This window comes from Pseudomonas sp. R3-56 (assembly GCF_051132075.1).
GTDB lineage: Bacteria > Pseudomonadota > Gammaproteobacteria > Pseudomonadales > Pseudomonadaceae > Aquipseudomonas.
In genome coordinates this window covers 5,740,602-5,796,532 of the sequence record NZ_CP071657.1, presented here as the reverse complement: position 1 = coordinate 5,796,532, position 55,931 = coordinate 5,740,602, and the positions used below count along the sequence as shown (strand labels likewise).

53 protein-coding genes and 2 tRNA genes (2 of these 55 cut by a window edge) are annotated in these 55,931 nt (G+C 60.6%); 21 read left to right on the top strand and 34 right to left on the bottom strand.

Annotated elements, in window-relative coordinates:
• From J3P96_RS26280 to J3P96_RS26245, 8 genes are all read right to left on the bottom strand, one after another.
• A protein-coding gene (locus tag J3P96_RS26280; protein WP_434654072.1) for a tyrosine-type recombinase/integrase crosses the window boundary here: on the bottom strand, positions 1–397 show its beginning. 938 nt of this gene lie to the left of the window's left edge; only the first 397 of its 1,335 coding nucleotides appear in the window; the start codon lies at positions 395–397; its stop codon lies beyond the left edge, outside the window.
• 172 nt (positions 398–569) lie between these two features.
• Positions 570–645 (bottom strand) — tRNA-Thr (locus J3P96_RS26275).
• 360 nt (positions 646–1,005) lie between these two features.
• Positions 1,006–2,259, bottom strand: coding sequence for a methyltransferase (locus J3P96_RS26270; RefSeq protein WP_434654070.1), 1,254 nt, complete (start codon positions 2,257–2,259; stop codon positions 1,006–1,008).
• Positions 2,240–2,929: an ABC transporter permease gene (locus J3P96_RS26265; RefSeq protein WP_434570279.1), complete on the bottom strand. Its 690-nt coding sequence runs from the start codon at positions 2,927–2,929 to the stop codon at positions 2,240–2,242. The genes J3P96_RS26270 and J3P96_RS26265 overlap by 20 nt, the downstream gene beginning before the upstream one ends.
• Complete coding sequence (locus J3P96_RS26260) at positions 2,926–3,621, bottom strand: ABC transporter permease (protein ID WP_434654067.1); 696 nt, start codon at positions 3,619–3,621, stop codon at positions 2,926–2,928. The genes J3P96_RS26265 and J3P96_RS26260 overlap by 4 nt, the downstream gene beginning before the upstream one ends.
• 78 nt (positions 3,622–3,699) lie before the next feature.
• Positions 3,700–4,452, bottom strand: a complete 753-nt coding sequence (locus J3P96_RS26255) for an ABC transporter substrate-binding protein (RefSeq protein ID WP_434654064.1) — start codon at positions 4,450–4,452, stop codon at positions 3,700–3,702.
• Positions 4,453–4,465: 13 nt separating this feature from the next.
• Positions 4,466–5,239: an ABC transporter ATP-binding protein gene (locus J3P96_RS26250; protein ID WP_434570273.1), complete on the bottom strand. Its 774-nt coding sequence runs from the start codon at positions 5,237–5,239 to the stop codon at positions 4,466–4,468.
• A gap of 260 nt (positions 5,240–5,499) precedes the next feature.
• A complete protein-coding gene (locus tag J3P96_RS26245) occupies positions 5,500–5,667 on the bottom strand; it encodes a hypothetical protein (RefSeq protein ID WP_434654061.1) in 168 nt (55 codons plus the stop codon).
• A gap of 133 nt (positions 5,668–5,800) precedes the next feature.
• On the opposite strand from J3P96_RS26245, the gene J3P96_RS26240 reads away from it, so the two are divergent.
• Positions 5,801–6,250, top strand: a complete 450-nt coding sequence (locus J3P96_RS26240; RefSeq protein WP_434654059.1) for a carboxypeptidase regulatory-like domain-containing protein — start codon at positions 5,801–5,803, stop codon at positions 6,248–6,250.
• A gap of 9 nt (positions 6,251–6,259) precedes the next feature.
• Here the strand turns inward: J3P96_RS26240 and J3P96_RS26235 are convergent, their stop codons facing one another.
• The 11 genes from J3P96_RS26235 to panM form a co-directional block, all read right to left on the bottom strand.
• The gene (locus tag J3P96_RS26235; protein ID WP_434654057.1) at positions 6,260–6,706 is read right to left on the bottom strand and encodes a hypothetical protein; all 447 of its coding nucleotides are present in this window, start codon (positions 6,704–6,706) and stop codon (positions 6,260–6,262) included.
• A gap of 40 nt (positions 6,707–6,746) precedes the next feature.
• Positions 6,747–8,981 (bottom strand): ATP-binding protein, encoded by a 2,235-nt coding sequence (locus tag J3P96_RS26230; RefSeq protein WP_434654055.1) that lies wholly within the window; start codon positions 8,979–8,981, stop codon positions 6,747–6,749.
• The gene (locus tag J3P96_RS26225; RefSeq protein WP_434654052.1) at positions 8,978–9,583 is read right to left on the bottom strand and encodes a biliverdin-producing heme oxygenase; all 606 of its coding nucleotides are present in this window, start codon (positions 9,581–9,583) and stop codon (positions 8,978–8,980) included. Before J3P96_RS26225 ends, J3P96_RS26230 begins: the two co-directional genes overlap by 4 nt.
• Before the next feature lie 92 nt (positions 9,584–9,675).
• The gene (locus J3P96_RS26220) at positions 9,676–10,734 is read right to left on the bottom strand and encodes a PDDEXK nuclease domain-containing protein (RefSeq protein ID WP_434654050.1); all 1,059 of its coding nucleotides are present in this window, start codon (positions 10,732–10,734) and stop codon (positions 9,676–9,678) included.
• Between the two features lie 198 nt (positions 10,735–10,932).
• On the bottom strand, positions 10,933–11,340 hold the full coding sequence (locus tag J3P96_RS26215; RefSeq protein ID WP_434654047.1) for a hypothetical protein: 408 nt from the start codon (positions 11,338–11,340) through the stop codon (positions 10,933–10,935).
• 61 nt (positions 11,341–11,401) lie between these two features.
• Positions 11,402–11,731: a DHCW motif cupin fold protein gene (locus tag J3P96_RS26210; protein WP_434570261.1), complete on the bottom strand. Its 330-nt coding sequence runs from the start codon at positions 11,729–11,731 to the stop codon at positions 11,402–11,404.
• A gap of 119 nt (positions 11,732–11,850) precedes the next feature.
• A tRNA-Phe gene (locus J3P96_RS26205) sits at positions 11,851–11,926 on the bottom strand.
• Between the two features lie 101 nt (positions 11,927–12,027).
• A complete protein-coding gene (locus tag J3P96_RS26200; protein ID WP_003186755.1) occupies positions 12,028–12,300 on the bottom strand; it encodes an oxidative damage protection protein in 273 nt (90 codons plus the stop codon).
• Positions 12,297–13,364: an A/G-specific adenine glycosylase gene (gene mutY / locus J3P96_RS26195; protein ID WP_434654044.1), complete on the bottom strand. Its 1,068-nt coding sequence runs from the start codon at positions 13,362–13,364 to the stop codon at positions 12,297–12,299. The genes J3P96_RS26200 and mutY overlap by 4 nt, the downstream gene beginning before the upstream one ends.
• Positions 13,361–15,586, bottom strand: coding sequence for an AsmA family protein (locus J3P96_RS26190; protein WP_434654041.1), 2,226 nt, complete (start codon positions 15,584–15,586; stop codon positions 13,361–13,363). Before J3P96_RS26190 ends, mutY begins: the two co-directional genes overlap by 4 nt.
• A gap of 243 nt (positions 15,587–15,829) precedes the next feature.
• Positions 15,830–16,228, bottom strand: coding sequence for an aspartate 1-decarboxylase autocleavage activator PanM (panM, locus tag J3P96_RS26185; RefSeq protein WP_434654038.1), 399 nt, complete (start codon positions 16,226–16,228; stop codon positions 15,830–15,832).
• Between the two features lie 263 nt (positions 16,229–16,491).
• Here panM and J3P96_RS26180 point away from each other — a divergent pair, with 263 nt between their 5' ends.
• The 6 genes from J3P96_RS26180 (at position 16,492) to hisF (ending at position 21,479) form a co-directional block, all read left to right on the top strand.
• Positions 16,492–18,153, top strand: coding sequence for an OFA family MFS transporter (locus J3P96_RS26180; RefSeq protein WP_434570252.1), 1,662 nt, complete (start codon positions 16,492–16,494; stop codon positions 18,151–18,153).
• 280 nt (positions 18,154–18,433) lie between these two features.
• Positions 18,434–19,027 (top strand): imidazoleglycerol-phosphate dehydratase HisB, encoded by a 594-nt coding sequence (gene hisB, locus J3P96_RS26175; protein WP_003186751.1) that lies wholly within the window; start codon positions 18,434–18,436, stop codon positions 19,025–19,027.
• Positions 19,027–19,665: an imidazole glycerol phosphate synthase subunit HisH gene (gene hisH / locus J3P96_RS26170; RefSeq protein ID WP_434654035.1), complete on the top strand. Its 639-nt coding sequence runs from the start codon at positions 19,027–19,029 to the stop codon at positions 19,663–19,665. Before hisB ends, hisH begins: the two co-directional genes overlap by 1 nt.
• Positions 19,665–19,919: a DUF2164 domain-containing protein gene (locus tag J3P96_RS26165; protein WP_030141479.1), complete on the top strand. Its 255-nt coding sequence runs from the start codon at positions 19,665–19,667 to the stop codon at positions 19,917–19,919. The genes hisH and J3P96_RS26165 overlap by 1 nt, the downstream gene beginning before the upstream one ends.
• Before the next feature lie 42 nt (positions 19,920–19,961).
• On the top strand, positions 19,962–20,699 hold the full coding sequence (gene hisA, locus J3P96_RS26160; RefSeq protein WP_305497441.1) for a 1-(5-phosphoribosyl)-5-[(5-phosphoribosylamino)methylideneamino]imidazole-4-carboxamide isomerase: 738 nt from the start codon (positions 19,962–19,964) through the stop codon (positions 20,697–20,699).
• A gap of 9 nt (positions 20,700–20,708) precedes the next feature.
• On the top strand, positions 20,709–21,479 hold the full coding sequence (gene hisF / locus J3P96_RS26155; RefSeq protein ID WP_434654033.1) for an imidazole glycerol phosphate synthase subunit HisF: 771 nt from the start codon (positions 20,709–20,711) through the stop codon (positions 21,477–21,479).
• Between the two features lie 32 nt (positions 21,480–21,511).
• On the opposite strand, the gene J3P96_RS26150 is transcribed toward hisF, so the two are convergent.
• The gene (locus tag J3P96_RS26150) at positions 21,512–23,020 is read right to left on the bottom strand and encodes a trypsin-like serine peptidase (protein ID WP_434654030.1); all 1,509 of its coding nucleotides are present in this window, start codon (positions 23,018–23,020) and stop codon (positions 21,512–21,514) included.
• Positions 23,021–23,229: 209 nt separating this feature from the next.
• On the opposite strand from J3P96_RS26150, the gene J3P96_RS26145 reads away from it, so the two are divergent.
• Positions 23,230–23,985, top strand: coding sequence for a substrate-binding periplasmic protein (locus J3P96_RS26145; protein ID WP_434654027.1), 756 nt, complete (start codon positions 23,230–23,232; stop codon positions 23,983–23,985).
• 10 nt (positions 23,986–23,995) lie between these two features.
• Here J3P96_RS26145 and J3P96_RS26140 read toward each other — a convergent pair whose 3' ends face one another.
• The 4 genes from J3P96_RS26140 to gpmI form a co-directional block, all read right to left on the bottom strand.
• Positions 23,996–24,775, bottom strand: a complete 780-nt coding sequence (locus J3P96_RS26140) for a divergent polysaccharide deacetylase family protein (RefSeq protein WP_434654024.1) — start codon at positions 24,773–24,775, stop codon at positions 23,996–23,998.
• Between the two features lies 1 nt (position 24,776).
• Entirely contained in the window at positions 24,777–26,093 is a 1,317-nt protein-coding gene (locus J3P96_RS26135; protein WP_434654021.1) for a S41 family peptidase, read from the bottom strand.
• A gap of 32 nt (positions 26,094–26,125) precedes the next feature.
• Positions 26,126–27,418, bottom strand: a complete 1,293-nt coding sequence (locus J3P96_RS26130) for a murein hydrolase activator EnvC family protein (protein WP_305497433.1) — start codon at positions 27,416–27,418, stop codon at positions 26,126–26,128.
• A gap of 267 nt (positions 27,419–27,685) precedes the next feature.
• Complete coding sequence (gene gpmI / locus J3P96_RS26125; RefSeq protein WP_434654018.1) at positions 27,686–29,215, bottom strand: 2,3-bisphosphoglycerate-independent phosphoglycerate mutase; 1,530 nt, start codon at positions 29,213–29,215, stop codon at positions 27,686–27,688.
• 152 nt (positions 29,216–29,367) lie between these two features.
• On the opposite strand from gpmI, the gene J3P96_RS26120 reads away from it, so the two are divergent.
• From J3P96_RS26120 to secB, 3 genes are read left to right on the top strand one after another with little or no spacing between them, the layout of a single operon-like run.
• A complete protein-coding gene (locus J3P96_RS26120) occupies positions 29,368–29,781 on the top strand; it encodes a rhodanese-like domain-containing protein (RefSeq protein ID WP_305497431.1) in 414 nt (137 codons plus the stop codon).
• A gap of 1 nt (position 29,782) precedes the next feature.
• Positions 29,783–30,037, top strand: a complete 255-nt coding sequence (gene grxC / locus J3P96_RS26115; RefSeq protein WP_434654015.1) for a glutaredoxin 3 — start codon at positions 29,783–29,785, stop codon at positions 30,035–30,037.
• Positions 30,038–30,077: 40 nt separating this feature from the next.
• Positions 30,078–30,560 (top strand): protein-export chaperone SecB, encoded by a 483-nt coding sequence (gene secB / locus J3P96_RS26110; protein WP_305497429.1) that lies wholly within the window; start codon positions 30,078–30,080, stop codon positions 30,558–30,560.
• A gap of 130 nt (positions 30,561–30,690) precedes the next feature.
• On the opposite strand, the gene trmL is transcribed toward secB, so the two are convergent.
• Positions 30,691–31,146 (bottom strand): tRNA (uridine(34)/cytosine(34)/5-carboxymethylaminomethyluridine(34)-2'-O)-methyltransferase TrmL, encoded by a 456-nt coding sequence (trmL, locus tag J3P96_RS26105; RefSeq protein WP_092401422.1) that lies wholly within the window; start codon positions 31,144–31,146, stop codon positions 30,691–30,693.
• Between trmL and J3P96_RS26100 the strand changes: the two genes are divergently transcribed.
• A complete protein-coding gene (locus J3P96_RS26100; protein WP_434654011.1) occupies positions 31,145–31,585 on the top strand; it encodes a hypothetical protein in 441 nt (146 codons plus the stop codon). The two genes, trmL and J3P96_RS26100, sit on opposite strands and share 2 nt — an antisense overlap.
• Positions 31,586–32,081: 496 nt before the next feature.
• Here J3P96_RS26100 and ntrC read toward each other — a convergent pair whose 3' ends face one another.
• From ntrC to glnA, 6 genes are all read right to left on the bottom strand, one after another.
• Positions 32,082–33,518, bottom strand: coding sequence for a nitrogen regulation protein NR(I) (gene ntrC, locus J3P96_RS26095; RefSeq protein WP_186613250.1), 1,437 nt, complete (start codon positions 33,516–33,518; stop codon positions 32,082–32,084).
• The gene (gene glnL / locus J3P96_RS26090) at positions 33,515–34,600 is read right to left on the bottom strand and encodes a nitrogen regulation protein NR(II) (RefSeq protein WP_434654008.1); all 1,086 of its coding nucleotides are present in this window, start codon (positions 34,598–34,600) and stop codon (positions 33,515–33,517) included. Before glnL ends, ntrC begins: the two co-directional genes overlap by 4 nt.
• A gap of 254 nt (positions 34,601–34,854) precedes the next feature.
• Positions 34,855–35,481: a DUF4124 domain-containing protein gene (locus tag J3P96_RS26085; RefSeq protein WP_434654006.1), complete on the bottom strand. Its 627-nt coding sequence runs from the start codon at positions 35,479–35,481 to the stop codon at positions 34,855–34,857.
• Positions 35,478–35,996, bottom strand: coding sequence for a DUF4124 domain-containing protein (locus J3P96_RS26080; protein WP_434654003.1), 519 nt, complete (start codon positions 35,994–35,996; stop codon positions 35,478–35,480). Before J3P96_RS26080 ends, J3P96_RS26085 begins: the two co-directional genes overlap by 4 nt.
• 324 nt (positions 35,997–36,320) lie before the next feature.
• Complete coding sequence (locus J3P96_RS26075; RefSeq protein WP_434654000.1) at positions 36,321–36,878, bottom strand: chorismate mutase; 558 nt, start codon at positions 36,876–36,878, stop codon at positions 36,321–36,323.
• A gap of 119 nt (positions 36,879–36,997) precedes the next feature.
• Entirely contained in the window at positions 36,998–38,404 is a 1,407-nt protein-coding gene (gene glnA / locus J3P96_RS26070; RefSeq protein ID WP_186638815.1) for a type I glutamate--ammonia ligase, read from the bottom strand.
• Between the two features lie 328 nt (positions 38,405–38,732).
• On the opposite strand from glnA, the gene thiI reads away from it, so the two are divergent.
• Together thiI and typA are read left to right on the top strand one after the other, a co-directional pair.
• The gene (gene thiI / locus J3P96_RS26065; protein ID WP_305497422.1) at positions 38,733–40,187 is read left to right on the top strand and encodes a tRNA uracil 4-sulfurtransferase ThiI; all 1,455 of its coding nucleotides are present in this window, start codon (positions 38,733–38,735) and stop codon (positions 40,185–40,187) included.
• A gap of 134 nt (positions 40,188–40,321) precedes the next feature.
• Positions 40,322–42,142: a translational GTPase TypA gene (gene typA / locus J3P96_RS26060; RefSeq protein WP_305497421.1), complete on the top strand. Its 1,821-nt coding sequence runs from the start codon at positions 40,322–40,324 to the stop codon at positions 42,140–42,142.
• A gap of 218 nt (positions 42,143–42,360) precedes the next feature.
• On the opposite strand, the gene J3P96_RS26055 is transcribed toward typA, so the two are convergent.
• On the bottom strand, positions 42,361–42,798 hold the full coding sequence (locus J3P96_RS26055) for a YkgJ family cysteine cluster protein (protein WP_024778075.1): 438 nt from the start codon (positions 42,796–42,798) through the stop codon (positions 42,361–42,363).
• A gap of 255 nt (positions 42,799–43,053) precedes the next feature.
• On the opposite strand from J3P96_RS26055, the gene J3P96_RS26050 reads away from it, so the two are divergent.
• The 5 genes from J3P96_RS26050 to J3P96_RS26030 all read left to right on the top strand — a co-directional run bounded on the left by J3P96_RS26050 (position 43,054) and on the right by J3P96_RS26030 (position 52,630).
• A complete protein-coding gene (locus J3P96_RS26050) occupies positions 43,054–45,504 on the top strand; it encodes a glycogen/starch/alpha-glucan phosphorylase (protein ID WP_434653998.1) in 2,451 nt (816 codons plus the stop codon).
• Between the two features lie 290 nt (positions 45,505–45,794).
• Positions 45,795–49,418: a DUF2339 domain-containing protein gene (locus tag J3P96_RS26045; protein WP_434653995.1), complete on the top strand. Its 3,624-nt coding sequence runs from the start codon at positions 45,795–45,797 to the stop codon at positions 49,416–49,418.
• A gap of 50 nt (positions 49,419–49,468) precedes the next feature.
• Positions 49,469–50,785, top strand: coding sequence for a DUF3999 domain-containing protein (locus J3P96_RS26040; protein WP_434658336.1), 1,317 nt, complete (start codon positions 49,469–49,471; stop codon positions 50,783–50,785).
• Positions 50,786–51,019: 234 nt separating this feature from the next.
• Entirely contained in the window at positions 51,020–52,030 is a 1,011-nt protein-coding gene (locus J3P96_RS26035; protein WP_107323045.1) for a class 1 fructose-bisphosphatase, read from the top strand.
• Positions 52,031–52,033: 3 nt separating this feature from the next.
• Positions 52,034–52,630 (top strand): DUF924 family protein, encoded by a 597-nt coding sequence (locus J3P96_RS26030; protein ID WP_434653992.1) that lies wholly within the window; start codon positions 52,034–52,036, stop codon positions 52,628–52,630.
• A gap of 120 nt (positions 52,631–52,750) precedes the next feature.
• Here the strand turns inward: J3P96_RS26030 and J3P96_RS26025 are convergent, their stop codons facing one another.
• Positions 52,751–54,643 carry a methyl-accepting chemotaxis protein gene (locus tag J3P96_RS26025; protein WP_434626495.1) on the bottom strand — a complete coding sequence of 631 codons (1,893 nt, stop codon included), beginning with the start codon at positions 54,641–54,643 and terminating at the stop codon, positions 52,751–52,753.
• 283 nt (positions 54,644–54,926) lie between these two features.
• On the opposite strand from J3P96_RS26025, the gene J3P96_RS26020 reads away from it, so the two are divergent.
• Entirely contained in the window at positions 54,927–55,181 is a 255-nt protein-coding gene (locus J3P96_RS26020; RefSeq protein ID WP_434653990.1) for a hypothetical protein, read from the top strand.
• A 43-nt stretch (positions 55,182–55,224) separates the two neighbouring features.
• Positions 55,225–55,794, top strand: a complete 570-nt coding sequence (locus tag J3P96_RS26015) for a lipocalin family protein (RefSeq protein ID WP_434653988.1) — start codon at positions 55,225–55,227, stop codon at positions 55,792–55,794.
• 134 nt (positions 55,795–55,928) lie between these two features.
• Here the strand turns inward: J3P96_RS26015 and J3P96_RS26010 are convergent, their stop codons facing one another.
• Positions 55,929–55,931 carry the end of a formimidoylglutamate deiminase gene (locus tag J3P96_RS26010; RefSeq protein ID WP_434653986.1) on the bottom strand. Its footprint extends 1,362 nt past the window's final position, so 3 of the gene's 1,365 nt are visible here — the last part of the coding sequence; the start codon falls outside the window, past its right edge; it ends in the stop codon at positions 55,929–55,931.

Here is a 55,931-nt window from a genome sequence, read left to right as displayed (position 1 = left end):
TGAGGCGGCTCATCACTGTCTTGGAATGGCCTGGTGCCCACTTGGCCGACATTTCCGTATGCCAGTCGAGGGCAACGCTTTCAAAGGTTCTGCCTTTGATTACGGCTTCCGCCTTGGCTTGGTGCTTGGTCTCTATGGGATCAACGCCATCCGCCAGCATTCGCTTAACTTCCAAGCGCTTGCGGCGCGCATCGGCGAGGCCAATGACGGGGTAGTTGCCGAACGAGGTCAGTCCTTCGCGTCCGTCAGGTTTGACGTAACGGAGCCGCCAGCCTTTGCGGCCATTGGGTTGGACTAGGAGATAGAGGCCATCGCCGTCGAAAAGCTTGTAGGCGCGGTCTGTAGGTTTTGCCAAGCGGCAAGCTGCGTCGGAGAGCGGAGCTGTGGTGCGCGACATAAGGGTACTCCCTTTTATCGAAGTGACCTGTATCCCAAACTCTACCCTTAAAACGGTTGGAATCCACCAGTTTCTGACGGAAACCGATGGAACGCTAAAACGAAAAAACCCGCCAGAAGGCGGGTTTTTCGGGGGGTTCAGAGATTTTGAAAGCCTTCTCTGGAACCTTGTATGGTGCCGGCACCAGGAGTCGAACCCGGGACCTACTGATTACAAGTCAGTTGCTCTACCAACTGAGCTATACCGGCGTGTGGGCGACGATTATAGCGATTGGGCGGGTTCTGTAAACCCCTGAATTCTGACTATTTTTACGCAGGCCGTGGCTCGGCGGTGCGGCGGAGCTTGCGTGCGGGCATCAATCGACGCACGGCCAGCGAAAATGCTGCCCTGACGGCGTTAAAACCAACCGTTATGTCGGTTTGTTTTGGCGCTTATGCACAATGGGAAGGAAGCGCCGAACGGAATCTTTCCTTTTTGTGACACTTTTCTCGTTTGCCCGCAAATCCCTGTTTTCGTGGTTTTTTATCCATATGAACAAAAAATGAACAGCTTGGAGGCGCTCAGAAAATCACGACTTACTTGGATCCACGCTTATTTCATCAACAGAGTTATCCACAGGCTTTCGCGTGTGGATGACGCTCTGCCAGCAGTAATAGATTTCTTGGCGTAAGAGGTGCTTCGCAGAAGATGCCAAGACGCACTTCGTAACCCTTTTGGCTGAGGAAAAGTGCCCGGTCCAGCACCAGCCAAAGCTCTAACGGCCGTCGGAAAAGGCCTCGCACCAGTTCCAGGTTGCGCACCTCGGCCAGGCGTTGATAACCCGCAGCCTCCAGTTGCTCCCAATCGGGGGAACCGACTGTGGATAAATTCTTCAGGGTCGCCAGGTCGGTGCAGTAGTGGGCGAACGGTTTTTCCAGCCAGGCGCTGGGTAATGACGGTGTGGGCAGGTAGTCGTCGCTGCGGCGGATTTGCCTTTGCAGCAGGTCGAAGGCCAGGCGTCGGGCCATGGATTTGTCCCGTTGTCGTCGGACGCGCGCGCCGGCGGTGACGGTTTCGCTCAGTGGCAGGCCGAGGTCGTCCAGCGACAGTTGCAGGCTGGATTGGCTGGCCGCATCGGACAGCGGTTGATACTGCGCCGTGCTGATGCGGTTGTAGCAGCACGGTGCGATAGCCATTTGTGCGCAGCCGGCGGCACTCGCCAGGTGCATGAGCCGCACATGCAAGTCGCCGCAGGCGTGGAGGGCTACCGGGGTGTGTCCCGGTTGGATCGTCTGGGCCGCGTCCGTCGCCATTACATCTTGCTGCAAGTGAAGGGCGGGCAGGTTGTGGTGCTTGCTCAGTTGCTGGCCGGCGGCGACCAGCATGGGGTCGTATTCCAGGCAGGTCAGTTGCTGATCGTCGTGCAGTAGCCGTCGACCCAGGTGGCCTTTGCCGGCGCACCAGTCGAGCCAGCGGGTCGGTTTGGTGGTGAAGTTCAGGCGGCTGGCGAAGGCTTCGATCTGCTGCCATTTGCGCCCGGGTACGTCGACGTTGAGGCGATGAGTTGGCGCTTTCAGCAGGCTGGCGGGCAGCTCGGCGACCGTGCTCAATGCGCGGGCGATAGCGGCCAGTTCCGGGAACGGCGCGGGCGCGTCTTCAATCAACCACGGCTGATGATGGTCGTTTTCCGCAGCTTGCAGCGAACGCTGGCGTAGCCATTGGGCCAGTTCGGGGTGGGAAGTTTCCCAAGGTAGCTGCAGATGAGTGAAAGGGCGGGGCTTCCATAGCGCCTGGTGCTCTGTGAGAAAAGCATCTAGGGCCATGAAACGGGCGAGCAACGCTTCGCCCGTCAACACCTCGCTCTCAGCGCCCTTGGCAGGCATCGACGCGCAACCAGCGTTCCAGTTGCTTGAAGCCTTGTACCAGGACGAAGGACATCAGCAGGTAGAACATGCCGGCCGCGAAGAAGATTTCTACCGGCAGGTAGGTCCGGGCGATGATCGTACGGGCCATGCCGGTGAGTTCCAGCAGGGTCACGGTGCTCGCCAGGGCACTGGCCTTGAGCATCAGGATCACTTCGTTGCTGTAGGCCGGCAGGCCGATGCGCGCGGCGCGGGGCAGCATGATGTAAAGCAATGCCTTGGGGCGAGACATGCCCAGGGCCCGCGCGGCTTCAATTTCGCCACGGGGAATGGCCTGGATCGCGCCGCGCAGGATCTCGGCGATGTAGGCGGCGGTGTGCAGGGTCATGGTAGCGGTGGCGCACCAGAACGGGTCCCGCAGATAAGGCCACAAGGCGCTGCTGCGCACGGCATCGAACTGCGCCAGGCCGTAATAGACCAGGAACAGCTGAACCAGCAACGGCGTACCGCGGAAAAAGAAGATGTAGGCGTAGGGCAACGCCCGCACGTACCAAAGGCGTGATGAACGGGCGATGCCCAGCGGTATTGCCAGCAACAGGCCGGCGATCACGGCGATGGCCACCAGCTCCAGGGTCAACGTCGCGCCCTGGGCCAGTTTCGGCAGCCACTTGATGATGACTTCCCAGTTCATTGCGTGCTCCTGGCGAAACCACGGGCCGCGCGCCGTTCAAGCAGGTGCATGCCGATCATGGCGAGTACTGTCAGCCCCAGGTACATGAGCGCGGCGACCATATAGAAGGTGAACGGCTGTTTGGAAATGGTTACGCCGATTTGCGCGTGTCGCATGATTTCTTCCAGGCCGATCACCGAGACCAGCGCGGTGTCCTTCATCAGGATCATGAACAGGTTGCCCAGGCCGGGCAGGGCGATGCGCCACATCTGCGGCATGATCAATCGGGTAAAGATCCGCCATTTCGACAGGCCCAAAGCGACGCCGGCTTCACGGTGGCCCTTGGGGATCGCCAGGATTGCGCCGCGAAACACTTCAGTAGCGTAGGCGCCAAAGCACAGGCCGAGTGCGATGACGCCGGCGGCGAAGGCGTTGAGAGCAAGGTCGGGATTGCCGAAGTACTCACCCAAGGCGCGCATCAGGTTAACGGTGCCGAAATAGATCAACAGCACCCAGAGCAATTCCGGGATGCCGCGAACCAGCGTTGAATAAGTGCCACCAAGCCATTGCAACGGCTTGTATGACGAGGTCTTGGCCAGGGCACCGAGCAGGCCGAGTACCAGCCCCAGGCATAAGGCAGAAAGGGCCAACTGGACGGTCATCAGCGCGCCGGCGGCTAGCGCCGGGCCGAATCCGTAGAGATCGATCATCATGGGTATGCGTTCATATCGCGGCAGGCTTTGCTAAGGACCGGCGCCGTACAACAACGGCGCCGGTCAGGCACGTCAGGATCAATAGATGCTGAACGGGAAGTACTTGTCGTTGATCTTTTTATAGGTGCCGTCGGCAACGATCTCTTTTAATGCGGCGTTCAGCTTGTTGCGCAATTCATTGTCACCCTTGCGCACGGCGATGGCGATTTTGTCGCCCTCTACCACCGCGTCACCTTTGAATTCGTAAGCCCGGCCAGCGTCGGTTTTCAGCCAGTCGTAGTTCGCGTATTTGTCTGCCAGGATCCCGTCGAGACGACCGGAGGTGAGGTCCAGGTAGGCGTTTTCCTGGGTGTCATACAGTTTCACTTCGACACCTTCCATGTTTTCTTCCATCCAGGTGCCGGCGAGCGTGGAGCGCTGTGTCCCGATGACCTTACCCTGAAGAGACTCTTTATCGATTTTGAAATCGACGTTTTTCGGCGCGATGAATTGCAGTTTGTTGGTGTAGTACGGGTCGGTGAAATCCACCGCTTGCTTGCGCTCTTCATTGATCGAAAGCGAAGAGATCAGGAAATCGAACTTCTTCGCCATCAAGGCCGGAATGATCCCGTCCCAGTCGGAAGTGACCACTTCGCACTCGACTTTCATCTTGGCGCACAGGGCGTCGCCGATGTCTTTGTCGAAACCCACGACCTGGCCGCTGGCGTCCTTGTTATTGAACGGAGGGTAGGCTGCTTCGATGCCCATTTTCAGTTTGCCGTCCGCCATGGCGTTGGCCGAAAGGACCAGGCTGGCCGCAGCGGCCAAGAGGATTTTCCTGTAGGTCTGCATAGGTACTGCTCCGTTAGCGGTTGCTGGACATGAATTGTTTGCAGCGCGCCGAAAGCGGGCTTTCGAAAACCTGCTGTGGCGTTCCTTGTTCTTCGACCAGGCCCTGATGAAGAAATACCACTTCGCTGGAAACCTGGCGGGCAAAGCCCATTTCGTGGGTAACCAGCAGCATGGTGCGGCCTTCTTCGGCCAGGGCGCGGATCACACTAAGTACTTCCTGGACCATTTCCGGGTCAAGGGCAGAGGTGGGTTCGTCGAACAGAATCACCTTGGGCTGCATTGCCAGCGTGCGGGCAATGGCGGCGCGTTGCTGCTGGCCGCCGGACAGTTCGGCCGGGTAGGCGTGGCGCTTGTCGGCGATGCCGACCTTGGCCAGCAGGGCTTCGGCGATATCGACGGCTTCGGCCTTGCTCTGGCCGAGCACCCGGCGCGGAGCCTCGATGATGTTGTCGAGCACGCTCATGTGCGGCCAGAGGTTGAAGTTCTGGAAGACAAAACCGATCTCGCTGCGTATGCGATTGATCTGTTTGCCGTCGGCGGCTACCAGTTCGCCGTTTTTCGCCGCCTTGAGCTTGAGCTCTTCGCCAGCCACCAGGATCTGGCCCTGGTTGGGGTTCTCCAGCAGGTTGATACAACGCAGGAACGTGGACTTGCCGGATCCGGAAGAGCCGAGGATCGAGATCACGTCGCCGTCGCGAGCGGTCAGCGAGACGCCCTTGAGCACCTCCAGCTGGCCGTAGCGTTTGTGCAGGTTGCGGATTTCAAGCGCGGGCGTGGCCTGGGCCATGTGCGTTCCTCATGATATGTGCTCCCTTGCTGTCGGCAGCCTTCCTGGCGAGGCGGCCAAGCTAGCATGCGTCCGGATGGCCGCCAACAGCGCTACGCGCGGTAAACCGGCGACTTGCGGCAGCTTGTCGCATCGGCGCAGCAGACTGTCGCGCCGTCAACAACCGAACGGCTGTTTGAACCTGCCTGTCAGCGAATTGCCTGGGGGAGTCGCGTAAAAAAAGGCGCGATGGTGCCAGCTTTGGGCGGGGGTGGGAAGGGTTAACCGGATGAGCGTTCGTGTTGTACCTGTTTATTGTTCACAGGAAAATTTGTTTGCTTATCTTTGGCGGCTTTGGGTTGCTCGCGTTCTGCCATGAAGTCTGCGGTTGCGGCATCAGTATCGAACCATCTGTCCCAGCCTTGCTGATGTTTAACGCTATTTGTCATGGCAATGTTCCTGGCTGCCTCTATTCCGAACCGCAGTATGAGCAAATTCCAATCGATCTAAACATATATGAAGGATCAGTAGTCACACCCGAAACTACAATTGGGTCTTTTCCAGAGATCGGGAGGTTCCATCATGAGATCCCTACAATGTTCTTTGTTGCCTTTCGTTACCATCAGCGTCCTGCTATTCCCTCTCGCCCTCAACGCCACCAACCTCGCGCCCATCGACAACACAGGCGTCCAGATCCAACCCATGCAGCAGAACGGCATTACTTATCTGTCCGGCGGCATCGGCGAAGACGAAGCCCGGGCCATCGGGCAGGCCCAGGGGTACAACCTGCACATGACTTTTGCGATCGGCCCGGAGAACAAATACGTTCCGGATGTGGACGTGACTGTGCTGAACGCATCAGGACAAACATTACTGACGCTCAGCGATGCGGGCCCGCTGGTGTATGTGCAATTGCCGCCGGGCAAGTACAGCGTGGTGGCGACGCGCAACGGGGAGGAACGCCGCGACACCGCCGATTTGGGCAGCGGAGCCGCGCGCAAGCTGGTGTTCCACTGGAACAGCAGCGAGTAGCCTGCCCGCTTATTCGCCGGCGGGCCCTTCCATCGACTGGCGATAACGGTCCAGCGCCTCGCTGAAGTCCTTGATGAACTCCGGCGTGCTGAGCCAGCGCTGGGCCGCCTCGCGGTCCATGTCGTCGACCCACATGCGGTAGTCCACCAGCATGTCGGCAGCCAGGTTGGTGGCGGCCATGCTCTCGTTTTCGGCGTTCTTCAGATCCAGCAGGCCCGGGCGCTCGATGATCATTTCGCTGACGTTTGCCAGCAATGTGTCGAGCATTTCGCTGCGGCTGACGGCCTCGGCGTCGCGCAGCTTGACGAACAACTCCTGTACGTAAACCGGTGGCTGGGCGGTTGCATGGGCCGGATCGCCATACATCGGGATGGATTTTCGCCCGGTCATGCGGATCTGCTTGGCTTTGTCTTTGGCACGCTTGGCGCGTTTCTGCTGTTTGTTCAGTGAGGCCATTGGGCTTCGGTTTCCAATTCGTTAGGGGGCGGTGCCCGGCTCAGTCGATTTTCGGCACGGTAAAGCGGAATTCACTGCCCTGGCCTGGCTGGCTTTCGGCGTGCAGTTTACCGCCATGAGCCTGGACAATCCCCTTGGATATATACAACCCAAGTCCGGTGCCATTCGGGTTGCCTTCCTTGGTGGTCCAGTAGCGGTCAAAAACATGCGGCAACTGTTCGGGGGCGATGCCTTCGCCGGTATCGCGGACGCTGAACACGATCTCATCGCCCACCGACATCGCGCTGATGCCCACGGTCCCTTGCTGCGGCGTGAATTTGATGGCATTGCCGATCAGGTTGGACAGCACCTGGAACAGCCGTTCGGGATCTGCGTTGATCTTGAGGTTGGGCTCGGCATGGAAAGAAATATCGATTGCCTTGGCGGAGGCCAGCGGCGTCAGTAGCGAACAGGCGTCTTCGAAGATCTGGCTGACGTCCATCGGCTGAGGGTTGATAGTGTAGCGCCCGGCGTCGATGCGCGAGGTGTCGAGCAGGTCTTCCAGCAGTGCATTCATGCGACTGGCGGCTTGTTGCATGGTGTCGATGGCCGAGGCAATTCGCTTCGAGCTGTGTGAGCCGTCGGAGCTGAAGGCCTTTTGCATCATGCCGCAGAGCATGGAAATGACCGTCATCGGGTTGCGCAAATCATGGGACACGACTGCCACCAGTTCATCGCGTGTTTGCACCGCCTGGCGCTCCTTGCGCACCTGTCGGGCCAGATCATTTTCCAGGGCCGAGCGGCGCAGGTCGTTGGCGGCGAACAAGTCGCCATGGCTCCACTTGGCGCTGATACCGTCCATCTCGACTTTCCAGATTTCAAACGAGGTGCGCGGCCGCAGGCGTAATCCGGTCTCGCTGTCTTCCAGGTCGAGGGGTTTTTGCGGGTCGCCGCTCCAATTGATGGTTTGCTTCACTTCGGGACGGAACCACAGCACGCCGTTTTCCACAGGCTTGGGCAGATGAATCGCCAGCACCCCGCTCGCTACATCCTGAAAAGCCCTGGCCGGGGCGAAAACGCTGCCCAGGTTATGGTGAGAGAAAACCGGCTGACCTGTTGCCAATATCCACTTGTGCAATTCGCGGATTTGCTCCGGTTCGGGGCACTGACCGTGGCGATGCAGTTTGTTGTCCTCGAAGATCGCAACGCCGCTGGCCCCGGTGAGGTCCATCAGGCGTTGTGGCTCGCGGCACAGGCCATCGAAGACGTTTTCGCTGGATTCGGCCATGGCGGCGGCAAGCGCCTGTAGGTCCTCCAGCTTGGCGTCCCGTTGCCGAGTCAGCTCAAGGGTTTCCATGGCGCTGATCTGCAGTGACAGGATCTGGCCGATGGTCTGGCAGGCCATGCGCATTTCATGGGGCACGAGCAGCGGCTGGCGATTGCCGCAGCTGATCAAGCCCCACAGCTGTTCGCCTTTCATCAACGAGATGCTCATCGACGACAGCACGCCCATGTTCTTCATGTATTGACGGTGGATCGGCGAGACGCTGCGCAGCGTCGAAAAACTCAGATCCAGTGGCGCCTGGGTATCGGGACGCAGCTCGGGCACCACGGGTATCGGCATATAGTCGGCGTTGGGGATGATGCGCAACCAGTTGGTGCGATACAGCTCACGGGCCTGCTCGGGAATATCCGAGGCTGGAAAAAACAGTCCCTTGTAAAGCTCCATCGATGGCGCGCTGGCTTCGGCGATGACCTGCCCGTGGCCTTCTTCCTCAAAGCGATAGATCAGCACGCGGTCGTAGCCGGTCATGGCCTGGATTTCCCGCACGCTGATTTCGTACAGCGTCTGAAGGTCTTTTGCGCTTTGCAGGCGCTGGAGCATGCGGCCCAGGTTGGCCTCGCCGCTGACGCCTTCGGGGCGATAGTCGCTCAGGTGTTGTTCCAGCTCGATGATCAGGGCGCCCTGATGGCGATGCACCAAGGCGTCAAAACGCTGCTGGTTCACGACAATGGCTACGGGCGCGTTGTCGCTTCCCGGGGCCGCGTGACAGGCAATTAGGATGGCTTGCGCCTGCTCCAGTCCCACCAGTGCATCAAGCGTCTGGTCCAGCAATCTGTTGGGATCTTGTCCCATCAGCTGCAATACGTTGGCGCTGACCTGACGGATCAGAAAGTCGGGCTCGGACAGCATCAGCAGCACGCCATGAGGTTGGATGGCACCGGGGAAGCGAATTGGTTCGTCTGCGCAATTAGCCAGCAGTTCTTCGAAGGCTTCCTGGTTTTCCGGGTTCATAGCAGTACCTTTTGGCTGTCCAGCCAGTGTTCAAAATGAGTAAACGTCGCCTTGGCGGCACGTGTGACTTCGAGCGTCTGGGGTTCGCCAAGGTTCCTGTCGTCCAGGTATTGGAGGAAGTCCTTCCAGCGGCGGCCGGTGAGTTCACCATACACGTTGAGAAAGGCAGCGCCACTGGAGGCATCCAGGCCAAGCTGCTCCGCCACCCTGCGTCGCAGAATCTGTCCGCCGAGGGTCGCCCCTTCCAGCACGTAGGAAACCCCGAGGGCGGCCGCGCGGGAGTCGATCTGCGGCAGTTGCTGGCAAACGGGCAACGCTTCAATAGCGGCTGCATCCATGCCCAGCGCCGTAAGATCGGCCCGCAATACCGGAAGCTTGATGCGCAGGGATTGGTCCAGCCCGGACGGAATCAATGCCAATACCTGAAGCCGTTCCTCCAATGGCTGGTAAAAACCGTAATAGGCCGCCATCAGGCGTCGGTATAGATCCAGGTCCAGCCATTCCGAAAAAAATGGCAGGCGTTTTTCCAAGGCGACATGCAACTCGGCGGTTTCAGTCCGCAATGCCTGGATCAAAGAGGGGTGGGTTGCGGCCGGTGACATGCAGAATGAAGCTCGTTGACTGGAGCGTTGCTGAAAAAAAACGCATCAATGTTACATGGGTTTTTTGCTTATGCGCTCCTGGATGTCGGCTTTCATTTCTTCAAGTCGCTGCGTTCGAGGGGCGACTCCTCAAGTCGCGCCCGTTCGCAATCCAGCGCCTTGCGCAGTTCTTCTTCGGTGGGGAGCACCAGTTGATACTGGCTGGCGAACAGCTGTTCATGGCCTTGCAACACGGAATAACGCACCACCGACTCGTCTTTTTGTGCACAAAGAATGATGCCGACGGTGGGTTTATCATCAGGGCCGCGCCTGAGCTCATCGTAGAGTCGCACATACATATCCATCTGGCCGATGTCCTGGTGGCTCAGCTCGCCTCGCTTGAGATCGACGATCACAAAGCATTTGAGCAGATAGTTGTAGAAAACCAGGTCGAGGTAGAAATCCTTGCTATCGGTGCTGATGCGCTGCTGGCGGGCGATGAAGGCGAAGCCTTTACCCAGTTCGAGCAGGAAGCCCTGCAGCTGGTTGATCAGGGCTTGCTCAAGATCGGTTTCCAGCAGCCTGCCGGTGTTTGGCATTCCAAGAAACTCAAGGACTACCGGATCCCTGACAATATCCCTGGGCCCGAACGCAAGTTGCTCCAGATGGGTTGCTGCTTCCTGCTCTACCGCAGGTCGATCGCGGCTTGCCAGGAGGCGTTCGTAATAGAACGTGCCGATCTGGCGCTCCAAGGCGCGGGTGGACCAGTTCTGGGTGGCGGCTTCGTTCATGTACCAATGTCGAGTGTTGTCGTGTACTACCCGCAGAAGCGTGCGGTAATGGGTCCAGCTCAATTCGGTACGCACTGCGTTCCAAATTGAAAACTTCAGATAAAAATCCCGCATATGCCGCAGGTTACGTTCATCAAACCCTTTCCCAAACCGCCCCGTCAGCACCTTCGCCAACGAGGCTAGCAACCTTGCGCCATAAGCCGCGCGTTCGGCGCCTCCTTGCTCGAACTCGATGATGTGCCGGCCGATCTGCCAGCAGGTCTGTACCTGGAGAGTGTCAACGGCACGCAACACCTTCTGGCGTGCCTGGCGAATCAGCTCGCCTAGTTCGTTGATCAAGGGCGCGAGCTGTGGATCGTCTTGGGGCAGTATCGGCTTCATCGAAGTGTCCAGCCATTGGAAGGGGCGGACCAGAAGAATGCTCCCATGAAAGCTTCGATGATGTCAGACGGAGCTGATTGCTTTGGAGGAAAAATAGCTGATTGATGCAGGACGGTATGACGCAGCCCACGCTGGTGGAGCTTGGTCTGTAGGAGCCGTCCCACCAGCGTATGATCCATCGTCAGTCGCTGACTGAAGTCAGCCTTGGCCTTGCGTCAGCGCCTGGGATGCGGCCACATAATCAGCCTGGAATTGCTTGCTTTCCACCCAATCCAGGGCAGTCTGCTCATCGACGCCCGTGGTCAGGCGACGGTATTCGATCAAGGCGGTGATGATGAAGTCGGTCGCTTCTTCTTCACCTTCCTGTTCCAGCACGAGCGCCAGCAGTGGATGGCCCAGGAATGCTTCGAGCATGGCTTTCTGGCTGACCTTCTCGGCGGCGCTCATGATGCGGAACAGGTCCGACAGGTCCACGGTTTCCAGGTCGATGCGCTCGTCGTTCGGGTCCAGGAAGTCGTTCGGCGCAGCGGCACGCTGGATGCGATTCTTCTTGGCTTTCTCCTTGGCGCGCTGGCTGCGTTTTTGCTGTTTGTTCGCCGATGACATGGTCGGATTCCTGATGAATAAGGCCATCTATCCTACAGCTTCGACGCGAACGCTTCGAATCTCAATCCACCACGAACAGCGTCGCCCCTGATGGAGTGGAGGAGCGATGAGGCTCGGCCTGGTCGGCCACCTGGTAGCTCATGCCGGGCTTGAGCAGGAATTGCCGGCCGTCTTCGAGTTCGGTGTTCAGCTCGCCTTTGAGACAAAGCAGGATATGGCCCTTGGTGCACCAATGGTCGGCCAGGTAGCCGGCCGTGTATTCCACCATCCGTACCCGAACGCTGCCGAAATGCTGCGTGCGCCAGTACGCGGTTCCGGTAATGCCTTTGTGTTCGGTGGGTTCGATGGTGGACCAGTCGGTGGTGCCGAAGGGGATGCCGGTGATATCCATGTCGACTCGCATGCAGGAGGAGGGGAGCGGACGAATGTAGCTGAGTCGACAGGATGCAGGAAGGAAATCCCGGACAATAAAAAACCCCGATCAATTTCTTGATCGGGGTTTTCGGTATTTGGTGCCCAGAGACGGAATCGAACCGCCGACACGGGGATTTTCAATCCCCTGCTCTACCGACTGAGCTATCTGGGCAACGGGGCGCATTAAACGGGTTTTTCAGGGGGGCGTCAAGCAAGTTATCAAAAAATATTAACTATTACCGTCGCTTACGATTCGCCCCCGCTCCGGGCAGCTTATTCGGAGGGCGGCACGTAGCCCTCGGCCTTGGCGTATTCTTCGCCGGAAAAGAACTTGTCCATCTCCCCTTGAAGATATTTGCGATCTTCGGCATTCATCATGTTCAGGCGTTTTTCGTTGATCAGCAGCGTCTGGTGTTTTTGCCAGTCGCCCCAGGCCTTGGCTGATACGTTGTCGTAGATGTCCTGGCCCTTGGCGCCGGGAAACGGTGCGCGCTCCAGGCCTTCCAGCTGTTCTTTGTACTTGCGGCACATGATGGTGCGGGTCATTGCAACTCTCCTGCGTTCAATACAGCGGCCGCGCGTTCGAGCAATGTCTTGACCGGGGCGGCGAGGCCCAGGCGCGGCGGGGTGGCGAGGTTATACCAGAGCCAGTCGGCCTCGGCCACGTGATGGCCGGTTTCGCGGACCCGGACCAGCCAGGGTTCGATTGCCAACTGGAAGTGGCTGAAGGTGTGTACCAGGCTTGGCATTGCCTGTTGCGGACCCAGCTCCAGCGAATGTTGCAGGGCCAGGTGTTGCAGGTCGTCGAGGTCGTCGAGTTCCGGCAGGCTCCACAGACCGCCCCACAAACCGGTGGATGGGCGGCGGTAAAGCAAGATGGCGCCTTCGCGGTTAGCCAGCATCGGCATCAAGGTGCGTTTCTTGGGCACTTCCTTGCGCGGCTTGGGAATCGGATAGCGGGTTTCCAGGCCCAGCATGTGGGCCTCGCAGCCTTTTTCCAGCGGGCAGAGCAGGCAACTGGGTCTGCTGCGGGTACAGAGCGTGGCGCCCAGGTCCATCATCGCCTGGGTGTAAGCGTTGACCCGATCCTGAGGGGTAAAGCGTTCGGCGGTGGCCCAGAGCTGTTTCGCAACCTTTGGCTCGCCTGGGTAGCCTTCCTGGGCAGTAAAGCGCGCCAGCACCCGCTTTACGTTGCCATCGAGAATCGGCGCCCGCAGGCCCATGCTGATGCTGGCAATCGCGCCGGCGGTGGATAGGCCGATTCCCGGCAGTGCGGTGAGCTTCTCCACATCCCGGGGAAATTCGCCGCCATATTGCTCGACGACGATTTTCGCGGTTTTCTGCAGATTACGAGCGCGGGTGTAGTAGCCCAACCCGGTCCACAGGTGCAGCACTTCATCCTCCGGCGCGGCGGCAAGGGCCTGGACGGAAGGCAGGGCGGCCATGAACCGGTCGAAGTAATTGAGCACGGTGCTGACCTGGGTCTGCTGGAGCATGATCTCCGAGACCCATACCCGATACGGGGAGATGTCCTGCTGCCAAGGCAAGTCATGGCGCCCGTGGCGGTCGAACCAATCCAATACGGCGCTGGAAAACTGCTCGGATGTCATCGCTTGAACAGCCCCTTGAGCGCATCTTTGAGCTCGGGGCTGACCTTGTCGCCGAGCTTCTCGTCGATCTTGTCGCCGAGGCGGTCGCCGGCCAGCTTCGCGGCCACCTTGCCCAGCCCGTCGTTGTCCAGGCGGCAGGCTTTCGCGCCCAGCTCCAGCGGGCCTCGGCAGCGTAACGGCCACTCGACATCGACATAACGCTCGTTGACCTGGCAGGCCGGGTCGGGCATGTCGCTCTTGTCGCCTTCAACGATGACGCCGACGCGGTAGTCCATGCCCAATACCCGCAGGTCGATGTCACCGTTGCCATTGACCGTCATGCCGGGGATGCGCACTTTCAGGTCCGGGTTGCTGGCCACGCCATTGTGGAAGGTAAGGTTGCCGTCGAGTTGCTGGAACGGTGTGTCCTTGCCGCGCGGTTCACCGCTGAGACTCTTGCGGTTCAGCGTGGCGATGCCTTTGCACAGCTGCTGTTCGAGGTTGGCATTGAGCAGCACGCCGTCATTGATGACGAACCCGGCATTGCCGTTCAGGCTGTCGATCAGGGCCTTCTGGCTGTTGCCGCTGGCGGTGACGGCGCTGTTGAGCGTCACCAGGCCCTTGACGGGCGGATTCTTGCCCTGGCTTTCGATGATCTTGTCGGCCGGTACCCGGTTGATGCGGGTTTGCAGGCTCAACTGCGGCGTGGACTGGCGCACGTCCAGCGTGCCCTTGGCTTCGAAGTTGCCGTTATACAAATCGCCCCGCAGGTTTTCCAGCGTCAACAGGCCGCCGAGCCCGGTGGCCTTCAGCGCGGCATTCTGGATGGGCAGCTTGTCGAGGGTCAGTTGGCCGAAGCTCAGGTCGGCATCGACATCGAGCTTGCTCAGGCGCTCCACCGGAAACAATCGATCGTTGCTCCACGCGCCTTGGGTCGGGGCGCTTGGTAGCGGTGAGCTGCCGGCACCGGCCATGGCGCTGGCCTCGGTGTTGCTGACTTCGGCCTCGCGGGCAGCCTTGGCGCTGTTGGCTTCGGCGGACTTTGGCGGCAGGTAGCGATCAACATTGAAGGTGTCGGCCTTGAGCTGGGCACGCAGTGACTGCTTGGCGATATCTTCCACGGCGATGCGACCACTGAAATTGCTCTCATCGATTTTCAGGTTGATGTCGTTGAGCTCGACGCTGGTCGGTGTGGCTGCAATGCGGCTCGCCAGCTCGACCTTGCTCAGGCTGCCCTCGGCCATCGCCGGCAATTTCTGGCCGATGCTGTCGATGAAACTGGCCAGGTCGAATGACGCAATCGACACGCCGCCATTCAGCTGCGGCGTTTTGTCGAGATCGTTGACCTTCAGCTCGCCCAGGGCGCGAAGCTGGTTCAAGGAAAGCTTGATACCGGTCCATTCGGCAACGTTGGCTGCCTTGTCGAGGAACAGTTGCCCTTGCGCCGCAAAGCTCACGGTCTTGCCTTGCAACGGATCGCCGGTGGCTTCACCGGACAGCTTCAGGTCTTCGAATTTGTAGCGTTGCAGTGCGCGTTCGAAGCGCAGTTCACCAGTCACCTCGGTGCGCACCCGAACAGCCGGCTGGTTGCTGGACAGGAAAGCCGTGAGGGTAACCGGGATATTGGTGGAATCGTGGATCGGGCCGGTGCTCAACTGGATGCTTTCAGCGGTAAACAGCTTGCCGGTCTGCTCGTCGCTGTATTCGACCCGTGCGTTGTTCACAGTCAGGCTGTCGATGTCCAGGCGAGTGGGTTGGGCCGGTTTCTCTGTCGGAGCGTTGGCCGGCGGGGCGGACTGCTCGGTTGGCGCCGGCGCCTTCGTAGCGGTCGTGGAGGCGGGCGCCTTGCCGATGTCTTCCCAGTTGCCATGACCGTTCTTGTCGCGGTTGAGCCGCAGGTTCAGGCCTTCGACCCGTACGTCGCTCATCTGCACTTCACGGCGCAACAGCGGCATCACCCGGACTGAAAGCCCAAGCATCTGCAGGTCGGCAAAGGGTTGGGTCGGATTGGCCAGGGTCGCAACGCTGGCTTCGTGCAATTCAAGACCCAGCCATGGAAACAGGCTCCAGCCGATATCGCCATTGAGGGTCAGCTCGATGTGGGCCTTGTCGCGGGCTATCTGGCGGATCTCTTCCTTATAGTCGTTGGGATCGAAGAGGTGGGTCAGGGCAAAGCCCAGGGCCACAATGATCAGCAACAGCCCGAGAAGTACCAGACCCAGGATTTTGCCGAACGCTTTCATGGGCGAATCCTTGTAGGTTGAGTTCAAATTTTACCGGAGAGTATAACGTCCCGGGTTGGTGGAGCGTTGGGTGATCTGTCTTACCGCAGACCTGCTGGGCATAGACCTGTGGTGAGGGGATTTATCCCCGTCGGGTTGCGCAGCAACCCTGATGCAAGCGATGTAGATCAGTCGGTAAACCTCGGCGTTTGGTTTTAGGGGCGCTTCGCACCCCAGCGGGGATAAATCCCCTCGCCACAAAGGTCAGCAAATATCGAGAGACAACTTCAGCTTTGCCGCCAAGGCCTGCACCTCCAGATGCCCGGCCGGTGCCTCGAGCCGAAGCCTGGCGTCATCTTCTCGAGCCATCCTCCGTGCCTCGCTCACCAGGCGCTCAGCTACGCCACGGCGGCGGGTAACCTTTCTTACGCACAGGTGAGACAAGTACCAAGCGTCCTGGTGCCGTTGCAGGCGTGCGGCGCCGAGCAGTCGGTCGTTGAACCGTGCCGCAATCAGCGTACCTTCCGTCAGGCACCTGTTGATCAACTGCCCGGCATCGCTGAACGGCTCGAACAGCCAGGCCGGGGCGTCCTGGTAGATTTTCTGCAGGTCCTGATGATCCTGATGAGTGGCTTCATTCAAACGCTCGACAACGATGGGCATGAACATTCCTGAAAAATAAACGAATAACGCCCTACAGAAAGTGAGAAGAGGCGCGATAAGACGAATGACAGAAAAAAGGTGATAGCACTTTGGTTTTTCTGTCACGAGCAAATGGTAACCTTTGTCAGTTCGCCCGTCCTTCTGCGGCGTGATGTCGCACCAAAATGGAGCTTCACCGCAAAATACAGTCATGCCTGCGTGCAAATGAAGACTGAGGGTGATGCGTGGCTGGCGAACCTATTCCAATAACTGGGGGATACACAATGAGCACGAGCATTACGGCGGACGGCGTTGCCGACCAGCCTGCGTTCCTCTCCAAGGAACGCATTATCGCCAAGCCCGGCTTCAACCGCTGGCTGGTGCCACCGGCCGCGCTGGCCATTCACCTGTGCATCGGCATGGCCTACGGCTTTTCGGTGTTCTGGTTGCCGCTGTCCAAGGCCTTGGGCATCACCAAGCCGGTAGCCTGCGCGCCGGACATGAGCTTCATCTCGCAAGTCTTTTCGTCCCAATGTGACTGGCCGATCTCGATGCTCGGCTGGATCTACACCCTGTTCTTCATTTTCCTGGGTTGCTCGGCAGCCATCTGGGGCGGCTGGCTGGAACATGCCGGTCCGCGCAAGGCTGGCGTGGTATCGGCCCTGTGCTGGTGCGGTGGCCTGCTGATTTCGGCGCTGGGTATCTATACCCATCAGATCTGGCTGATGTGGGTCGGCTCCGGTGTCATCGGTGGTATCGGCCTGGGCCTGGGCTATATCTCCCCGGTCTCGACGCTGATCAAGTGGTTCCCGGACAAGCGCGGCATGGCGACCGGCATGGCGATCATGGGCTTCGGCGGTGGCGCGATGGTGGGTGCCCCGTTGGCTGCAGCGCTGATGAGCCATTTCGCTACGCCAACCGACGTGGGCGTATGGCAGAGCTTCCTGGTGATGGCCGCGATCTACTTCGTGTTCATGATCGGTGGCGCCCTGTCGTATCGCGTTCCGCCGACCGGCTGGAAGCCTGAGGGCTGGAACCCTGCACCGAAAAAAGCCGCGAACGCAATGATCACCCATCGCCACGTTCACGTGAACGTTGCCTGGAAAACCCCGCAGTTCCGTCTGGTCTGGCTGGTGCTGTGCCTGAACGTATCCGCCGGTATCGGCATCCTGGGCATGGCTTCGCCATTGCTGCAGGAAGTGTTCGGCGGCAAATTGCTCGGAAACGACCTGCCGTTCGGTCAGCTGGACGCCGCGCAACTGGGCCAGATCGCTGCCATTGCAGCCGGTTTCACCGGTCTGCTGAGCCTGTTCAACATCGGTGGTCGGTTCTTCTGGGCCTCCTTCTCGGACTACCTGGGTCGCAAAAATACCTACTTCGTGTTCTTTGCCCTGGGCGTGGCCTTGTATGCCCTGATCCCGAGCCTGGGCCACCTGGGCAGCGTCGCGCTGTTCGTGGCGGCGTTCTGCATTATCCTGTCGATGTACGGCGGCGGTTTCGCCACCGTGCCGGCCTACCTGGCGGACCTGTTCGGTACGCAAATGGTCGGTGCGATCCACGGTCGCCTGTTGACCGCCTGGGCGGCAGCCGGCGTACTGGGTCCGGTACTGGTGAACTACTTGCGTGAATATCAACTGAGCATCGGCGTTGAACGCGCCGCGGCCTATGACATCACCCTGTACATCCTCGCCGGCCTGCTGGTGCTGGGCTTCCTGTGCAACCTGATGGTTCGCCCGGTCGCCGACAAGTACTTCATGACCGACGCCGAACTGGCCGCAGAGCAAGCGCTGGGCCATGACAAGGGCGCTGACAGCACCACTTCGCTGGAATGGAAAGCCGCACCCGGCACCAAGCCCTTGGCGATCGCCGCCTGGCTGGTGGTGGGCATTCCGCTGGCGTGGGGTGTGTGGGTGACCCTGCAGAAGACGGCGGTGTTGTTCCGCTAAGACCGTTGCCCTGGACAGCAGGTCAGGGCAATCCTTGTGGGAGCGAGCCTGCTCGCGAATGGGGCGTGTCAGTCGACAACAATGTCTTCTGACGCACCGCTTTCGCGAGCAGGCTCGCTCCCACATTTGTTTTTATGAGTCCTGGAAGACTTGTATGGACATGTCTAACGCCGCCGCATCGGTTTCAGCCCGTCAGCGGTGTCACCTCTTTTGTTTCTGTTTGCCGCTCGCGCCCCTATAATGGCTGCCTTTTTCGCCCAATGATTTTGCGGAGCTGGTGATGGCCGAACGTAAGGCGTCTGTCGAGCGCGACACTCTGGAAACCCAGATCAAAGCCTCGATCAACCTGGATGGCACCGGAAAGGCCCGGTTTGATATCGGCGTGCCTTTTCTTGAGCACATGCTCGACCAGATCGCCCGTCACGGGCTGATCGACCTGGACATCGTCAGCAAGGGCGACCTGCATATCGACGACCATCACACCGTCGAAGATGTCGGTATCACGCTGGGCCAGGCTTTTACCAAAGCCATCGGCGACAAGAAGGGCATCCGTCGCTACGGCCATGCCTACGTGCCGCTCGATGAAGCGCTGTCGCGCGTGGTCATCGATTTCTCCGGCCGCCCTGGCCTGCAGATGCATGTGCCGTACACCCGCGCCACCGTCGGCGGCTTCGACGTCGACCTGTTCCAGGAGTTCTTCCAGGGCTTCGTCAACCACGCCAACGTGACCCTGCACATCGACAACCTGCGTGGGCACAACACCCACCACCAGATCGAAACCGTGTTCAAGGCGTTCGGCCGCGCGCTGCGCATGGCTGTCGAGCTCGACGACCGCATGGCCGGCCAGATGCCTTCCACCAAAGGCGTCCTGTAATGCAGACGGTTGCGGTTATCGATTACGGCATGGGCAACCTGCACTCGGTGGCCAAGGCCCTCGAGCACGTAGGCGCCGGCAAGGTATTGATCACCAGCGATGCCGACGTGATTCGCGAAGCCGACCGGGTGGTGTTTCCCGGTGTCGGCGCGATTCGCGACTGCATGGCCGAGATTCGGCGCCTGGGCTTCGACAAGCTGGTGCACGAAGTCAGCCAGGATCGCCCGTTCCTCGGCATCTGCGTGGGCATGCAGGCTTTGCTCGATCGCAGTGAAGAGAACGACGGGGTCGATTGCATCTCGCTGTTCCCGGGCCAGGTCAAGTTCTTTGGCAAGGACCTGCATGAAGACGGCGAGCACTTGAAAGTGCCGCACATGGGCTGGAACGAAGTGCAGCAAACGGTGGACCACCCGCTGTGGCACGATATTCCGGACCTCGCGCGTTTCTACTTCGTGCACAGCTACTACATCGCCGCCGGCAATGCCCGGCAGGTGGTGGGCAGCGGTCACTATGGTGTCGATTTCGCCGCGGCCCTGGCCGATGGCTCGCGCTTCGCCGTGCAGTTTCACCCGGAGAAGAGCCATACCCATGGCCTGCAACTGCTGCAGAACTTCGCGGCGTGGGACGGGCGCTGGTAATGGCCCGCAAGAAACCGCCGATCCTCACCCTCACGCCTGAGCAGGAAAGTGAGGCGAACCGCAAGATCCAGCGGTTCATGGAGGAGCGTTTCGAGCTGGACCTTGGCTCGTTCGAAGCGGCTGAAATTCTTGATCTGTTTACCCGCGAAATTGCTCCGCACTATTACAACAGGGCGATTTTCGATGTGCAGGCGCACCTTAAGGAAAGGTTCGAAAGCATCGAAAGCGACTTGTGGGCGCTCGAGAAAAACTGATTTTCGAGCCAAGCTGAATTTTTGTATTTGAAGGTTTGCCAGATGCTGATTATCCCCGCTATCGATCTCAAGGACGGCGCTTGTGTCCGTCTGCGCCAGGGCCGCATGGAAGACTCCACGGTGTTTTCCGACGACCCGGTGAGCATGGCCGCCAAGTGGGTGGAGGGCGGTTGCCGTCGCCTGCATCTGGTTGACCTGAACGGTGCCTTCGAAGGCCAGCCGGTCAACGGTGAAGTGGTCACGGCCATCGCCAAACGGTACCCGAACCTGCCGATCCAGATCGGTGGCGGCATTCGTTCGCTGGAGACCATCGAGCACTACGTCAAGGCCGGCGTGAGCTACGTGATCATCGGCACCAAGGCCGTCAAGGAACCCGAGTTCGTCGCCGAAGCCTGCCGTGCCTTCCCGGGCAAGGTCATTGTTGGCCTCGACGCCAAGGACGGTTTTGTCGCAACCGACGGCTGGGCTGAAGTGAGCACCGTGCAAGTGATCGACCTGGCCAAGCGTTTCGAAGCCGACGGCGTGTCCGCCATCGTCTACACCGACATTGCCAAAGACGGCATGATGCAGGGCTGCAACGTTCCGTTCACCGCTGCCCTGGCCGCCGCCACGAAGATCCCGGTGATCGCCTCCGGCGGCATCCACAACCTGGGCGACATCAAGGCACTGCTCGACGCCAGGGCGCCGGGCATCATCGGTGCGATCACCGGTCGCGCGATCTATGAAGGTACCCTGGACGTCGCCGAGGCCCAGGCCTTCTGCGATTCCTATAAAGGCTGAGGACTCATCATGGCGCTGGCCAAACGCATCATCCCTTGCCTGGACGTGGATAACGGCCGGGTGGTCAAGGGCATCAAGTTCGAGAACATCCGTGACGCTGGCGACCCGGTGGAAATCGCCCGTCGTTATGACGAGCAGGGTGCCGACGAGATTACCTTCCTGGATATCACGGCCAGCGTCGACGGCCGCGATACCACGCTGCACACTGTCGAGCGCATGGCCAGCCAGGTGTTCATCCCGCTGACCGTGGGCGGTGGCGTGCGCAGCGTGCAGGACATCCGCAACCTGCTCAATGCCGGCGCGGACAAGGTGTCCATCAACACCGCGGCGGTGTTCAACCCGGAATTCGTCGGCGAGGCGGCCGAGCATTTCGGCTCGCAGTGCATCGTCGTGGCAATCGACGCGAAGAAGGTCTCCGGTCCGGGCGAAACCCCGCGCTGGGAAATCTTCACCCATGGCGGACGCAAGCCAACCGGGCTGGACGCCGTTGAATGGGCAAAGAAGATGGAAGGCCTGGGCGCCGGAGAAATCCTGCTGACCAGCATGGACCAGGACGGCATGAAGAATGGCTTCGATCTCGGCGTCACCCGTGCCATCAGCGATGCCTTGGGCATTCCGGTGATCGCTTCTGGCGGTGTTGGTAACCTGCAGCACTTGGCCGATGGCATTCTGGAAGGCCACGCCAGCGCGGTATTGGCGGCGAGCATTTTCCACTTTGGCGAATACACCGTGCCGGAAGCCAAGGCCTACATGGCCCAGCGCGGTATCTGCGTCAGATAAGCCGAGAGTCCGGCAGGCGAGCCGAGGGCGAATCAGGGCGAGTCCTGGATACCCTTGAGCGGGGTAGGGTTCAGGATGTCCATTCTTGGCTCGGATGCTTGTCTGGATATGTCATAGGCAATGGTGCAGAGCTTTCCAGGCAAATCTGAATCGTCCAGCCATGCGTCTATGTATTCGCTGTTGCTGTAATCGGTTTTGTCTGAACAGTCGGTCGTCCCTGTCGGGCCGAACTTGTAGGCGTAGGTTCGATGTGGCAGTTCATTCGCAGCTGTCGACAGTTGCACGCCTGCAGTGAAACTCAACTCAGGCTGAGCTGTTGGAGCGTTGTCGAGAATTTCGACCGGAAGGGACAACACGTTGTTGATGAGCCCCTCTGAGGGGCGTTGATCAGCGGAGTCGACACCCACGATGCAGAGGAAGTACATGCCCACCTGGTCGCCTATTCCGGTGTTTATGAAAGCGTCCTGCGCACTTGTTACTCCGCTGTAGTCTTGCGGCCTTTCGCAATCCATTGCGGTTCGAACGGTCTTATGACGATAGAACGGCGTGTTGATTGTGAAGTGGTAGTTCCAGGTCGGGATGTCTGCGCTGCCGTCGTCTTTCTTCCCGATCCTTACGTACCTTTGCGGGCTGTCCGCTGCGGCGCTGACGGAAAAGACCGGATACAGCGGGCAAGACGAATTCACGTCTTGAACGAGGAGGCCCTCTACAAAGCAGCGGCTGAGAAAATCCGTAGGATTCCCATAAACATCGTCCGGTATAGCTTTATAGCTGTCGCCAACCGGAGTGCAAGGAGCGTGCTGCTCGCAAGGGTGGGCTTGGATGGTCAGGTTGCCAGTGCCTATCACGCCGATGATCTTATTGGTACGGCGGTCCAGTAGCGGGCTGCCGGAGCCACCACCTTTCAAATCCTTGCAGCGGGTCATCAGCGTATTACGCCAGACCCAGCGGCCCTCCACGATCTCCTGGGCAGGTTGCAAGGTACAGGCAGCCAGCCGCAGCGTGTTCTGATCGTGGACTGGGGCGCCTACGATCAGGACATCCGTCCCGTCGACGGGGCGCTCGGTGGCCAGGCCCAATGGCTGTATCCCGTCCTTGAGCAAGGTTTGCAGGCTGACGTCCAGTTCAATGATTGCCATGTCTACGCCCTGGATGCTTCTCCACGCGATTTTTTTCATCGGGTAAGTCAGGTAGGGGGCGGTATCGGCGAAGTAGTTGAACTGCATGAGGCCGAGGATTGGCTTGTTGGTAACGATGTTTGCGTTGGTCAGCTCGGTGCAATGTCCCGAGGTCAACACGTAGGCGGGCGTGGGCATTGTCCCGGAAGGGTCATGGGTATCGAGAAGTGTCGCAGTACAATTCCCGTTCATCGTAGAGAAGCGTCCGATACCCTGCCAATGGTCATGTGAGCCATCTTTGTTGTTCAGGATTTTTGAGTCGGCGAAGTTCTGAACCCCTTCGCCATAGTCTTTGCCATGTGCAACGCTCAGTACGCCAGACAGGCAAAACAGACCGCCCAGTAACAAGTAGATCGTTTTCATTGAGTCATGCCTTTGATTAATTGAGGCCGGTCTTGACCGGCTTCGCTAATTAATCAGCCTCGGCGTGATGGAAGGTGGTAACTAATTACCTCCGCCAAGGTTGCGTTTGCGCGCATCCTGTTTGGTTAGGTGTTTGATGTGAAACGACGGTAGACACGTCGGCGGGCCCAAGGCAATCTGGAACATGCCACGGACCCGGGTAATCAGATATGTTCAAACGCGCTCTAGTTGTTTTTACCAGCACTATCCTGCTGTTCATGAGCGGGGCGCAGGCCGGGGACGGTCGCGATGCTGGCCTGGTATTGCTGACGGAGAACTTTCCGCCCTACAACATGGCGAAGAACGGCAAGAACTTCGCCCAGGACGAAAACATCCATGGCATTGCGGTGGACATCGTCCGCGAGATATTCAAACGCGCCGATATTTCCTACAGCCTGACGCTGCGTTTTCCCTGGGAACGAATCTACAAGCTTGCCTTGGAAAAACCTGGTTATGGGGTGTTTGTAACGGCTCGGCTGCCTGAGCGCGAAAAGCTCTTCAAATGGGTTGGCCCCATCGGCCCGGACGATTGGATCATGCTCGCCAAGGCCGACAGCAAGATTGCCCTCGACTCGTTGGAGCAGGCGCGTCAGTACAGGATTGGCGCCTACAAGGGCGATGCAATTGCCGAAACATTGGCCAAACAGGGGCTCAAACCCATCGTCGTGTTGCGCGATCAGGACAACGCGAGAAAACTCGTCAACGGCCAGATAGACCTATGGGCCACCGGCGACCCGGCAGGGCGTTATCTGGCGCGTCAGGAAGGGGTGAGCGATCTCAAGACCGTACTGCGATTCAACAGTGCCGAGCTCTACCTGGCCTTGAACAAGGACGTGCCGGACGAGGTGGTGAGCCGCCTGCAAAAGGCTCTCGATGAGCTGCGCAAGGAAGGCGAAGTGGACGCGATCATGGCGCGCTATCTCTGAAAAGCCAAGCCTAACGATAGACCCCATCCTTCCCGTGCCCGGCCATCGCTCGGTTGCTGCGCAGGCTGATCATCGACTTGATGTCGATCCACTCGATGCCCTGGGCCTTGAGCTTGGGCAGTTCGCGCTCGAGCACGGCGAGGGTCTGCGGATAGGGGTGGCCGATCATCACGGCCGAGCCCTGCCGCCGAGCCAGATCAATCGCGACCTGAAGCTGGCCGGCGATAGCCGCTTCGGTGCGCTCGTCATCAAGAAATACATCCCGCGACACGCTGGCCAGGCCGATCTTTTGTGCTTCGGCAGCGGCGACCGTCTGCGCGCTGGTGCGGCTGTCGACGAAAAACTTGTGCCGCTGTTGCAGATTCGCCATCAGCCATGCCATCGCCTGGGGTTGCGCGGTCATGCGGCTGCCCATGTGGTTGTTGATACCGCTGGTGTAGGGCACCGCGGCAAACGCGGCGTCCAGGCGCTTGCCCAATTCTTCGATGGACAGTTCCGGATGCCAGGCGAACGGCCCGGTGGCCGGATCCATGGGCATGTGCAGCATGACGAGTTTGCCGGCGCGATGAGCCTCGCGGGCGATTTCGGCGGCGTGGGGAGTGTCGGGCATGATGGCCGCGGTGACCGGACCGGACAGGGCCAGTACACGGCGATCCCGGGGCAGATTCTGCCCCAGGTCATCGATGATCAGGCTCAGGTAAGCCTTCTGCGGCGGGGGTTGTATGGCGGGAGCCGCGTTGACGGCTCCCGCCAGCAGGCACAGCAGGACGAAAATGAAACGCAGGCCCATCTCAGCGGCCGGACGTGATGTTCAACCCTTTGAGCAGGCTCAAGGCCTGTGCCAACTGATAGTCGTCATCCTGCGGCATCGGCTTGGCCTTGGCGCCGGAGCCGGTCGGTTTGTCCGCGCCGCCGTTGCCATTGCCCAAGTGACCCTGCAGGTCGGCTTCCTTGAAGTACTCGCTGTCCGCCTCGCTGGTGATCTTGGCCTTGCGCACCTCGATGTCCGGGACAATGCCCTGGGCCTGGATGGAACGGCCGTTGGGCGTGAAGTACAGCGCGGTGGTGATCTTCAGGGCGCGGTCGTTGTTCAGCGGCAACACGGTCTGCACCGAGCCCTTGCCGAAACTGGTGGTGCCCATGACAACGCCACGTTTCTGGTCTTGCAGAGCACCGGCGACAATCTCCGACGCCGAAGCGCTGCCGCCATTGATCAGCACGACCAGTGGCACGGCTTCGCTGAGGTCGTTGCCGGTGGCCGAGAAGCGTAGTTCGGAATTGGCGATGCGGCCCTTGGTGTAGACGATCAGGCCCTTGGTGATGAAATGGTCCACCACTTCCACGGCCGATTGCAGGACGCCGCCGGGGTTGTTGCGCAAGTCCAGGACCAGGCCGTTGAGTTTCTTGCCGTTGTCCTTGCGCATCTTGGCCAGGGCCTTGGCGACTTCCTCGCCGGTCTTGACCTGGAACTGGGTGATGCGGATGTAGCCGTAGCCGGACTCCAGCAATTGGCTCTTCACGCTCTTGACCTGGATGACCGCCCGGGTCAGGGTCACGTCGAATGGCGTGCCGCCGTCGCGCACCAGGGTCAGGGTGATTTTTTCGCCGATCTTGCCGCGCATCTTGTCCACGGCTTCGGTCATGCTCTGGCCGCGGGTCGGCTGGCCGTTGATCTTGACGATGAAGTCACCGGCCTGGATGCCAGCCTTGGAGGCGGGCGTATCGTCGATCGGCGAGACCACCTTGACGAAACCGTCTTCGCTGCCGACCTCGATGCCCAGGCCGCCGAATTCGCCGCTGGTGCTTTCCTGCAGCTCGGCAAAATCCTCAGGGCCCAGGTAGGCCGAATGCGGGTCAAGGTTGCTGAGCATGCCTTTGATGGCGTTCTCCAGCAGCATCTTGTCGTCCACCGGTTCCACGTACGCGGCTTTGATCCGGTCCATGACTTCGGCAAAGGTACGCAGTTCATCCAACGGCAGCGGGGCCTTGGTGGTGGTGGCCGTAGCGGCGGTCGACGCCGGCGCGGGTTGCGCGGCGAAAGCCAGGGGCGCGCCGATCACGAGGGCGATCGTCAGGGCCAGCGAGGTGAGGCGGGACAAATGCAGCATGTCGAACGAACTCCTGAGTTGGATGGGCGCGCTTATCCTTGCGCACGACACCATTGTGCCGGGTCACTGGGGCGACCCTGCTGGCGAATAGCAAAATACAGTGCTGGCGTGTCCTGCCCGCCACTGTTGCCGACCGTGGAGATGGACTCGCCGGCCTTGACCACATCACCCGCCGATTTGAGCAGCGTCTGGTTGTGGCCGTAAAGGCTCAGGTATCCGTTGCCGTGATCGAGGATCACCAGCAGGCCGGCACCGCGCAGCCAGTCGGCAAACACCACGCGCCCGCCATGTACAGCGTGCACCTGGCTACCGGCGGATGCGCTGATCATCACGCCGTCCCACTTGGTGCGGGTATCGTCGCCACGGGTTTCACCGAAGCGTGCAAGTAATCGACCATTGACCGGCCATGGAAGTTTGCCCCGGGCTGAAGCAAAAGCGCCGCCGAAGGTTTCGCCATCGCTGGAAACCACTGCGCCGGGGCTGGATTTAGCCGGCTTGCGCGGGGCTTCGCCGGCATCGGCGTCGGCCTGGGCTTCACGCAAACGCTTTTTTTCAGCTTCCTGCTGGGCGATCAGCGCTTTCTGCCGCGCTTCTTCCGCCTCCCGAGCCTGGCGAGCCAGGGTTTCTTCGATGGTTTTCAAGACATTTGCCAGTTCAGCCTGGTCCTGTTCGCGGGCCTTGAGCTTGCTGTCGCGAGCCTTCACGTCGTCATTGAGCTTGGCCAGGGCCACCTGGCGCTCCTTGCGAACCTTCTCGAGTTCTTCACGCTGGGTGTCGAGGCTGCTTTTCTGCACGAGTAACTGGGCTTGCTGCAGCTCGATGTCTTTCTCGACATTGGCCAGCTGGCGCAGGGTTTCATTGAAACTCTTGAGCTGCTCCAGGCGGGCCTGGCTCAGGTAGTCGTAATAGGTGAGGGTGCGGGCGAATTTCTCGGGATTCTGCTGGTTGAGCAGCAGCTTGAGGTATTCCTGGCGACCGTTCTGGTAGGCCGCCCGAGCCTGGATGGCGATCAGCTTTTGCTGTTCAGTGCGCGCGCTCTGGAGTTTTTTTTTCTCTCCATCGAGGCGTTGCAACTCGGATTCGCTTTTCTTCAGCTCTTTCTGCAGGGCGTCGACCTGCTTCTCCAGCTTGCCCATCTCGGTTTCGGTGCCGCGCAGGTCTTTCTGCACGCTGGATTTTTCTTCCTGCAACTTGTTCAGCAGCTTCTTCAGCTCGGCGATGTCCTGGCGCGTGGCTTCCAACTGTTGTTGGGTTTGCGCGCGCTCGTCCGCGAAGGCCGGTTGGAGCAGGCAGGTCAGAGCAAGGGCTATCAGGACGCGGAGCATAGAGGCGGGTGGCACCAGGGAAAGGGACGGCCTAGTATGCCCGCCCCACGCTGCAAAAAAAACGCCCATTTGGGGCTGTGTGATAACTGGCCGAAAAAACACCAGAAACCATTGCGGGAGCGAGCCTGCTGTGGCGAGGGAGCTTGCTCCCGCTGGGCTGCGAAGCAGCCCCTCGACAATAGATCAAGCCAGAAGGCTCTGCGATGGCTGCGCCATCGAACGGGAGCAAGCTCCCTCGCCACACAAACAGTGCTCAATGCTGCGACGTCAGACCAGGATCGAAGTTCCGGTCATCTCCGCCGGCTGTTCCATGCCCAGCAGCATCAGCATGGTCGGTGCCACGTCGGCCAATACACCGCCTTCGCGGACCTTGAAGTCACGCTTGCCGACATAAATGAATGGCACCGGCTCAGTGGTATGGGCCGTATGGGCCTGGCCGGTGGATTCGTCGGACATTTGCTCGACGTTGCCGTGGTCGGCGGTGATCAGCGCTTCGCCGCCGACTTTTTCCAGTGCCTCGACGATGCGGCCGACGCAGGTGTCCAGGCATTCCACCGCCTTGACCGCTGCGTCGAACACGCCGCTGTGACCGACCATGTCACCGTTGGCGTAGTTGACCACGATCACGTCGTAACGCTGGTTCTCGATGGCGTCGACGATGCGGTCGGTCACTTCCGGCGCGCTCATTTCCGGTTGCAGATCGTAGGTGGCGACCTTCGGCGACGGGATCAGGATGCGCTCTTCGCCCGGGAAGGGCTCTTCGCGGCCGCCGGAGAAGAAGAACGTCACATGGGCGTACTTCTCGGTTTCCGCTATGCGCAGTTGGGTCTTGCCGTTTTTCGCCAGGTAATCACCCAGCACGTTTTCCAGGCTGCCGGCGGCGAAGGCCGATGGCGCGGGAATGCTGGCCGCGTATTGGGTCAGCATCACGAAACCGGCCAGCTTCGGCTGGCGGGTGCGCTCGAATTCCTTGAAATCGTCTTCGACGAATACGCGAGTCAGTTCGCGGGCACGGTCGGCGCGGAAGTTCATGAACACCACCGCGTCGCCGTCTTCGACTTTTACCGGCTCGCCGAGGGTGGTGGCCTTGACGAACTCGTCGCTTTCACCACGTTCGTAGGCAGCTTGCAGGCCTTCTTGCGCGGTGGCGGCGTGGAATTCGGCATTGCCGTCGACGATCAGGTTGTAGGCCTGGGCGACGCGGTCCCAGCGGTTGTCACGGTCCATGGCGAAGTAACGGCCGATCAGGCTGGCGATCCGGCCCTTGCCGAGGTTCTTGAACGTGTCGTCCAGCAATTTGATCGACGATTCGGCGCTCTTCGGCGGCGTGTCACGGCCATCCAGGAAGGCGTGAAGGTAGATGTTTTCAGCGCCGCGCCTGGCGGCCAGCTCGGCCATGGCGATCAGGTGGTCCTGATGGCTGTGCACGCCACCGTCGGACAGCAGGCCCATGAAGTGCACGGCCTTGCCGGCAGCCACGGCTTTATCCACGGCAGCGCAGATGGTCGGGTTTTCGAAGAACTCGCCGTCGCGGATCGATTTGGTCACGCGGGTGAAGTCCTGATACACCACGCGGCCGGCGCCGAGGTTCATGTGGCCGACTTCGGAGTTGCCCATCTGCCCGTCCGGCAGGCCGACATCCATGCCGCTGCCGGAGATCAAGCCGTTCGGCACGGTGGCCCACAGGCGATCCAGCACAGGCTTCCTGGCCGCGTAGACGGCGTTGGATTCGTGGCTGTCACTGTGACCGAAGCCGTCCAGAATCATCAGGACCAAAGGTTTAGGCGTGGTAGTCATGGAATCCACTCGTGGCTGGTTAAAAGAAGACGATGGAAAAGGGACGGGCAGTTTAAAGGTAAGTTCCGGTGCCGTCACCGCCGGGCGGGGTTTGGCCGGCCTTGCGTGCTGTGTATACTGGCCGACATTTTAACGCCCTGGAACCTCCTTCGATGGTTGCTCACCTGATTGAATTTGCCACTAACCACTACATTCTCGTCGGTATCTTCGTCGTACTGCTGGCGTTGCTGGTTGCCCACACGATGCAGGGCGGCGGTCGCAGCCTGAGCACCGGCGAGCTGACCGCGCTGGTCAACAAGGACGCCGGCGTAGTGGTCGACATCCGCCCGACCAAGGATTACGCCGCCGGTCACATCGTCGGCGCGCTGAACATTCCTCAGGACAAACTGATCGCTCGTGTGGCCGAACTGGAAAAACACAAGGCCAAGACGCTGATCCTTGTCGACGCCCAAGGCCAGCAGGCCGGTACCCTTGCCCGCGAACTGATGAAGTCCGGCTTCACCGCCGCCAAACTGTCCGGTGGCGTTGCGAGCTGGAAAGCCGACAATCTGCCCCTGGTGAAGTGACATGCCCCACGTAGTTGTCTATTCCAGCGATTACTGCCCCTATTGCTCCCGAGCCAAGATGCTGCTCAACAACAAGGGCGTAGCCTTCGAAGAGATCAAGGTCGACGGCAAGCCGCAACTGCGCGCCGAAATGACCCAGAAGGCCCGGCGTACCTCCGTGCCGCAGATCTGGATCGGCGACACCCACGTGGGCGGTTGCGATGACCTGTTCGCCCTGGAGCGCGCCGGCAAGCTCGACGCGCTGCTCAAGGCCTGAATTCCCAATTAATAGAACCTGAAAGTAAGAAGGATCTGCGATGACTGACCAACAGAACACAGCTGCCACTGAAGAAGAAGCCGCACCGCAATTCTCCTTGCAGCGCATTTACGTTCGCGACCTGTCCTTCGAAGCCCCGAAAAGCCCGGCGATCTTTCGCCAGCAGTGGGAGCCGAGCGTGGCCCTGGACCTGAATACCCGCCAGAAAGCCCTGGAAGAAGATTTCCACGAAGTGGTGCTGACCCTGTCGGTGACCGTGAAGAATGGCGACGAAGTCGCGTTCATCGCCGAAGTCCAGCAGGCCGGTATCTTCCTGATCAAGAATCTCGATGCCGCTTCGATGAGCCACACCCTGGGCGCGTTCTGCCCGAACATCCTGTTCCCGTACGCCCGCGAAACACTGGACAGCCTGGTGACCCGCGGCTCGTTCCCGGCCCTGATGCTGGCCCCGGTGAACTTCGATGCCCTGTACGCGCAAGAGCTGCAGCGCATGCAACAAGAAGGCGGCGCGACCGTCCAGTAAGCGGCGCTGTCAGCCGAGTATCAAACCTGTGGGAGCGAGCCTGCTCGCGAAAGCGCTATATCAGTCAATCAAGTACCGACTGAGCTGACGCTTTCGCGAGCAGGCTCGCTCCCACATTTGTTATGCGATGCTATTGAAAGCCGTTCTGCCGCCACGCCTCATAAACCGCCACCGCCACGGTGTTTGACAGGTTCAGGCTGCGGCAGCCTTCACGCATCGGCAAGCGCAAGCGTTGGTCCGCCGGTAGTGCGTCGAGCACTTCGGCCGGCAGGCCACGGCTTTCCGGGCCGAACAGGAATGCATCGCCGGCGACGAAGCTGGCGTCATGAAACGGCCGCGAGCCCTTGGTGGTGAAGGCGAACAGACGCGGATGCCCCAGGCTTTCCAGGCAACTGGCCAAGTCGGCGTGCCGCTGCAAGGTGGCATACTCGTGGTAGTCGAGGCCGGCGCGGCGCAGGCGCTTGTCGTCCATTTCGAAGCCCAGCGGTTCGATCAGGTGCAGGTGGCAGCCGCTGTTGGCGCACAGCCTGATGACGTTGCCGGTATTGGGTGGTATTTCCGGTTGAAAAAGGATGACGTGAAACATGCACGGCTCCGCAGATAAAGATGAGCGGCATTCTACGCCGCAAACCGATCGGCGTTCGAAGCTATTGCCTCGGGTGATGGGCTCTCTGGCGATCGTCGGCATGATGGTCGGGCTGATGATCGGCCGCCTGACGACGCCCGATCCGAGCGAGTTGCAACAGGTCGAGGTGACCCAGGGAGGGCTGGTGGCCTGGTTCAACAACGAACCGGAGCTCCATGGGGAAATCATCGACGGCTCCGTGGCCCTGTTGTTTCAGGCGCAAGGCCGACCGCAGAAAGGCCAGCTCAAGCTCAACGGCAAGAACGTGAACTGGCGGGTGCGCTTGAGTGACAAGGGGCTGTTGCTGACTTTGGTGGCGGCGCGTCCGTTGCGAGGGGAGTGGACCGGCAGCGAAGTCGATGACCGCTGGCGGCTGGAGATCCGTCTCCAGGAGCAATAAAAGAGGGAATCCCCGGCCTGCCTGTACCAAGGTCCCCAAAACGGGAGGGCTTGCCGTGAAGACGCAGCCCGGATGTAAAGAAGGGAAACCTTGACCTGCCTGTATCAAGGCCCCCAAAACAGTGGGCTCGATGAGCCCGGTGTAAAAGAGGGGAATCCCCGGCCTGCCTGTACCAAGGTCCCCGAAACTGGGTAGTGATTGGGTTGTTGCAGGGGGCGTGCCAGTTTTAAATGGCTTGTCACAAAAAACTGCTGAAGATGCGAAAAAGCCCCGTATTCCGGGGCTTTTGCTTTTGTTTGTGCGGTTTTTTTCGAGTTGGGTCGATTGGTTTTGGCTTGAGGTGCATGTGCAATTGCGGTTCGTAGTGCATTGAAGCGGTGCACAAAGATCCAATGTGGGAGCGGGCTTGCTCGCGAATGCGGTGTATCAGTCGACATCACTTTGTCTGATACACCGCTTTCGCGAGCAAGCCCGCTCCCACAGGGTCAAAGGCTGATCAGCCCTCATCCCCCTCATCATCATCCCCACCATCAACCTTCATCCCCAATTCCTTGATCTTGCGAGTCAAGGTATTGCGGCCCCAGCCCAGCAGCACGGCGGCGTCGCGGCGGCGGCCGGCGGTGTGCTTGAGGGCGGTTTCGATCATGATGCGCTCGAAGGCCGGGACGGCGCTGTCGAGCAGGCTCGATTGACCGCGGGCCAGGGCCTGGTCGGCCCATTGGCGCAAGGCCTGTTCCCAATTGGTCACCGGCGCCGAATCCTGTGGCAGGCTCAACAGTTCCGGTGGCAAGTCGCTGATATGCACTTCGCGACCCGACGCCATCACCGTGATCCAGCGGCAGGTGTTCTCCAGCTGGCGCACGTTGCCGGGCCACGGCAGGTTCTTGAGGTATTCCTCGGTCTCGCTCTTGAGCAGCTTGGGCTCCACTGCCAGCTCCTGGGCCGCACGGCCGAGGAAGTGCCGGGCCAGGGTCGGGATGTCCTCGCGACGGTCCGCCAGGCGCGGGATGTGTATGCGGATCACGTTCAGGCGATGGAACAGGTCTTCGCGGAACTTGCCGGCGTGGACCAGGGTTTCCAGGTTCTGGTGGGTCGCGGCGATGATCCGGACATCGACCTTGACCGGCGTATGCCCGCCGACTCGATAGAACTCGCCGTCGGCCAGTACCCGCAGCAGTCGGGTCTGGGTGTCAGCCGGCATGTCGCCGATTTCATCCAGGAACAACGTACCGCCATCGGCTTGTTCGAAGCGCCCCCGGCGCAGATTGGCCGCGCCGGTGAACGCGCCTTTTTCATGACCGAACAGCTCGGACTCCATCAGATCCTTGGGAATCGCCGCCATGTTCAGCGCAATGAACGGCGACGCCGCTCGTGGGCTGTGGCGGTGCAGGGCGTGGGCCACCAATTCCTTGCCGGTACCCGACTCACCATTGATCAGCACGGTGATGTTGGAATGGCTCAGTCGACCGATGGCGCGAAACACTTCCTGCATCGCCGGCGCTTCGCCGATGATTTCCGGGGTGCGGGCCAGGGCCGGGACTTCCTCCAGGCCTTGTTGCTCCTGGGCGTGCTGGTTGGCGCGCTTGACCAAGGACACGGCTTCGTCGACGTCGAACGGCTTGGGCAGGTACTCGAACGCACCGCCCTGGTAAGACGCCACGGCGCTGTCCAGGTCGGAATGAGCGGTCATGATGATCACTGGCAGCCGCGGATGTTGCTCGCGAATCCGCGCCAGCAAGTCCAGGCCACTGGCGCCGGGCATGCGGATATCGGAAATGATGACGTCCGGCTGCTGACGGGCCAGGCGGCTCATCACCCCGTCGGCGCTGTCGAAGCTCTGGGTGGTCATGCCTTCCTGTTGCAAGGCTTTTTCCAGGACCCAGCGGATAGAACGGTCGTCATCGACGATCCACACGGTTTCACTACGGCTCATGTCGATGTGGCTCCTTGTTCCAGTGGCAGGAAGATCGAGAAAGTGGTGTGGCCGGGGTGGCTCTCACATTCGATCAAGCCCTGATGCTGACTGATGATGTTCTGGGTGATGGACAGGCCCAGCCCGGTACCGTCCGGACGGCCGCTGACCATGGGAAAGAAGATGGTTTCCTGCAGTTCCGCAGGAATGCCCGGGCCGTTGTCGATGATTTCGATCTTGGTCACCAGGCGATGGCGCACATGGCCGATGGTGAACTGGCGCATGGCGCGGGTGCGCAGGCTGATGCGACCCATGCGCAGCTCGCTCTGGCTGCTGATGGCCTGCATGGCGTTGCGCACGATGTTCAGCACCGCCTGGATCATCTGCTCGCGGTCGATCAGGACGTCGGGAATGCTCGGGTCGTAGTCGCGCACCAAGGTGATGCAGCCCTGGCTCTCCGCCTCCACCAGGCTGCTGACGCGCTCCAGTACTTCATGAACGTTACACAGCGCCAGTGAGGGCAGCTTGTTCGAGCCGAGCATGCGGTCCACCAGGTTTCGCAGGCGGTCGGCCTCTTCGATGATGACGTTGGTGTAGTCCTTGAGGCTTTCTTCCGGCAGTTCCCGGGCGAGCAACTGTGCCGCGCCACGAATGCCACCCAACGGATTCTTGATCTCATGGGCCAGGCCGCGCACCAGCATCTTGCTGGTTTCCTGCTTGGACAATTGCGCCTCCTCCTTGGTGATGCGCAGCAGGCGATCACGGGGATGGACTTCCAGAAGCAGGAGGGTGGCATTGTTGTTGAGGATCGGCGTTACCGCGTAGTCGACCGTCAGGGTCTGGCCGGTCAGGGCGGTGAGCATCGCTTCGCGCTTGGTGAACGGGTGGGCCTGTTCGACGGCCTGGCGCAGGGAATTCAGCGCTTCGGTGGATTCGGTAAACAGTTCGCTGATGAACTGCCCATGGCTGCGCTGGCCGCTGACGGCCAGGAGCATCTCTGCCGCCGGGTTCATGTACTCCAGACGCAGTTCGGCGTCGAGCAGGATGGTCGCGGTGGTGAGATTGTCGAGCAGCAAACGGTGTAGTGCGTCGCTAATGGTCATCAGGACCTCTTTTAAAGCGTAGCGATCAAGGGCAAGCCCCCAAATCGCGCGCGCGATTCATGCGCTGATACCAGCAAAATGCAAAAACCAAACCAAGGCTCCGAAAAGAAGCGTTTCAGGCGTCAAATAGCCTTTTCTCGCCCATCTGTGTGGCGTTCTGCCAGTTTTCGCGGGTAGTTTCGAACCAAAATGGGTTGGAATCTGGGTAGAGGTGCAGAGCTGTGCACTGTCATGGTGCGCCATCCTGGATGGCATTAGAAGAAGGGCAGGATGCTGCTTTTTTCCTCCTCGGGCTTGTCCGCCAGGGGGCATTCGGGGCGTTGGCCGTAGTCGGCGATAGCACAGGGTTTGACGCGGCGCTTCTGCGCCAGGGACATGCGTTGCATGTGGAAGGGCTGGTTGGCGGTGCGCTCGACGATTCGCGCTTGCTCGTCGAGGATCTCCACCGCCAGGTGATGGGTGCCGCGATCAATGTTCTTCAGCGCAAACACTGGGCTGGGTCCCGGCTCGCCAGTGGGCTTGCCGTCCAGCAGCAGGCGGTAGTGGTGACCTTTCTGCAAACCGGGCTCACTGGTGGCGGTGACGATCAGTTCCCCCGCGGTACTGCGTATCGTCGCATCTGGCTCGGGGATCAGCAGCCGGAGCATCTCGTATCGGAACAAGGGCTCGGCGGGTGGTTTTTCGGCGGTCGTCGTCGGCGTAGTCCCGGAGGGCGTGGCCGGCATCCGGTTGCCGGGCGGTAGCGGCACTTTCTTCGCGTTGCCGGGGCGTGGCTGGTCGGTGAAGACGCGATTGCCCTGGGCGTCGATGTAGGTGTAGACCTGCGCCAGGCTCGGTAGCGCCACCAGCAGCAGGCCGAGGGCGAGCAGCCAGCGGATCATGGAAGGTGAATCCGCTGGACAGTGAAGGTAACGGTTTCGCTTTGTTGCACGAGACGTTCCCCGTTGATGACCTGGACTGCCAGGCTGTGTTCGCCGCGGTCGATGTTCACCAGTTGCAGGCGCGGCACGTTACTCGGCTGCCCGTACGGCTGGCCGTCCAGCAATAGCCTGAACAGATGCGGGCCTTGCAGGCGCGGCTGCGCCCGGACGCCAACGGTGAAGGTGCCGTTATTGGCGCGCAGGGCTTCTTCGGTGGGGATGTCGGTCAGTTCCAGGATGTCATAGGCGTTACGCGGCGCGTCGCTGCCTTGCGCGGCCGCAGGTGCTTCGCGGCTGCCCGGTGTCTGGGACTCCACGCTGTTGAGCGGCGGCAATTCCACGGCCTGGGCTGGTACGCCGTCGGGCGGCTGATTGCTGTAGGCGGTGTTGCCGTCGGCGTCGGTGTATTTGTAGATCTGCGCGGTAGCAGGCAATGCCAACAGCGATAAGAAGATGATTGAGAAAACACGACCCATGGAAAATCGACCGAAAACGAAAGGTGATGGGTGCAGCATAGGCCAGCGTGGCTGGTTGGCCCAATTGCTGTGTTGCACGTATTTCCTGTGGGGGCGGGCTTGCTCGCGAAGGCGGGGTGTCAGTCGTTGAGATGTTGGATGTGCTGGCCTCTTCGCGAGCAGGCTCGCTCCCACAGGGGATCTGCTGTGAACACGAATCTTGTGGCGACGCAGATCCAGTGTGGGAGCGAGCTTGCTCGCGATGGCGGTGTGTCAGGCAGTGAGGTGTTGGATAGGTTGGCCTCATCGCGAGCAAGCTCGCTCCCACAGGGGGAAGGGGGGGGCTCAGGATTTCGGGGAGATACACAGTCCGCCGGTTGCTCGGATCAAGGCAAGCCTGTGTATTGGGTGTTGTTTGTTGTGGTGGGTAGCGCGGGCCAGCCATTGCGGGCACTGCGGGTCGGTGCGGTAGGGTGCGAAGTCGGCCAGTTGCTGCAACAGACGTTTCTGCAGTCGATCGAGTTTGGGGCGGATCTCGCCCACCAGGTCCGGGCGTGGCAGGTCTGGGGCCTTACCGTCGAGGGCCCAGTCGGACAGGTTGATGTATTGCACCAGTTTGTTGGCTTCAATCTGGGCGGCGAAAAACGCTTCCACGGTTTCACCGGTCAGTTTGTAGGTCGGCGCCTGGGCGACGGCGGCGGCGATGACTTCACGCTCGCGCTGGCGATCCTCCACCGGTTTGCCGCTGTCCCATTTGCTCAACGCCACCTGATCGGCAATGGCCAGGCGTTCACCGATAGCGTTCAGCAGCGGAGTAAGGGCTTCGGGGGCGTTGCCCGCTTCGGCGCTGGTGGCCAGCAGTGCGGCGGACAGGGCAAGGCAGAGCTTGAGGCGCGGAGTCATGGGCAGTCTCGTCTTTATGGAGGAGCGACGAGGCATCATGCCTGTAACCGGCGCCCATGAAAAAGGCCTCCCGAAGGAGGCCTCTTTTATTTCACGCCGTACGTGACGGCGCTACCGGATCAGCAGCTGTAGTACAGCTCATATTCCAGTGGGTGTACGAAGGTGCGAACCTTGATCTCTTCTTCGCTTTTCAGCGCGATGTAAGCGTCGATGAAGTCATCGCTGAATACGCCGCCCTTGGTCAGGAACGCACGGCCCTTGTCCAGCTCTTCCAGGGCTTCTTTCAGGCTACCGCAAACCTGTGGGATTTCCTTGGCCTCTTCAGGCGGCAGGTCATACAGGTTCTTGTCGGCGGCATCGCCGGGGTGGATCTTGTTCTGGATACCGTCCAGGCCGGCCATCATCAGTGCTGCGAAGGCCAGGTATGGGTTGGCAGCCGGATCCGGGAAGCGCGCTTCGATACGACGGGCTTTAGGGCTGTTCACGTAAGGAATACGGATCGAGGCGGAACGGTTGCGAGCCGAGTAGGCCAGCATGACCGGTGCTTCGAAGCCTGGAACCAGACGCTTGTAGGAGTTGGTCGACGGGTTGGTGAAGCCGTTCAGGGCCTTACCGTGCTTGATGATGCCGCCGATGAAGTACAGGGCGGTGTCCGACAGACCGGCATAACCTTCGCCAGCGAAGGTGTTCTTGCCGTCCTTGGAGATCGACATGTGCACGTGCATGCCCGAACCGTTGTCGCCGTACAGAGGCTTCGGCATGAAGGTCGCGGTGCGGCCGTAGGCGTCGGCAACGTTGTGCACGCAGTACTTCAGGGTCTGGACTTCGTCAGCCTTCTTGACCAGCGTGTTGAACTTCACGCCGATTTCGTTCTGGCCGGCAGTCGCCACTTCGTGGTGGTGAACTTCGACGGTCTGGCCCATTTCTTCCAGCGCGTTGCACATGGAAGTACGGATTTCGTGGTCGAAATCGAACGGCGGAACCGGGAAGTAGCCGCCTTTGACGCCTGGACGGTGGCCTTTGTTGCCGCCTTCCACGTCCTGGTCGGACATCCACGAACCCTGTTCGGAGAAGATCTTGAACATGGAACCGGAGATGTCGGATTTGAACTTGACCGAGTCGAAGATGAAGAATTCAGGCTCAGGACCGAAGAAAGCGGTGTCGCCGATACCGGTGGACTTCAGGTATTCCTCGGCGCGGTGGGCGATGGCGCGTGGGTCGCGGTCATAGCCTTGCATGGTCGAAGGTTCGATGATGTCGCAAACCAGGATCAGGGTCGGCTCTTCGGTGAACGGATCGAGGACCGCGGTTTCGTCGTCCGGCATCAGGATCATGTCGGAGGCTTCGATGCCTTTCCAGCCGGAGATGGAGGAACCGTCGAACATCTTGCCGATTTCAAAGAATTCGTCGTCCAGCGCATCACGGGCCGGCATGGTCACGTGATGTTGAGTGCCCTTGGTGTCAGTGAAGCGCAGATCAATCCACTTGACGTCATGATCTTTGATGAGTTGAACCGACTTCGACATATGTCCTCCGGGTGGCTTCGGGCGGTAATGGTGTGCCCTTAGATATGGGTGATGCCGGCGCGAATACTCTGCCAAGGCAACCTGCCTCACAAGGGAGCAATTTGCATGCCAGTGCCCCAGCATGGGTTTTTTGCACCAAATCCTCGCTTTTGAAAGGGGCTGGACGCGGATTGTCGGACAATTGCGCACCGCAATGTGGCGTGTTTTGTGGATTGTGACCTGTTTTGGTGCGGCCAAAACCAATTGCAGATTAACTGGTTAAACCTTGAGCAATTTCCGCTATAATCCGCGCCCCCCTTTTTCGGCTGGCCGTTCGCGCGCTGTTTTCATGAAACTAATCGTAAAAGTCTTCCCCGAGATCACCATCAAGAGCCGCCCGGTACGGATGCGTTTCATCCGCCAGCTGGCCAAGAACATCCGTGCCGTGCTCCGTGACCTGGACCCGGCCGTGGTGGTGAATGGCGTGTGGGACAACCTCGAACTGGAAACCCGCGTCAGCGAACCCAAGGCCTTGAAGGAAATGACCGAGCGCCTGAGCTGCATGCCGGGCATCGCGCATTTCCTCCAGGTCGACGAATATCCGCTGGGGGACTTCGACGATATCCTCGCCAAGTGCATGCTCCATTATGGTGACGCCCTGGCCGGCAAGATCTTCTCGGTACGCTGCAAGCGCGCCGGCAAGCATCCGTTCAGCTCGATGGACGTCGAGCGTTATGTCGGCAGCCAGTTGCGCCGGCAGTGCGGCGCGGCCGGTATTTCCCTGAAAGACCCTGAAGTTGAAGTGCGCATCGAGATTCGCGACCAGCGGTTGTTCGTGATCCACAGCCAGCACGACAGCATCGGCGGTTATCCGCTGGGTTCGCTGGAACAGACGTTGGTATTGATGTCCGGTGGTTTCGACTCCACCGTCGCCGCCTACCAGATCATGCGTCGCGGCTTGATGAGCCATTTCTGCTTCTTCAACCTCGGCGGGCGCGCCCACGAACTGGGCGTCATGGAAGTGGCGCACTTCATCTGGAAGAAGTACGGCAGCTCCCAGCGCGTGTTATTTGTGAGCGTGCCGTTCGAGGAAGTCCTGGGCGAGATTCTCGGCAAAGTCGATAACAGTCATATGGGCGTCATTTTGAAGCGTATGATGTTGCGTGCCGCGACGAGCATCGCCGACCGCCTGCACATCGACGCGCTGGTCACCGGCGAGGCGATTTCCCAGGTTTCGAGCCAGACGCTGCCGAACCTGTCGGTGATCGACTGCGTGACCGAGAAACTCGTGCTGCGGCCACTGATCGCCAGCCACAAGCAGGACATCATCGACACGGCCACGGAGATCGGCACCGCCGATTTTGCCCGGCACATGCCGGAGTACTGCGGGGTCATCTCGGTCAATCCGAAGACGGCGGCCAAGCGCGGGCGCGTGGAGCACGAAGAGAAAGAATTCGACATGGCGGTACTCGAACGCGCGATCGAGAACGCCAGGCTGGTGCCGATCGATCGGGTCATCGACGAATTGGGCCAGGACATTCAGATTGAAGAAGTCGGCGAAGCGCTGGCCGGTCAGATCATCATCGACATCCGTCACCCGGACGATGCTGAAGACGACCCGCTGAGCGTCGCCGGCGTCGAGGTACAAACGATGCCGTTCTATGCAGTGAACGCGCGTTTCAAGGAACTGGACCCTACTCGCCAGTACCTGCTGTATTGCGACAAAGGCGTGATGAGTCGCCTGCATGCCCATCATTTGCTCAGTGAGGGGCATGCCAATGTGCGCGTTTATCGACCGAGCTAAGTGCCCGGGGCTGTTTGCCTGTGGCCTGCGTCACCGGCCCCCCGACGCCGCCGACACGCTGTAACTGTCGGACTCTACTGTAAATCGCTGCCACGACCTGTCAGCACACCGAATCCTCTGATCGAGATACACAAGTGATCGAAAATCTACGCAACATCGCCATCATTGCTCACGTTGACCATGGTAAGACCACCCTGGTAGACAAACTCTTGCGTCAATCCGGCACCCTGGAGCGCAACGAGCTCAACGACGAGCGCGTGATGGACTCCAACGACCAGGAGAAAGAGCGCGGTATTACCATCCTGGCGAAAAACACCGCCATCAACTGGAACGGCTACCACATCAACATCGTGGATACCCCGGGCCACGCCGACTTCGGTGGTGAAGTCGAGCGCGTGATGTCGATGGTCGACTCCGTGCTGCTGCTGGTCGACGCCCAGGACGGCCCTATGCCGCAAACTCGTTTCGTGACCAAGAAGGCCTTCGAAGCCGGCCTGCGTCCGATCGTGTGCATCAACAAGGTTGACCGTCCAGGCGCGCGTCCGGACTGGGTTCTGGACCAGATCTTCGACCTGTTCGACAACCTGGGCGCCACCGAAGAACAGCTGGACTTCAAAGTCGTCTACGCCTCGGCCCTGAACGGTATTGCCGGTCTGGACCACACCGAAATGGCTGACGACATGACCCCGCTGTACCAGTCGATCGTCGACAACGTACCCGCGCCGAAAGTCGACCGTGACGGCCCGTTCCAGATGCAGATCTCGGCACTGGACTACAACAGCTTCCTGGGTGTGATCGGTGTTGGCCGTATCGCTCGTGGTCGCGTCAAGCCGAACACCCCGGTCGTGGCTATCGGTGCCGACGGCAAGAAGCGCAACGGTCGTATCCTCAAGCTGATGGGTCACCACGGTCTGCACCGTGTAGACGTTGAAGAAGCAGCTGCCGGCGACATCGTCTGCATCAGCGGCATGGACTCGCTGTTCATCTCCGACACCCTGTGCCACCCGGACACCGTTGAAGCGATGAAGCCGTTGACCGTCGACGAGCCAACCGTTTCCATGACCTTCCAGGTAAACGACTCGCCATTCTGCGGTAAAGAAGGCAAGTTCGTGACTTCCCGTAACATCAAGGAACGTCTGGACAAAGAGCTGCTGTACAACGTTGCACTGCGCGTTGAAGAAGGCGACTCGGCTGACAAGTTCAAGGTCTCGGGCCGTGGCGAACTGCACCTCTCGGTTCTGATCGAAACCATGCGTCGCGAAGGCTTCGAAATGGCTGTAGGCCGTCCGGAAGTGATCATCCGTCTGGTTGACGGCGTGAAGCACGAACCGTTCGAAAACGTCACCATCGACCTGCCGGAAGAATCCCAGGGCAAGGTGATGGAAGAGATGGGCCTGCGTAAGGGCGACCTGACCAACATGGTGCCGGATGGCAAGGGCCGTGTACGTCTGGAATACAACATCCCTGCTCGTGGTCTGATCGGTTTCCGTAACCAGTTCCTGACCCTGACCAACGGTGCTGGCATCCTGACTTCGATCTTCGACCGTTACGACGTGATGAAGTCCGGCGACATGTCCGGCCGTCAGAACGGCGTTCTGGTTTCGGTTGAAACCGGCAAGGCACTGACCTACTCCCTGGAAACCCTCCAGGCGCGTGGCAAGCTGTTCGTTGAACACGGCCAGGAAATCTACGGCGGCCAGATCGTTGGTCTGAACAGCCGTGACAACGACCTGGGCGTGAACCCTACCAAGGGCAAGAAGCTCGACAACATGCGTGCTTCGGGTAAAGACGAAACCATCGCCCTGGTTCCACCTGTTCGCTTCACCCTGGAACAGGCTCTGGAATTCATCCAGGACGACGAGCTGTGTGAAGTGACGCCTAAGTCGATCCGCCTGCGCAAGAAGATCCTGGACGAAAGCGAGCGTACCCGCGCCGCCAAGAAAGCCAAGAACTGATTTAGCCCAGGCTGAATGAAAAACGCCCCCGGTTGTGAGACCGGGGGCGTTTTTTTGTGCCTGTAGTTTATGGGTGGCTGTCAGGGCCCTATCGCGAGCAAGCTCGCTCCCACAGTAGGTCTATGTCGGGCACAGAATCCGCGTCCGCTTAAAATCCCCTGTGGGAGCGAGCTTGCTCGCGATAGCTGTTGTTCAGGCGCTAAAGAACCGACGGTCGATCAAAATCGATCCAACGTCCGCGGATTACGCTCGCGCTCCACTTCCTTGGGCTTGTAGGCGCAATACCCCGGCCGTGGCCCGACCCGTGGATGATTGCGGCAGGTGTCCGGGCGCTTTTCGTAAATGGTGCACAGCCGGCTCTTGCGATCCAGATACAGGCAATCGTTGTTGCTCATGCGCTGGAGCGTGAAGATTTCCGATTTCTGGTTGTAGCGCTCGACGATCCCTTCCTTTTGCAGGCGCTTGGCGATGTTTTTCGGCGGGTCGCCCAGCTCGAACTCATCGACGATGCCGATGCGGATCAGGTCCTTGATCTTGACCTCCACCGGCAGCGTGCAGCAGCTCGACACGCAGGAACCGCACATCGGGGCGGAATACTTGGCCCAGGTATCGAGTCGGTCGATCTCCGCGGCGGCGATCAGGTTGGGCTTCATCATCACGGTTTACCAGCATGCACCAGGGCGCGCGATCATACCGGGACTGGTGAAATTTTGAACGACCATCTGCCGGTTTTTTTTACCTCGCGGCAAAACCCCGCCTGGACCGGCACGGCCCCTGCATTCACTCGCCTATCTGGCAATTCTCTGGCGGCGATTCTCCGACACCGGGGAAAAACCACCGAACCAAGAGCCCGTACCGTCTGTCAGACCGTCTAGGCTCAGACATTTCCATGCTCGTTCGAGGTCTCATCAATGACTCAAGAACCACTTGTTCGCGAAGCCGAGGTTGCGGCTTTTCGCGACGCCGTGTTGACCAAACTCACTTATGCCGTCGGCAAGGACCCCGATCATGCGTTTGATCACGATTGGTTCGAAGCCATCGCCCTCGCTGCCCGCGACCATATGGTCGAACACTGGATGGACCATACGCGGCAGATCTACCGAAAGGGCCAGAAGCGCGTCTACTACCTCTCCCTGGAGTTTCTCATCGGCCGGCTGCTGTACGACAGCCTGAGCAACCTCGGCTTGCTGGACACCGCCCGCGAAGCCTTGACCGAGCTGGGTGTGGACCTTGAGCGCATCCGTCTGCTGGAGCCCGACGCGGCCTTGGGCAACGGCGGTCTCGGCCGTCTGGCGGCGTGCTTCATGGAAAGCATGTCGACCCTCGGTATCGCCGGCCATGGTTATGGCATTCGTTACGAGCACGGCCTGTTCCGCCAGGCGATTGTCGACGGCTGGCAACAGGAGCAGACCGAACACTGGCTGGACTTCGGCAACCCGTGGGAATTCGAGCGGCCGGAGGTCGTCTACCCGATCGGCTTCGGCGGCAGCGTCGAAACGGTCACCGACGAAACCGGCAAGACCCGGCAGGTCTGGTCCCCGGCCGAAACCGTGCGGGCGATTGCCTATGACACGCCGGTCGTCGGCTGGCGCGGTGCCAGCGTCAATACCTTGCGCCTGTGGCGTGCCCGAGCCGTGGAAGACCTGCACTTGGAGCGCTTCAACGCTGGCGACCACCTCGGCGCCGTAGCGGAAGTGGCCCGCGCCGAGAGTATTTCCCGCGTGTTGTACCCGGCCGACAGCACCGAAGCCGGCCAGGAACTGCGCCTGCGCCAGGAATATTTCTTCGTCGCTGCTTCGCTGCAGGATTTGCTGCGCCGCCATCGCAACATGCACACCTCGGTACTGACCCTGGGCGATCATGCGGCGATCCAGCTCAACGACACCCACCCGTCGATTGCCGTGGCCGAGCTGATGCGCCAATTGGTGGACGTCTACGACGTGGCGTGGGACGCGGCCTGGCAGGTCACCCAGGACACGCTCTCCTACACCAACCACACGCTGCTGCCAGAAGCATTGGAAACCTGGCCGGTGGGGCTGATGGAGCGCATGTTGCCGCGGCACATGCAGATCATCTACCTGATCAATGCCCAGCATATCGATTCGCTGCGGGCCAAGGGCGTGCACGATTTCGACGTGTTGCGCTCGGTGTCGCTGATCGAAGAAGACAACGGTCGCCGGGTGCGCATGGGTAACCTCGCGTTCCTCGGTTCCCACAGCGTCAACGGCGTGTCCGGGCTGCACACGCAACTGATGCGCAGCACTGTATTTTCTGAGCTGCACAAGCTTTATCCGGACCGGATCAACAACAAGACCAACGGCATCACTTTCCGCCGCTGGCTGTTCCAGGCCAACGCCGAACTGACCTCGATGATGGTCGACGCCCTCGGCCCGAGCGTGCTCGACAACCCCGAGGAGCGGCTGATCGAACTGGAGCCGTTCGCCGACAAGCCGGCGTTCCGCAAGCAATTCGCCGAGCAGCGCCTGCACAGCAAGAAAGCCCTGGCCTACCTGATTCACGAGCGGCTGGGCATTGCCGTCAACCCGGCGGCGATGTTCGACGTGCAGGTCAAGCGGATCCACGAGTACAAGCGCCAGTTGCTCAACCTGATGCACACCGTGGCGCTGTACCAGGCGATCCGCGCCGAGCCGGAGGTGGATTGGGTGCCGCGGGTGAAGATCTTCGCCGGCAAGGCCGCCGCCAGTTATCACCAGGCCAAGCTGATTATCAAGCTGACCAACGACATCGCCCGGGTGGTCAACAACGACCCGACCGTGCGCGGCTTGCTCAAAGTGGTGTTCCTGCCCAACTACAACGTCAGCCTGGCCGAAAGCATCATTCCGGCGGCGGACCTGTCGGAGCAGATTTCCACGGCCGGTTTCGAGGCCTCGGGTACCAGCAACATGAAGTTCGGCCTCAACGGCGCGCTGACCATCGGCACCATGGACGGCGCCAACGTGGAAATGCATGACCGCGTCGGTGGCGAGCACATGTTCATCTTCGGCCTGACCGCCGAGCAGGTGGAAGCGCGCAAGCGCAACGGCGAATTCAGTGCCGCGCCGGACATCGCCGCATCCCATCGCCTCAACGATGTGCTGCAGGCGATTCGTGGCGGGGTGTTCTCGCCGGACGATCCGATGCGCTACACCGGGCTGGTGGACTCGCTGGTGGATTACGACCGCTTCCTGGTCTGCGCCGATTTCGACGCCTACTGGAACGCCCAGGCCAAAGTCGAGGAGAGGTGGCACGATCCCAAGCAGTGGTGGCGCTCGGCGGTGCTCAACACCGCGCGCATGGGCTGGTTCTCCTCGGACCGGACCATTCGCGAATACGCCACCGACATCTGGAAGGCCCTGGACTGACTGTTGCAAGAAATGTGAGCGAAGCCCAACGGCGGTAGGGCTTCGTCGATATACTAGGCGTCAGTTTCGCCGGGCTGCGTGGCCGGATCAGTACTGGAAATGCCAGGAATCCTATGTGGGAGCGAGCTTGCTCGCGATAGCGGTGTATCAGGCGACATTCATATTGCCCGATACGCAGCCATCGCGAGCAAGCTCGCTCCCACAGGGTTTCAGGGTTTTCCACTAGACTGAGCCAGACCTCACATCACCCCGGTCATGCCCGCAACGGGCCGCTTAGGGATATCGATCATATGCAATGGATTTTGACACTGTTGGGCCTGGCACTCGGCTGGGTGGTGGAAGAGTCGTTTGCCGACGCGCTGATCGGTGCGCTGGTGGGGCTTGGCATCGCCCAGTCGTTTCGACTGGGACGCCTGGGTATCCAGGCCGCCAAGCAACAGATCCTGCTGCAAGATGCCCAACGCAGCTTGCTCACGCTGGAAGCGCGTCTGGCGGTGCTCGAACGCGGCAACGTGGCCGAACCGAGTGAACCGGCTCCAGCGCCGGAAATCGTCGTTGCCCAAGCGGCGAAGCCCGAGGCGCGCACCGAGCCGGAGCTCATCTGGCAGTTGCCGCCAGAACTCGAACCAATCCCCGCGATGGCCACCCAGGCCAGCCAGCCGCTGCCCGATGACGTTTGGAAACCCGCGCCCGAAACATCCAGTCGGCGCGCAACCCGCGACTTCGAACCTCTGCCACTGGAACCGAGGACTACCGAGCCGGCGGCGCCTCGCGGTCCGAATCTGATCGATCGTGCCTGGACGGGCGCGCGCAACTGGCTGTTCGGCGGCAACACCGTGCTGCGGGTCGGCGTGGTGCTGTTGTTCCTCGGCCTGGCCTTCCTGCTGCGCTACGCCACTGAAGGCATGGTAGTGCCGATCGAGTTGCGTTACGCCGGCGTCGCGGCCAGTGCCTTGGGCCTGTTGGGCCTGGGCTGGTGGTTGCGCCACCGCAACAGCAACTATGCGTTGATGTTGCAGGGGACGGGGATCGCGGTGCTGTACCTGACCGTGTTCGCCGCCATGCGCCTGCACCCGCTGCTCGATTCCAAGGCTGCCCTGGGCCTGTTGGTTGCAGTCACGGTGTTTTCCGCGATCCTGGCCGTTACCCAGAATGCCCTGGGGCTGGCGGCAGCTGCCGCACTGGGCGGCTTCGCCGCGCCGATCCTGACCTCCACCGGCAGCGGCAACCATGTCGCGCTGTTCAGCTATTTCATCCTGCTCAATACCGGCATCTTCGCGATTGCCTGGTTCCGCGCCTGGCGCCTCCTCAACCTGATCGGCTTCGTCGGCACCTTCGGCATCGGTTTCGCCTGGGGCCTGCGTTCCTATACGCCGGAACTGCTCTGGAGCACTGAACCGTTCCTCATCGTGTTCTTCCTGATGTACCTGGCGATCGGGTTGCTGTTCACCCGGCGCAAGCTGCTGGAAATGAGCGATGCGCCTGAAGATGACAGCCGTCAAGCGCTGCTGCGCTGGTCGGCGCGCAAGGGCGACTATGTGGACGGCAGCATGCTGTTCGGTCCGCCGCTGGTGGGCTTCGGCTTGCAGTTCGCGTTGGTGCAGCACCTGGAATTCGCCGCCGCCTTCAGCGCGCTGGCCCTGGGCATGATCTACATGGGGCTGGCTCGCGTGTTGATGGGCGGGCGCGCTGTGCTGCTGGCCGAAACCTGCCTGGCCCTGGGCGTGATTTTCACCAGCCTGGCGATTCCCCTTGGCCTCGACGCCCGTTGGACTGCCGCAGCGTGGGCGGTGGAAGGTGCCGGGATCTTCTGGCTCGGCCTGCGTCAGCAGCGACCTTTTGCGCGAATCTTTGCCCTGTTGCTGCAATTGGGGGCGGCGCTGGCCTTCGTCAGCGAACTGCATAGCGGCGAAGGTAGCCTGCTGGAAGGTTCGTGGCTGGGCGCGTTGATGCTCGGTGGTGCCTTGCTGTTCAGCTTCTACCAACTGCGCAAGGCCGAGCCCGGGCACGCCGCAAGTTGGGAGCTGCGCGGGCAACCCGTGCTGGCGGTGCTGGGGCTTGGCTTCCTCTACCTGCTGGCACCGCTGTTTTTCTTTATTCATGGTACTGCCATCGCCTGGGCGTTGGCCGGGCTGGCGACGCTGGTCGTCGGCCTGCGCCTGCAATCACGTAGTTTCCTGTTTACCGCGTTCGCCGTGCAACTGCTCGGCGGTGCGCTGTTCCTGCTGCGTCTGCAAGGCGCCGAAGGCGATTCGGCGGCGGTGTTCAACGCCGGTTGGAGCGGTCTGCTCAGCGCCTCGTTGATCGGCCTGGCATTGATCGGCGGTATGTTGCTGGCGGCGCGCGACGACATGGTGCGCAACGATGTGCGCTTGCTGCGCGGCTTGTCGGTGGTGTTGCTGGCCGGGTTGGTATTGATCAATCTTGCGGTACTGTTCGTGTTGCCCTGGCAAACGGCGAGCGGCGTGTGGGCGGCCAGCGGTCTGTTGATCATCTGGCTGAGCCTGTACCTGAAGCAGCGCGTGAGCTTTGTCTTTGGCCTGCTGCTGCAAGTGATTGGCGGTGCGGCTTTCCTGATGGCAGGGCCGGCGCTGCTGGGCTCGCTTGATGCCGAGGATCTGCGTCCCTTGGCCCACAGCGGATTCTGGACACCGCTGGTGCTGGGGCTGGCTGCGCTGGTGGGCGCATGGCGTCTGCAAAAGGCGCACGCGGCGCGGGAACTCGATGCCTTGAGTTTGCAGCGCCTGTCCGAGCTGCTGCTGATCTGGGGCGCCGGTTGGTGGGCGCTGGCGTGGGGCAGCGAAGTGCTGCGCTTTGCCCCGCAAAACCTGCAAGGCAGTTTGTTGTTGATTGTCGCGGCCGCCAGTGTGGCGGTGTGGAGCGTTTTGTCGCTGCGCTTGAAATGGCCGGCGCTGGGGTTACTGTGCACCTTGTTGATTCCAGCAGCAGGCTGTGTGCTGGTGGCGATCGGGCACAGCCGTTATCACCCTGCGGCGGATTTCGGCTGGCTGGCCTGGCTGGCGGTATTTGCCGTGCATTTCCTGTCGCTCAAGCGCCTGGCCGCGACGCTGCCGGCCCAGGCGCGCAGCACCGCCCATGTGCTCGGTTGCTGGTTGTTGATGGCGGTGCTGATGCTGGAGTTGCGTTACGGCCTGCTGTTGCTGTCCGAGCAGTACAATGCCTGGCGGTGGTTGGCCTGGGCGATCCTGCCAGGTCTCTACCTGGTGCTGATGGCCACGCCGCGTACCTTGCCGTGGCCGGTCTCGGCCCAACCGCGCGAATACCGCGTCTACGCGGCGGCGCCCATGGCATTGTTGATGCTCGGTTGGTTCTGGCTGACCAACACGTTCAGTGATGGCAACTCGGAGCCGCTGCCTTATGTGCCGTTGCTCAACCCCTTGGAGCTGGGTCTGCTGTTCGCCTTGTTCGGTATCTATGTGTGGGCCCGCAACGCCGTGGAGCAAACGACGAACCGCTGGAGTCGGATCGGACAGGTCGCTCAGTTGATCGCCGGCGTGTCGCTGTTCGCGTTCTTCACCGCCTTGGTGATGCGCACTGCGCACCAGTGGATGGATGTGCCGTTCGAGCTGGATGCACTGCTTGAATCCATGTTCGTGCAGGCCGGATTGTCCATTGTCTGGACCCTGATCGCCCTGGGCCTGATGATTGGCGGCCACCTGCGGCATCGTCGCGAGGTGTGGCTGATCGGCGCGGCGTTGATTGCGGTGGTCGTGGCCAAGCTGTTCTTTGTCGAATTGAGTAACCGTGGTGGTCTGGCGCGGATCGTGTCGTTTATCGGCGTGGGCGTGTTGCTGCTGGTGGTCGGCTACTTTGCGCCGCTGCCGCCCAAACGCCCGGAACCGGCCGTGGATGCCGAGCCGCCGATGCCTGTCAGTGAGGGAGTGTCATCTTGAGTCGCAAGTTGAGTCGAATCGGGCTGGGCGTGGTGGGGTTGTGGGTGGCCATGTCGGCGGCGGCACAAGAACAACCGCAAGACTTCGCCCATCAGGTGCCGTTGGCCTTGAGCGGCGAGGGGCCGTGGTATCGCCTGGCGTTGCCGCTGGACGTGCAGTTGCAGGCGCGCCAGACCGACCTGAGCGACTTGCGGGTCTTCAACGCGGCGGGCCAGGCCCAGGCCTACGCATTGGTTCGCGAGTCGGCGCAGAGCCGGGAAAGTCGCACGCTCACCGATGTGAAATGGTTCCCGCTGTACAACGCCGCCGATGACAGCGAGCGTGCGCCCAGCGTGCGTGTGCAATCGAACGCCAACGGCACGCTGGTGGAAGTCCAGCCGTCCAGTCGGCTCGAGGCGGGCGAGGAAGAGTTGCGCGGCTGGTTGCTGGACGCCAGCGCGATCAAGGCGCCGTTGCAGCAACTGATCCTCGACTGGACCAGCGAGCGCGATGGCTTCCAGCGTTTCACCATCGAAGCCAGCGACGACTTGCAGCACTGGCAGTCGTGGGGCGAAGGCCAGATCGCGCGGCTGACGTTTGCCGATGAACGGGTCGAGCAGCATGAGGTGAGCTTGCCGGGGCAGTCGGCGCGCTACTTGCGACTGCTGTGGGATTCGCCGTCCTCGGCGCCGGTGCTGACCTCGGCCCAGCTGCAAAGCGCCAGCCGCGAAAGCCTGCCACTGCCGTTGGTCTGGTCGCAGCCTCTGGCCGGTGGCACGACCAAGGCCGGCGAATACACCTGGCAGTTACCCATGGGGTTGAACGTCGAACAGGTGCAGATCGAGTTGAGCCAGGCCAACACCCTGGCGCCAGCGACCCTGGCCGGTCGCCGCGAAAGCAGCCAACCCTGGCAGCCGATGGGCAGCGGTCTGCTCTATCGCCTGACCCAGAATGGCCAGGACGTGTTGCAAAACCAGCTGCAGCTGTCCGGCCAGACCGTTCAACAACTGAAGCTGACGGTGGACGAGCGCGGCGGTGGCCTGGGCGCCGAGGCCCCGGCCCTGCGCTTTGCCGTGCGTCCGACCCAGGTGGTGTTCCTGGCGCGCGGCGAGGGCCCCTGGCGCCTGGCGCTGGGCAGTGCGACAGTCAAGGCGGCCAGTTTGCCATTGACCACGCTGGTGCCCGACTACAAACCGTCGCGCCTGGCGACGTTGGGTACGGCAACGGTGAACGGCACGGCCACGTCGACCCCGAGAGTCGAAACCACGCCTGCGCCCGCCGAGACCAATTGGAAAAAAATCGGCTTGTGGGCGGTGTTGCTGCTGAGTGTGCTGTTCCTCGCAGCGATGGCGTTCAGCCTGTTGCGCAAGCCACCGGTCAAGAACTGAGGTGTGTTCATCGCGAGCAAGCTCGCTCCCACAATAAACCGCGTTCGTCGGAACAACTCGGTCAACTGTGGGAGCGAGCCTGCTCGCGATGACGTCCTGCCAATCAACAGAAATACCCAAGCGAACCGCCACCCCGTGAACTCAATCCTCCATATCCCGTCTCATAGGAGGAATTAACTCCCGACTCGCGCTAAACTGCGCGGGTTTTCCGCCCCCTATTCTTCGGAGCCGTCCATGTCCCGCGTTACCTTGAGTCGCTATTTGATTGAGCAGACCCGCAGCAACAATACCCCTGCCGATCTGCGCTTTTTGATCGAAGTGGTGGCGCGTGCGTGCAAGGAAATCAGCCACGCCGTTTCCAAGGGCGCGCTGGGTGGTGTCCTTGGCAGCATGGGCACCGAGAACGTGCAGGGCGAAGTGCAGAAGAAGCTCGACGTACTGTCCAACGAAATCCTGCTCGAAGCCAACGAGTGGGGCGGCCACCTGGCCGGCATGGCGTCCGAGGAAATGGACAATGCCTACCAGATCCCGGGCAAGTATCCCAAGGGCGCCTACCTGCTGGTGTTCGACCCGTTGGACGGCTCGTCGAACATCGACATCAACGCGCCGGTCGGCACCATCTTCTCGGTACTGCGTTGCCCGAACGAGTACCTGAGCCAGAACGAAGCGCTGAATGAAAAGGCCTTCCTGCAGCCAGGCACCGAACAGGTCGCCGCCGGCTATGCCATCTACGGGCCTCAGACCATGCTGGTACTGACCCTGGGCGACGGCGTGAAAGGCTTCACCCTGGATCGCGAGATGGGCAGTTTTGTCCTGACTCACGAAGACATCACCATTCCTGAGACCACTCAGGAGTTCGCCATCAACATGTCCAACCAGCGTCACTGGGAAGCCCCGGTACAACGCTACGTCAGCGAGTTGCTGGCCGGCGAAGAAGGCCCGCTGAAGAAGAACTACAACATGCGCTGGGTCGCCGCGATGGTTGCCGATGTGCACCGCATCCTGACCCGTGGTGGCCTGTTCATGTACCCACGCGACAGCCGCGAGCCCTCCAAGCCAGGCAAGCTGCGCCTGATGTACGAAGCCAACCCGATGTCGTTCCTGGTGGAGCAGGCCGGTGGCGCTTCCACCGATGGCCACCAACGCATTCTCGACATCCAGCCCGAAGGCCTGCACCAGCGCGTAGCGGTGTTCCTCGGCTCGAAGGAAGAAGTGGCGCGCGCCACGGCCTACCACAAGGAATAAATCATGGCCGAGCCCTGGCAGCCGTTGCTCGATTGGTGGTTCGGTTCAGCCGAATCACCCGATGACATCGCGGCTGACAAGGGCAAGCTGTGGTTCGGCAAAGGCCATGATCGCCAGGCACAAGAGCGCTTCGGCGATCAGGTCGAGCAGGCACTGGCCGGCGGATTGACCGAATGGGCGCAACGCCCGGAAGGTTGGCTGGCCCTGGTGCTGTTACTCGATCAACTTCCGCGGATGATCTTTCGCGACACCCCCAGAAGCTTTTCCGGTGACCTGCGTGCCCAAGCGCTGGTAGCACAGGGACTGGCGGCGGGTTTCGACCGGCAACTCAAGCCCATCCAGCGCGTATTCATTTATCTGGTACTCGAACACTGCGAAAACCTCGCGGTACAGAACGAAGCCGTGTCGCGGTTCATCGACCTGGTCCGGGAGCAACCGGGGGCGCAGCGGGCGGTGTTTGAAGACAACCTGGATTATGCCGAACGGCATCAGAAGATCATTGCCCGGTTTGGACGCTTTCCCCATCGCAATGCGGTGTTGGGGCGTGAATCCACGGCTGAGGAGCTGGAATTCCTGAAGAGGCCTGGGTCCAGATTCTAAATTGTGTTGTGGCCGCTATTGCCATCGCGAGCAGGCTCGCTCCCACAGTCGATCGCGTCTCTCTGATAGAACTCAGTCAACTGCGGGAGCGAGCCTGCTCGCGAAGGGGCCCGCAAGAAATCAGATCCTGAAACTGCCCACCAACTGCTTCAACCGCGCCGCCTGCTGTTCCAGGTCGGAACAGGCACGCAAGGTGGCTTGCAGGTTTTCCACGCCTTCCTGGTTTAGCGTGTTGATCTCGTTGATGTCGACGTTGATCGATTCCACCACGGCGGTCTGTTCTTCGGTGGCGGTCGCCACGGACTGGTTCATGCCGTCGATTTCGCCGATGCGCTGGGTCACGCTGCCCAGGCGTTCGCCCGCCTGGTTGGCGATGCCAACGCTGCTTTCGCTCTGACGCTGGCTGTCGGTCATGGTCAGCACCGCTTCCCGCGCGCCGACCTGCAACTCTTCGATCATCTTCTGCACTTGCTGCGCCGAATCCTGGGTACGGTGGGCCAGGTTGCGCACTTCATCGGCAACCACCGCGAAACCGCGACCGGCTTCACCGGCGCGGGCGGCTTCGATGGCGGCGTTCAGGGCCAGCAGGTTGGTCTGCTGGGAAATGCTGGTGATCACTTCCAGGATCTGGCCGATGTTCACCGTGTTGCTGTTCAGGGTTTCGATGTTGCCGCACGAATCGCTGATCTTGGCCGACAGTTGCTGCATTGCCGTAATGGTCTTATCCACTACTTGCTGGCCGTCTTCGGCCAGGTTACGGGCTTCACTGGAATGCTGCGAGGCGAGGGCGGCGTTCTGGGCGATCTCCTGGGCGGCGGCGCCGAGCTGGTTGATCGCCGCGGCCACGCTGCTGGTCCGCGAGGCCTGCTGGTCGGAGTTGTACATCGACGAGTTGGACGCGCTGACCACCCGCAGGGCGACTTCGTTGACCTGGCCGGTCGCCGAAGCCACTTCGCGGATCGAAGTATGGATACGCTCGACGAAGCGGTTGAACGAGGTACCCAGCGCGCCGAATTCGTCCTGACCATGAATGGTCAGGCGGCGGGTCAGGTCGCCTTCGCCTTCGGCGATATCGTGCATGGCGCGGCCCATGGTCAGCAGCGGTTGCATCAGCACCCGGATCAGCATGCCCAGGAGGGCGATGATGAACACCACGGCGATGATCATGGCGATCAGTGCCGAGGTGCGAAATTCGCTGAGCATCGCCAGGGCGGTGTCTTTATCGAGTACCAGCGCCACGTACCAGTTGGCTCCGGGCACGCCGTTGACCTGGGTAAAGGAGATGAATTGAGTCTTGCCGTCGAGCTCGACTTCCTTCAGGCCCGGGCCGATTTGCGGTGCGCCGTTGGGGTAGGCCTCGGCGAGCGTCTTGAGGACGCGCTTGCTGTCGGGGTGGATCAGGATCTTGCCATCGGCGCTGACGATGAACGCATGACCATGGCCGCCGAAGTTCAGCGAGTTGATGATGGCGCTGACGCTCGACAGATCGATATCTGCGCCGGCCACGCCGATCATCTGGTTCTGCCGCTGTACCGGCGTGGCAACGGTGATCACCAACTTGCCCGACGAGGCCGCGATGTAGGGCTCGGTGACGATGGTCTGCTGGGCGCTATTGGCAGCCTTGTACCAGCCACGGGCACGCGGGTCGTAGTCGGCGGCACGATTACCGGCCGGTATCGAGAACATCACACCGTCGGTACCGCCGAAATAGCTGAGCTGGAAATTACCGGTGTAAGCCGGCAGGCCCACGGCGCGTTTCAGGCTTTCGGCACTGTTTCCGTCAATGGCGATTTGCTGGGCCAGCGATTGCAGCAATTGGATTCGGCCTTCGACCCATGTCTGGATATTGCGACTGGTCAGGTTGCCGAGTTCCTGCATGGACGTCTCGGTGCTGGTGTTGAGACTTTGTCGTTGACGATAGTCGTTGAACAGGATGAAACAGGCGAATGCGACGGCCACCACAAGGGCGGCAGCCAGCAGGATTTTGTGGCTGAATTTCATGTTTCTGGTCATTAAGAACGCTACCGCGTAGGGACGGGTCAGGAAGGGCTGCCAATTTGCCATAGTGCAAGATTTTGCGCTGTTACTTTTTATCGGCGCAAAAGCCCGTCCCATCAGGCGTCGAGGGGGCGCTCCCGACGAAAGGCACGACCGCGTCACAAACCGGTTGATTTCCGATGAAACACCGCTGCACAGCCAATAAATACCAGGGGCACGAGGGAACCAGACAGGGGTTTTCTCTTCTAAGGATCAGGTTGGCACCCTGCCACCTCCCTTCTGCTCCAGGAGTTACACCATGTCGCTGCGATCCATCGCCCTGCTGTTTGTGTGCGTCGTCTTGACCGCATGCAGCAAGGTCAACCAGGAAAACTATTCGAAGCTGTCGGCTGGCATGCCCAAGGCCGAAGTCGAAACGTTACTGGGGAAACCGACTGATTGTTCGGGCGCGCTCGGCATGTCCAGCTGCACCTGGGGCGACCAGAAAAGCTTTATCAGCGTGCAGTATGCCGGTGAAAAAGTGTTGATGTTTTCCGGCCAAGGCCTGAAGTAACCTGAAGTAAACCGGGGCCAAGCGCCCACGGGAGAAAAAAATAATGATGCGGTTAGTTTTTGTGCTTCTGGCTGGCCTGGTATTGGCCGGCTGTGCCTCTTCTGGCGTAGACCCGTTGGCGCCCAAGACAGTCAACAGCGTCAATCTCAAGCGGTACCAAGGGACCTGGTACGAACTGGCCCGCCTGCCGATGTACTTCCAGCGCAACTGCGCGCAGTCCGAAGCGCATTACACCCTCAAGCCTGACGGCAACATGGACGTATTCAACCGCTGCCTGACTTCCGACTGGAAATGGGAAGAGGCCAGGGGCACGGCTTACCCGCAAGTGCCGGGTAAAACCGACAAGCTCTGGGTCGAATTCGATACCTGGTTCTCGCGGATCCTGCCGGGCGTGGCAAAAGGGGAATATTGGGTGTTGTACATCAGCGACGACTACAAGACCGCCATCGTCGGCGACCCGAGCCGGCGCTACATGTGGTTGCTGTCCCGCACGCCGACGGTGAAGGTGGATGTACGTGAAGAACTGCTGAGCAAGGCCCGCCAGCAGGGCTATGACACGACGCGGTTGGTCTGGCGCGCATCGGACCGGCAGATGGCGAAGACTTCGGACTGACTGACACCCGAATACCATGTGGGAGCGAGCTTGCTCGCGATGAGGCCCTTACCTTCAACATGGATGTTGATTGAAAGTCCGCTATCGCGAGCAAGCTCGCTCCCACATTGGTATCTGCCTGATGATTTTTGGGATCA

What these genes read in the sequence shown, in the direction of transcription:
- J3P96_RS26030 (WP_434653992.1), top strand. Translation starts at nt 52,034, where the DNA reads ATGGCCGAGCCCTGGCAGCCGTTGCTCGATTGGTGGTTCGGTTCAGCC.
- glnL (WP_434654008.1), bottom strand. Translation starts at nt 34,600, where the DNA reads ATGACCATTAGCGACGCACTACACCGTTTGCTGCTCGACAATCTCACC.
- J3P96_RS26245 (WP_434654061.1), bottom strand. Translation starts at nt 5,667, where the DNA reads ATGACAAATAGCGTTAAACATCAGCAAGGCTGGGACAGATGGTTCGAT.
- J3P96_RS26120 (WP_305497431.1), top strand. Translation starts at nt 29,368, where the DNA reads ATGGTTGCTCACCTGATTGAATTTGCCACTAACCACTACATTCTCGTC.
- J3P96_RS26045 (WP_434653995.1), top strand. Translation starts at nt 45,795, where the DNA reads ATGCAATGGATTTTGACACTGTTGGGCCTGGCACTCGGCTGGGTGGTG.
- J3P96_RS26270 (WP_434654070.1), bottom strand. Translation starts at nt 2,259, where the DNA reads ATGCCTGCCAAGGGCGCTGAGAGCGAGGTGTTGACGGGCGAAGCGTTG.
- J3P96_RS26055 (WP_024778075.1), bottom strand. Translation starts at nt 42,798, where the DNA reads ATGATGAAGCCCAACCTGATCGCCGCCGCGGAGATCGACCGACTCGAT.
- hisA (WP_305497441.1), top strand. Translation starts at nt 19,962, where the DNA reads ATGCTGATTATCCCCGCTATCGATCTCAAGGACGGCGCTTGTGTCCGT.
- mutY (WP_434654044.1), bottom strand. Translation starts at nt 13,364, where the DNA reads ATGACATCCGAGCAGTTTTCCAGCGCCGTATTGGATTGGTTCGACCGC.
- J3P96_RS26085 (WP_434654006.1), bottom strand. Translation starts at nt 35,481, where the DNA reads ATGATCCGCTGGCTGCTCGCCCTCGGCCTGCTGCTGGTGGCGCTACCG.
- J3P96_RS26020 (WP_434653990.1), top strand. Translation starts at nt 54,927, where the DNA reads ATGTCGCTGCGATCCATCGCCCTGCTGTTTGTGTGCGTCGTCTTGACC.
- J3P96_RS26190 (WP_434654041.1), bottom strand. Translation starts at nt 15,586, where the DNA reads ATGAAAGCGTTCGGCAAAATCCTGGGTCTGGTACTTCTCGGGCTGTTG.
- gpmI (WP_434654018.1), bottom strand. Translation starts at nt 29,215, where the DNA reads ATGACTACCACGCCTAAACCTTTGGTCCTGATGATTCTGGACGGCTTC.
- hisB (WP_003186751.1), top strand. Translation starts at nt 18,434, where the DNA reads ATGGCCGAACGTAAGGCGTCTGTCGAGCGCGACACTCTGGAAACCCAG.
- J3P96_RS26180 (WP_434570252.1), top strand. Translation starts at nt 16,492, where the DNA reads ATGAGCACGAGCATTACGGCGGACGGCGTTGCCGACCAGCCTGCGTTC.
- J3P96_RS26165 (WP_030141479.1), top strand. Translation starts at nt 19,665, where the DNA reads ATGGCCCGCAAGAAACCGCCGATCCTCACCCTCACGCCTGAGCAGGAA.
- J3P96_RS26035 (WP_107323045.1), top strand. Translation starts at nt 51,020, where the DNA reads ATGTCCCGCGTTACCTTGAGTCGCTATTTGATTGAGCAGACCCGCAGC.
- J3P96_RS26235 (WP_434654057.1), bottom strand. Translation starts at nt 6,706, where the DNA reads ATGGCCTCACTGAACAAACAGCAGAAACGCGCCAAGCGTGCCAAAGAC.
- ntrC (WP_186613250.1), bottom strand. Translation starts at nt 33,518, where the DNA reads ATGAGCCGTAGTGAAACCGTGTGGATCGTCGATGACGACCGTTCTATC.
- J3P96_RS26240 (WP_434654059.1), top strand. Translation starts at nt 5,801, where the DNA reads ATGAGATCCCTACAATGTTCTTTGTTGCCTTTCGTTACCATCAGCGTC.
- hisF (WP_434654033.1), top strand. Translation starts at nt 20,709, where the DNA reads ATGGCGCTGGCCAAACGCATCATCCCTTGCCTGGACGTGGATAACGGC.
- hisH (WP_434654035.1), top strand. Translation starts at nt 19,027, where the DNA reads ATGCAGACGGTTGCGGTTATCGATTACGGCATGGGCAACCTGCACTCG.
- J3P96_RS26135 (WP_434654021.1), bottom strand. Translation starts at nt 26,093, where the DNA reads ATGCTGCATTTGTCCCGCCTCACCTCGCTGGCCCTGACGATCGCCCTC.
- grxC (WP_434654015.1), top strand. Translation starts at nt 29,783, where the DNA reads ATGCCCCACGTAGTTGTCTATTCCAGCGATTACTGCCCCTATTGCTCC.
- J3P96_RS26260 (WP_434654067.1), bottom strand. Translation starts at nt 3,621, where the DNA reads ATGATGATCGATCTCTACGGATTCGGCCCGGCGCTAGCCGCCGGCGCG.
- J3P96_RS26015 (WP_434653988.1), top strand. Translation starts at nt 55,225, where the DNA reads ATGATGCGGTTAGTTTTTGTGCTTCTGGCTGGCCTGGTATTGGCCGGC.
- trmL (WP_092401422.1), bottom strand. Translation starts at nt 31,146, where the DNA reads ATGTTTCACGTCATCCTTTTTCAACCGGAAATACCACCCAATACCGGC.
- secB (WP_305497429.1), top strand. Translation starts at nt 30,078, where the DNA reads ATGACTGACCAACAGAACACAGCTGCCACTGAAGAAGAAGCCGCACCG.
- J3P96_RS26100 (WP_434654011.1), top strand. Translation starts at nt 31,145, where the DNA reads ATGCACGGCTCCGCAGATAAAGATGAGCGGCATTCTACGCCGCAAACC.
- thiI (WP_305497422.1), top strand. Translation starts at nt 38,733, where the DNA reads ATGAAACTAATCGTAAAAGTCTTCCCCGAGATCACCATCAAGAGCCGC.
- J3P96_RS26025 (WP_434626495.1), bottom strand. Translation starts at nt 54,643, where the DNA reads ATGACCAGAAACATGAAATTCAGCCACAAAATCCTGCTGGCTGCCGCC.
- J3P96_RS26080 (WP_434654003.1), bottom strand. Translation starts at nt 35,996, where the DNA reads ATGGGTCGTGTTTTCTCAATCATCTTCTTATCGCTGTTGGCATTGCCT.
- J3P96_RS26050 (WP_434653998.1), top strand. Translation starts at nt 43,054, where the DNA reads ATGACTCAAGAACCACTTGTTCGCGAAGCCGAGGTTGCGGCTTTTCGC.
- J3P96_RS26040 (WP_434658336.1), top strand. Translation starts at nt 49,469, where the DNA reads ATGTCGGCGGCGGCACAAGAACAACCGCAAGACTTCGCCCATCAGGTG.
- J3P96_RS26225 (WP_434654052.1), bottom strand. Translation starts at nt 9,583, where the DNA reads ATGTCACCGGCCGCAACCCACCCCTCTTTGATCCAGGCATTGCGGACT.
- J3P96_RS26220 (WP_434654050.1), bottom strand. Translation starts at nt 10,734, where the DNA reads ATGAAGCCGATACTGCCCCAAGACGATCCACAGCTCGCGCCCTTGATC.
- J3P96_RS26140 (WP_434654024.1), bottom strand. Translation starts at nt 24,775, where the DNA reads ATGGGCCTGCGTTTCATTTTCGTCCTGCTGTGCCTGCTGGCGGGAGCC.
- J3P96_RS26150 (WP_434654030.1), bottom strand. Translation starts at nt 23,020, where the DNA reads ATGAAAACGATCTACTTGTTACTGGGCGGTCTGTTTTGCCTGTCTGGC.
- J3P96_RS26265 (WP_434570279.1), bottom strand. Translation starts at nt 2,929, where the DNA reads ATGAACTGGGAAGTCATCATCAAGTGGCTGCCGAAACTGGCCCAGGGC.
- J3P96_RS26200 (WP_003186755.1), bottom strand. Translation starts at nt 12,300, where the DNA reads ATGACCCGCACCATCATGTGCCGCAAGTACAAAGAACAGCTGGAAGGC.
- J3P96_RS26230 (WP_434654055.1), bottom strand. Translation starts at nt 8,981, where the DNA reads ATGAACCCGGAAAACCAGGAAGCCTTCGAAGAACTGCTGGCTAATTGC.
- panM (WP_434654038.1), bottom strand. Translation starts at nt 16,228, where the DNA reads ATGCCCATCGTTGTCGAGCGTTTGAATGAAGCCACTCATCAGGATCAT.
- J3P96_RS26130 (WP_305497433.1), bottom strand. Translation starts at nt 27,418, where the DNA reads ATGCTCCGCGTCCTGATAGCCCTTGCTCTGACCTGCCTGCTCCAACCG.
- J3P96_RS26145 (WP_434654027.1), top strand. Translation starts at nt 23,230, where the DNA reads ATGTTCAAACGCGCTCTAGTTGTTTTTACCAGCACTATCCTGCTGTTC.
- J3P96_RS26215 (WP_434654047.1), bottom strand. Translation starts at nt 11,340, where the DNA reads ATGTCATCGGCGAACAAACAGCAAAAACGCAGCCAGCGCGCCAAGGAG.
- glnA (WP_186638815.1), bottom strand. Translation starts at nt 38,404, where the DNA reads ATGTCGAAGTCGGTTCAACTCATCAAAGATCATGACGTCAAGTGGATT.
- J3P96_RS26250 (WP_434570273.1), bottom strand. Translation starts at nt 5,239, where the DNA reads ATGGCCCAGGCCACGCCCGCGCTTGAAATCCGCAACCTGCACAAACGC.
- J3P96_RS26075 (WP_434654000.1), bottom strand. Translation starts at nt 36,878, where the DNA reads ATGACTCCGCGCCTCAAGCTCTGCCTTGCCCTGTCCGCCGCACTGCTG.
- J3P96_RS26210 (WP_434570261.1), bottom strand. Translation starts at nt 11,731, where the DNA reads ATGGATATCACCGGCATCCCCTTCGGCACCACCGACTGGTCCACCATC.
- J3P96_RS26255 (WP_434654064.1), bottom strand. Translation starts at nt 4,452, where the DNA reads ATGCAGACCTACAGGAAAATCCTCTTGGCCGCTGCGGCCAGCCTGGTC.